The sequence below is a fragment of the Pedobacter sp. UYP24 genome, from assembly GCF_054057295.1.
In genome coordinates, this window is the sequence record NZ_JBSRZD010000004.1 from 1 (window position 1) to 57671 (window position 57671).

The 57671-nt window shown below is 37.0% G+C and carries 53 protein-coding genes (1 of these 53 running past the window's edge); 14 read left to right on the forward strand and 39 right to left on the reverse strand.

Going from position 1 to position 57671, the window contains the following annotated elements; translation table 11 throughout:
* Positions 1 to 12: 12 nt before the first annotated feature.
* The 12 genes from ACVWYN_RS09620 to argS all read right to left on the reverse strand — a co-directional run bounded on the left by ACVWYN_RS09620 (position 13) and on the right by argS (position 15579).
* Positions 13 to 243: a DUF417 family protein gene (locus ACVWYN_RS09620; protein WP_457288640.1), complete on the reverse strand. Its 231-nt coding sequence runs from the start codon at positions 241 to 243 to the stop codon at positions 13 to 15.
* A gap of 195 nt (positions 244 to 438) precedes the next feature.
* Positions 439 to 1287 (reverse strand): hypothetical protein, encoded by an 849-nt coding sequence (locus ACVWYN_RS09625; RefSeq protein WP_457288641.1) that lies wholly within the window; start codon positions 1285 to 1287, stop codon positions 439 to 441.
* Between the two features lie 18 nt (positions 1288 to 1305).
* Positions 1306 to 2349 carry a virulence RhuM family protein gene (locus ACVWYN_RS09630; RefSeq protein WP_457288642.1) on the reverse strand — a complete coding sequence of 348 codons (1044 nt, stop codon included), beginning with the start codon at positions 2347 to 2349 and terminating at the stop codon, positions 1306 to 1308.
* The gene (locus tag ACVWYN_RS09635) at positions 2346 to 3251 is read right to left on the reverse strand and encodes a DUF5655 domain-containing protein (RefSeq protein WP_457288643.1); all 906 of its coding nucleotides are present in this window, start codon (positions 3249 to 3251) and stop codon (positions 2346 to 2348) included. The genes ACVWYN_RS09630 and ACVWYN_RS09635 overlap by 4 nt, the downstream gene beginning before the upstream one ends.
* A 125-nt stretch (positions 3252 to 3376) precedes the next feature.
* A complete protein-coding gene (locus ACVWYN_RS09640) occupies positions 3377 to 5347 on the reverse strand; it encodes an ATP-binding protein (protein ID WP_457288644.1) in 1971 nt (656 codons plus the stop codon).
* On the reverse strand, positions 5344 to 6687 hold the full coding sequence (locus tag ACVWYN_RS09645) for an SIR2 family protein (protein ID WP_457288645.1): 1344 nt from the start codon (positions 6685 to 6687) through the stop codon (positions 5344 to 5346). The genes ACVWYN_RS09640 and ACVWYN_RS09645 overlap by 4 nt, the downstream gene beginning before the upstream one ends.
* Before the next feature lie 11 nt (positions 6688 to 6698).
* Entirely contained in the window at positions 6699 to 8705 is a 2007-nt protein-coding gene (locus ACVWYN_RS09650) for a site-specific DNA-methyltransferase (protein ID WP_457288646.1), read from the reverse strand.
* A complete protein-coding gene (locus ACVWYN_RS09655) occupies positions 8705 to 11422 on the reverse strand; it encodes a restriction endonuclease (protein ID WP_457288647.1) in 2718 nt (905 codons plus the stop codon). The genes ACVWYN_RS09650 and ACVWYN_RS09655 overlap by 1 nt, the downstream gene beginning before the upstream one ends.
* Positions 11422 to 11739, reverse strand: coding sequence for a helix-turn-helix domain-containing protein (locus tag ACVWYN_RS09660; protein ID WP_457288648.1), 318 nt, complete (start codon positions 11737 to 11739; stop codon positions 11422 to 11424). The genes ACVWYN_RS09655 and ACVWYN_RS09660 overlap by 1 nt, the downstream gene beginning before the upstream one ends.
* A gap of 218 nt (positions 11740 to 11957) precedes the next feature.
* The gene (locus tag ACVWYN_RS09665) at positions 11958 to 12140 is read right to left on the reverse strand and encodes a helix-turn-helix domain-containing protein (RefSeq protein WP_457288912.1); all 183 of its coding nucleotides are present in this window, start codon (positions 12138 to 12140) and stop codon (positions 11958 to 11960) included.
* Between the two features lie 177 nt (positions 12141 to 12317).
* A complete protein-coding gene (gene mnmE, locus ACVWYN_RS09670) occupies positions 12318 to 13688 on the reverse strand; it encodes a tRNA uridine-5-carboxymethylaminomethyl(34) synthesis GTPase MnmE (protein ID WP_457288649.1) in 1371 nt (456 codons plus the stop codon).
* A 121-nt stretch (positions 13689 to 13809) separates the two neighbouring features.
* Positions 13810 to 15579, reverse strand: coding sequence for an arginine--tRNA ligase (gene argS / locus ACVWYN_RS09675; RefSeq protein ID WP_457288650.1), 1770 nt, complete (start codon positions 15577 to 15579; stop codon positions 13810 to 13812).
* Between the two features lie 81 nt (positions 15580 to 15660).
* Here argS and ACVWYN_RS09680 point away from each other — a divergent pair, with 81 nt between their 5' ends.
* From ACVWYN_RS09680 to ACVWYN_RS09690, 3 genes are all read left to right on the forward strand, one after another.
* Positions 15661 to 17106, forward strand: a complete 1446-nt coding sequence (locus tag ACVWYN_RS09680) for an arginine deiminase family protein (RefSeq protein WP_457288651.1) — start codon at positions 15661 to 15663, stop codon at positions 17104 to 17106.
* A gap of 1 nt (position 17107) precedes the next feature.
* Entirely contained in the window at positions 17108 to 18019 is a 912-nt protein-coding gene (gene ctlX / locus ACVWYN_RS09685; protein ID WP_457288652.1) for a citrulline utilization hydrolase CtlX, read from the forward strand.
* A 90-nt stretch (positions 18020 to 18109) separates the two neighbouring features.
* Entirely contained in the window at positions 18110 to 19501 is a 1392-nt protein-coding gene (locus ACVWYN_RS09690) for an arginine decarboxylase (RefSeq protein ID WP_457288653.1), read from the forward strand.
* Between the two features lie 24 nt (positions 19502 to 19525).
* On the opposite strand, the gene ACVWYN_RS09695 is transcribed toward ACVWYN_RS09690, so the two are convergent.
* The 3 genes from ACVWYN_RS09695 to ACVWYN_RS09705 form a co-directional block, all read right to left on the reverse strand.
* Positions 19526 to 19939: a DoxX family protein gene (locus tag ACVWYN_RS09695; protein WP_457288654.1), complete on the reverse strand. Its 414-nt coding sequence runs from the start codon at positions 19937 to 19939 to the stop codon at positions 19526 to 19528.
* A 67-nt stretch (positions 19940 to 20006) separates the two neighbouring features.
* The gene (locus ACVWYN_RS09700; RefSeq protein ID WP_457288655.1) at positions 20007 to 21152 is read right to left on the reverse strand and encodes a hypothetical protein; all 1146 of its coding nucleotides are present in this window, start codon (positions 21150 to 21152) and stop codon (positions 20007 to 20009) included.
* Positions 21153 to 21249: 97 nt separating this feature from the next.
* A complete protein-coding gene (locus ACVWYN_RS09705) occupies positions 21250 to 21681 on the reverse strand; it encodes an Hsp20/alpha crystallin family protein (protein WP_457288656.1) in 432 nt (143 codons plus the stop codon).
* A gap of 74 nt (positions 21682 to 21755) precedes the next feature.
* Here ACVWYN_RS09705 and ACVWYN_RS09710 point away from each other — a divergent pair, with 74 nt between their 5' ends.
* The gene (locus tag ACVWYN_RS09710; RefSeq protein ID WP_457288657.1) at positions 21756 to 22247 is read left to right on the forward strand and encodes an acyl-CoA thioesterase; all 492 of its coding nucleotides are present in this window, start codon (positions 21756 to 21758) and stop codon (positions 22245 to 22247) included.
* Here ACVWYN_RS09710 and ACVWYN_RS09715 read toward each other — a convergent pair.
* Together ACVWYN_RS09715 and ACVWYN_RS09720 are read right to left on the reverse strand one after the other, a co-directional pair.
* Entirely contained in the window at positions 22244 to 23641 is a 1398-nt protein-coding gene (locus ACVWYN_RS09715; protein ID WP_457288658.1) for an FAD-binding oxidoreductase, read from the reverse strand. The two genes, ACVWYN_RS09710 and ACVWYN_RS09715, sit on opposite strands and share 4 nt — an antisense overlap.
* A 25-nt stretch (positions 23642 to 23666) precedes the next feature.
* Positions 23667 to 24038: a dihydroneopterin aldolase gene (locus tag ACVWYN_RS09720; RefSeq protein ID WP_457288659.1), complete on the reverse strand. Its 372-nt coding sequence runs from the start codon at positions 24036 to 24038 to the stop codon at positions 23667 to 23669.
* A 65-nt stretch (positions 24039 to 24103) separates the two neighbouring features.
* Here ACVWYN_RS09720 and ACVWYN_RS09725 point away from each other — a divergent pair, with 65 nt between their 5' ends.
* Positions 24104 to 25294: an acyl-CoA dehydrogenase family protein gene (locus ACVWYN_RS09725; RefSeq protein WP_457288660.1), complete on the forward strand. Its 1191-nt coding sequence runs from the start codon at positions 24104 to 24106 to the stop codon at positions 25292 to 25294.
* 5 nt (positions 25295 to 25299) lie between these two features.
* Positions 25300 to 25680 carry an SRPBCC domain-containing protein gene (locus ACVWYN_RS09730; protein ID WP_457288661.1) on the forward strand — a complete coding sequence of 127 codons (381 nt, stop codon included), beginning with the start codon at positions 25300 to 25302 and terminating at the stop codon, positions 25678 to 25680.
* A 5-nt stretch (positions 25681 to 25685) separates the two neighbouring features.
* Here ACVWYN_RS09730 and lysA read toward each other — a convergent pair whose 3' ends face one another.
* On the reverse strand, positions 25686 to 26837 hold the full coding sequence (gene lysA, locus ACVWYN_RS09735; RefSeq protein ID WP_457288913.1) for a diaminopimelate decarboxylase: 1152 nt from the start codon (positions 26835 to 26837) through the stop codon (positions 25686 to 25688).
* A gap of 179 nt (positions 26838 to 27016) precedes the next feature.
* Complete coding sequence (locus ACVWYN_RS09740; RefSeq protein WP_457288662.1) at positions 27017 to 28330, reverse strand: aspartate kinase; 1314 nt, start codon at positions 28328 to 28330, stop codon at positions 27017 to 27019.
* Positions 28331 to 28448: 118 nt separating this feature from the next.
* Between ACVWYN_RS09740 and ACVWYN_RS09745 the strand changes: the two genes are divergently transcribed.
* Positions 28449 to 30182, forward strand: a complete 1734-nt coding sequence (locus tag ACVWYN_RS09745; RefSeq protein ID WP_457288663.1) for a phospho-sugar mutase — start codon at positions 28449 to 28451, stop codon at positions 30180 to 30182.
* 8 nt (positions 30183 to 30190) lie between these two features.
* Here the strand turns inward: ACVWYN_RS09745 and ACVWYN_RS09750 are convergent, their stop codons facing one another.
* The 5 genes from ACVWYN_RS09750 to ACVWYN_RS09770 all read right to left on the reverse strand — a co-directional run bounded on the left by ACVWYN_RS09750 (position 30191) and on the right by ACVWYN_RS09770 (position 37599).
* Positions 30191 to 31207 (reverse strand): LacI family DNA-binding transcriptional regulator, encoded by a 1017-nt coding sequence (locus tag ACVWYN_RS09750; RefSeq protein ID WP_457288664.1) that lies wholly within the window; start codon positions 31205 to 31207, stop codon positions 30191 to 30193.
* Positions 31204 to 32451 (reverse strand): glutamate-5-semialdehyde dehydrogenase, encoded by a 1248-nt coding sequence (locus ACVWYN_RS09755; protein ID WP_457288665.1) that lies wholly within the window; start codon positions 32449 to 32451, stop codon positions 31204 to 31206. The genes ACVWYN_RS09750 and ACVWYN_RS09755 overlap by 4 nt, the downstream gene beginning before the upstream one ends.
* A gap of 5 nt (positions 32452 to 32456) precedes the next feature.
* Positions 32457 to 33488 carry a glutamate 5-kinase gene (gene proB, locus ACVWYN_RS09760; protein ID WP_457288666.1) on the reverse strand — a complete coding sequence of 344 codons (1032 nt, stop codon included), beginning with the start codon at positions 33486 to 33488 and terminating at the stop codon, positions 32457 to 32459.
* 56 nt (positions 33489 to 33544) lie between these two features.
* Positions 33545 to 35977 carry an AsmA family protein gene (locus ACVWYN_RS09765; RefSeq protein WP_457288667.1) on the reverse strand — a complete coding sequence of 811 codons (2433 nt, stop codon included), beginning with the start codon at positions 35975 to 35977 and terminating at the stop codon, positions 33545 to 33547.
* A gap of 101 nt (positions 35978 to 36078) precedes the next feature.
* A complete protein-coding gene (locus ACVWYN_RS09770) occupies positions 36079 to 37599 on the reverse strand; it encodes a malate:quinone oxidoreductase (protein WP_457288668.1) in 1521 nt (506 codons plus the stop codon).
* Positions 37600 to 37706: 107 nt separating this feature from the next.
* On the opposite strand from ACVWYN_RS09770, the gene ACVWYN_RS09775 reads away from it, so the two are divergent.
* Entirely contained in the window at positions 37707 to 38174 is a 468-nt protein-coding gene (locus ACVWYN_RS09775) for a DinB family protein (RefSeq protein WP_457288669.1), read from the forward strand.
* Between the two features lie 12 nt (positions 38175 to 38186).
* Here ACVWYN_RS09775 and ACVWYN_RS09780 read toward each other — a convergent pair whose 3' ends face one another.
* On the reverse strand, positions 38187 to 39782 hold the full coding sequence (locus ACVWYN_RS09780) for a M1 family metallopeptidase (protein ID WP_457288670.1): 1596 nt from the start codon (positions 39780 to 39782) through the stop codon (positions 38187 to 38189).
* Between the two features lie 190 nt (positions 39783 to 39972).
* On the opposite strand from ACVWYN_RS09780, the gene ACVWYN_RS09785 reads away from it, so the two are divergent.
* Positions 39973 to 40431, forward strand: coding sequence for a ferritin-like domain-containing protein (locus tag ACVWYN_RS09785; RefSeq protein ID WP_457288671.1), 459 nt, complete (start codon positions 39973 to 39975; stop codon positions 40429 to 40431).
* 89 nt (positions 40432 to 40520) lie between these two features.
* The gene (locus tag ACVWYN_RS09790; protein WP_457288672.1) at positions 40521 to 41147 is read left to right on the forward strand and encodes a hypothetical protein; all 627 of its coding nucleotides are present in this window, start codon (positions 40521 to 40523) and stop codon (positions 41145 to 41147) included.
* Here ACVWYN_RS09790 and ACVWYN_RS09795 read toward each other — a convergent pair.
* The 4 genes from ACVWYN_RS09795 to ACVWYN_RS09810 are packed head-to-tail and all read right to left on the reverse strand — an operon-like array spanning position 41144 to position 44750.
* Positions 41144 to 42169, reverse strand: coding sequence for a carbohydrate kinase family protein (locus ACVWYN_RS09795; RefSeq protein ID WP_457288673.1), 1026 nt, complete (start codon positions 42167 to 42169; stop codon positions 41144 to 41146). The two genes, ACVWYN_RS09790 and ACVWYN_RS09795, sit on opposite strands and share 4 nt — an antisense overlap.
* Positions 42170 to 42172: 3 nt before the next feature.
* Positions 42173 to 42745 carry a D-lyxose/D-mannose family sugar isomerase gene (locus ACVWYN_RS09800; protein WP_457288674.1) on the reverse strand — a complete coding sequence of 191 codons (573 nt, stop codon included), beginning with the start codon at positions 42743 to 42745 and terminating at the stop codon, positions 42173 to 42175.
* Positions 42742 to 43893, reverse strand: a complete 1152-nt coding sequence (locus ACVWYN_RS09805; RefSeq protein WP_457288675.1) for a Gfo/Idh/MocA family protein — start codon at positions 43891 to 43893, stop codon at positions 42742 to 42744. Before ACVWYN_RS09805 ends, ACVWYN_RS09800 begins: the two co-directional genes overlap by 4 nt.
* A gap of 29 nt (positions 43894 to 43922) precedes the next feature.
* Positions 43923 to 44750 carry a class I fructose-bisphosphate aldolase gene (locus ACVWYN_RS09810; protein WP_457288676.1) on the reverse strand — a complete coding sequence of 276 codons (828 nt, stop codon included), beginning with the start codon at positions 44748 to 44750 and terminating at the stop codon, positions 43923 to 43925.
* 86 nt (positions 44751 to 44836) lie between these two features.
* On the opposite strand from ACVWYN_RS09810, the gene ACVWYN_RS09815 reads away from it, so the two are divergent.
* Together ACVWYN_RS09815 and ACVWYN_RS09820 are read left to right on the forward strand one after the other, a co-directional pair.
* Positions 44837 to 45553, forward strand: coding sequence for a GntR family transcriptional regulator (locus tag ACVWYN_RS09815; protein WP_457288677.1), 717 nt, complete (start codon positions 44837 to 44839; stop codon positions 45551 to 45553).
* A 22-nt stretch (positions 45554 to 45575) separates the two neighbouring features.
* A complete protein-coding gene (locus tag ACVWYN_RS09820; RefSeq protein WP_457288678.1) occupies positions 45576 to 46928 on the forward strand; it encodes a murein hydrolase activator EnvC family protein in 1353 nt (450 codons plus the stop codon).
* A 12-nt stretch (positions 46929 to 46940) separates the two neighbouring features.
* Here the strand turns inward: ACVWYN_RS09820 and ACVWYN_RS09825 are convergent, their stop codons facing one another.
* Both ACVWYN_RS09825 and ACVWYN_RS09830 read right to left on the reverse strand, forming a co-directional pair.
* Positions 46941 to 47318 carry a VOC family protein gene (locus ACVWYN_RS09825; protein WP_457288679.1) on the reverse strand — a complete coding sequence of 126 codons (378 nt, stop codon included), beginning with the start codon at positions 47316 to 47318 and terminating at the stop codon, positions 46941 to 46943.
* A 2-nt stretch (positions 47319 to 47320) separates the two neighbouring features.
* Complete coding sequence (locus ACVWYN_RS09830; protein WP_457288914.1) at positions 47321 to 50413, reverse strand: type ISP restriction/modification enzyme; 3093 nt, start codon at positions 50411 to 50413, stop codon at positions 47321 to 47323.
* A gap of 1029 nt (positions 50414 to 51442) precedes the next feature.
* Between ACVWYN_RS09830 and ACVWYN_RS09835 the strand changes: the two genes are divergently transcribed.
* Positions 51443 to 52594, forward strand: coding sequence for a peroxiredoxin family protein (locus tag ACVWYN_RS09835; protein WP_457288680.1), 1152 nt, complete (start codon positions 51443 to 51445; stop codon positions 52592 to 52594).
* A gap of 49 nt (positions 52595 to 52643) precedes the next feature.
* On the opposite strand, the gene ACVWYN_RS09840 is transcribed toward ACVWYN_RS09835, so the two are convergent.
* The 4 genes from ACVWYN_RS09840 to ACVWYN_RS09855 form a co-directional block, all read right to left on the reverse strand.
* Entirely contained in the window at positions 52644 to 52868 is a 225-nt protein-coding gene (locus tag ACVWYN_RS09840) for a helix-turn-helix transcriptional regulator (RefSeq protein WP_457288681.1), read from the reverse strand.
* 169 nt (positions 52869 to 53037) lie between these two features.
* Positions 53038 to 53394, reverse strand: a complete 357-nt coding sequence (locus tag ACVWYN_RS09845; RefSeq protein ID WP_457288682.1) for a bleomycin resistance protein — start codon at positions 53392 to 53394, stop codon at positions 53038 to 53040.
* A 294-nt stretch (positions 53395 to 53688) separates the two neighbouring features.
* Complete coding sequence (locus tag ACVWYN_RS09850; protein ID WP_457288683.1) at positions 53689 to 53991, reverse strand: helix-turn-helix domain-containing protein; 303 nt, start codon at positions 53989 to 53991, stop codon at positions 53689 to 53691.
* Positions 53975 to 54124, reverse strand: a complete 150-nt coding sequence (locus ACVWYN_RS09855) for a type II toxin-antitoxin system RelE/ParE family toxin (protein WP_457288684.1) — start codon at positions 54122 to 54124, stop codon at positions 53975 to 53977. The genes ACVWYN_RS09850 and ACVWYN_RS09855 overlap by 17 nt, the downstream gene beginning before the upstream one ends.
* Before the next feature lie 128 nt (positions 54125 to 54252).
* On the opposite strand from ACVWYN_RS09855, the gene ACVWYN_RS09860 reads away from it, so the two are divergent.
* On the forward strand, positions 54253 to 54732 hold the full coding sequence (locus tag ACVWYN_RS09860; protein ID WP_457288685.1) for a DUF3060 domain-containing protein: 480 nt from the start codon (positions 54253 to 54255) through the stop codon (positions 54730 to 54732).
* A 163-nt stretch (positions 54733 to 54895) separates the two neighbouring features.
* Here the strand turns inward: ACVWYN_RS09860 and ACVWYN_RS09865 are convergent, their stop codons facing one another.
* From ACVWYN_RS09865 to ACVWYN_RS09880, 4 genes are all read right to left on the reverse strand, one after another.
* A complete protein-coding gene (locus tag ACVWYN_RS09865) occupies positions 54896 to 55477 on the reverse strand; it encodes a YdeI/OmpD-associated family protein (protein WP_457288686.1) in 582 nt (193 codons plus the stop codon).
* Positions 55470 to 56432, reverse strand: a complete 963-nt coding sequence (locus ACVWYN_RS09870; protein WP_457288687.1) for an alpha/beta fold hydrolase — start codon at positions 56430 to 56432, stop codon at positions 55470 to 55472. The genes ACVWYN_RS09865 and ACVWYN_RS09870 overlap by 8 nt, the downstream gene beginning before the upstream one ends.
* A gap of 80 nt (positions 56433 to 56512) precedes the next feature.
* Complete coding sequence (locus ACVWYN_RS09875; RefSeq protein ID WP_457288688.1) at positions 56513 to 57202, reverse strand: helix-turn-helix transcriptional regulator; 690 nt, start codon at positions 57200 to 57202, stop codon at positions 56513 to 56515.
* Between the two features lie 420 nt (positions 57203 to 57622).
* On the reverse strand, positions 57623 to 57671 hold the 3' end of the coding sequence (locus ACVWYN_RS09880) for a hypothetical protein (RefSeq protein WP_457288689.1). Its footprint extends 128 nt past the window's final position; 49 of the gene's 177 nt are visible here — the last part of the coding sequence; its start codon lies beyond the right edge, outside the window; it ends in the stop codon at positions 57623 to 57625.

The following is a 57671-nucleotide window of genomic DNA, read 5'->3' on the forward strand; positions in this document are numbered from 1 at the left end:
CCGTATTATCGGCTAATCTTCTTGGCCCAGTGATTCCCGTTTTAGTTGGCCCGGTATCGCCGTAATGACTGGCCCAATGACTACCGTATTAGACAGCTTAATACCCTCTGCTTCATAAGTAGTGAATTTTAAAATACCGATCCAGATCAATACAATGGCTAGACCATACCTGATCATTCCTGCACCAAAATTTTCTAAGCGGCTGCCGGCGACAGTTTGTTCATTTAAAGTTGTTGACTTCATAAGTAAATTTTTATTAAGATTTACTCATTGGTCTTATAAAGATTAGATTCCTTACAATATTTATTCAATTACCATTCGGATAACATGATATATATCATGTTTATCAATAGTTACTTTCCAATACAACAAGTAATAATATGCTGTATACAAGGTAATTACATGACTAAAGGTACAGATGATATGTTAATACCATCTCTAATCAAATGAGGTCTCAGAAAAGCCTTGAAATTTTATTAAAGGATTACTAGCGTATTCCAAAATTAGAGGCTTAATTAGGTTCCACTTTCCAAGGCGGCTTAAATTCCAGATGGCAAAGGGCTTATATTTTTCTGGCACGTTTTCATAACATTCCATAAGCACTTGATCATCAACAGTATTATGAGTAAATTTCAAAAGAGATAAAAAATTACCAGGATCGATTCTTTTAAGAAATAGTATGTTCTTTAGTTCCGCTCCATCCCTCAACTTACCTACAAATATGGCTTTTAAAAAGTTGGGAGTGTCTATCGCCCAAGCATTCTTAATTAAGTTATATATTTCCCTATTATTACTCATATCAATCAATGTAATCAAGACATCGATGTTCTTTGTTTTTGCATAATTATCTAATAGCATCGTTTCGAGGTCGATACTCCAAACCAACCTTGCGATTTTTAAGGCTCCTTTGATTTCATAAACGTATTTGGATCTAAAGAAATAGCTGAAAAATTCAAGCTTATAAGTTTCATCTAAATCAACTAAGATATATTCCATGATTTTGCGGTACCGTAACCTATTTGTATACCCCGCTAATTTTAAAGTCTCAAAAACATAATCATAGATGAGCACACTTTGATTACTTCCAGAGATTCTTTTCAGAATATTTGAAACAATCAAATGATTATAAGGCTCTCTGTGTAAATAAATTTTGGTTAGTTCGAAGAGATCCACAGTATTTAATACAGAATGTTCAAGTAGAATAGTTGGCATACCAATCATCTCCATAGAATCAATTTCGTAAAGCTGAGCCATTAACTCGAACTTTTCATTTAATGTGTTGCTCATTCCTAATGGTGTAAAAAGTTATTTATTATTCCCAAGTTTGTGTCCACCTGCTTTATTGGATAATATTTTTACCTCATTCTCAAAATCACTAATGAAATTTTTATCCTGGACTACTCGGAACTTTTCATACTCTTTTTCAGCAAGCTTCATTGCAACATCATGTCTTATCTTTCCAGCATCTTTTAAAACTTGGTATTCATTGAACTGTAGAAATGCATCTAACTTTGTAATCCAGTCGGTCATTTTCATGGGAATTTGTCTTGCAGCCTGATTTTCCGCATAATCCAAGTACATACTTACAATTCTTTCCAGATCTCTGATTTCCTTTTCGATGAGATAATTCTTGGCAATACTTATATCTCCTTTCAGGACTTTTCCAGCAGGAGCGTTTTTAAACGTTTGTAAACCCATATTGGGCTTTCCAGCATCTGCTCTTTCTGCAATTAGTTGTGCCGCAGTTTTTCCTGAAATAGCATAATGCAACTTGTTTTGTACCGTTTTGAAGAATGTCTGAGTTATTTCTGCATCTTTATTATAATCAATGCTGCACTGTTCGTAAATATCAGTTATTTTCAGGTAAAACCTACGTTCACTCGCTCGTATTTCTCTTATACGTTGTAGAAGTTCCTCGAAATAATCTTTTCCAAACTTTTCACCTTGCTTTAACCGTTCATCATCCAACACAAATCCCTTAATGATGAACTCTCGTAATAATTTTGTGGCCCAAATCCTGAACTGGGTTGCTTGGAAGCTGTTCACACGATATCCTACAGCTATTACAGCATCTAAATTATAAAAGTCTAATTCTCGGGATACATCCCTGTTACCTTCTTTTTGAACTACTCGAATTTTTCGAGTAGTTGAATCTTCTTCTAATTCGCCGGTTCTGTAAATTTCCTTTAAATGATAGGTAATTGTATGGCTTTCAACGCCAAATAGTTCAGCCATACGTTTTTGGCTTAACCAAAAGGTTTCGCTATTAAAAACAACCTCAATCTTTATATTTCCATTTGGACTGCTATAAAATATGATGTCAGAAATATTTCGCTGCTCTTCGCTCATATAATTGTCTGTTTGATTAAACTCATGATGTATTCAATATCCTTGGTATCCTTAACGGACAGTTCATAATCTCCATTACCCCAATGACCAATAGAAGAAACATCACGAACGATATTTTTAGGATCATCCAGTTGTCCCTTTCTAAGGTTAATAAAAATCTTGAGACCTGTATTTTCTGTAACTATGTCTACAAGATTCTTTTTTAACTTGAAAGCTATGTAGAGCTTCTTGGGAACAATTGTGATATCTGTATGTAAATTACAAATTGCCGTTTTGAACTGCTCGTACAATTCTATTACTTGGTCAGAATACCTTTCTAAATGAAATTCCTCGGTGTAGACTTTTATTTCATCATTAACTTTCTTCAATTCTTGCTTGTTTTGAGTTATCGGTTTAATACTCTCTGCCGATTGGGATTTTTTAATTGGATTTATAGTAACCGTCCCATTCTCAAACTGTTTAATTTCCCATAACTCGATTGCTATGTCTTTAAAATTAGTAGCCTGAATTTGATTTTCAGTGAACCCCGTGGATACAAACACTACTCTTGTCTGACTCCAATCAATTTCACCTCTTCTTAAATTTTGTTTGAGGCTCTCATTGTATTCCACAATAAAGTCTGCTTTATTTTCAAGCATGAGGCTTAAATATGTGAATCCTTGATCAACGACGCTGAAATTTTTATCTCTTTTATACTCAATTATTATAAATGCGTTGCTTTGCTTATCAAATGCAAGCGTGTCAATTCTTTTGTTCTTGATCGTAAATTCGGATTTTACAAACGATAATTCCATTATAGTTTGAAGGTTCCTTTCAAATATTGTTTGAATATCACGTTCCAACTTAAATGGTTTCTCCTTTATTTCATTCAGTATGCCTAATTGGTTGTTATATAGTATCATTTAATAAGGCTTAAAATTATAATTTAAAATTCTGAGACGTTGCATGGTATGTTGTAATGAAAGTGGAAATAAAGAACTATGGAATAAATGAGAAACATATCAACCTAACACCTTAATTATTGCCGCTAAATATCAACTCTAAAGTCTTTCTCTCTAAACCAATTTTTACTTATTTCATTATTATCGCTTTTAGGTTTTGGATTTGCATCATTGACTTTAAATGTAGTGGGCAGGTTTACTGCATGCCCAAATATCAATGCATGTTGTGTCGGTATTGAAGGCATTCGTCTTAAAATTGTCTCTGATATATGCGGTGTAATTTGCCTGATATGGGATAAGTCTTCTGGATTTTGAATTCTATGCACGATGAAATTGCTACATTGTGATAAAACGGTCTTTGAAAGTTCGCTGGGTCTTTGAGAAGAAACCATTAAAAACATACCATATTTTCTACCCTCCTTTGCTATGCGATCAAATATCTTATTAGCATCTCCAAACACTTTTCCAGACTCAAATGAAATATACCTGTGTGCTTCTTCTAGGATAAGATTTATTGGATATTGATTTCGATTCTTTGCTGTCCGTAAAGTTTCAAATATTAATCTTGATAAGACACATGATATAACTTCCACTGTTTCATCATTTGCAGAATTTAAATCTATAATGATTACTTGTGACTTCTTAACGCTATCGTCGATACCAAGAAAATTACTTAAATATTTCGCTTTCTCTATTTCAACTGTATTTTTCGTTAAAAAACTAAAATCGCCTCGCTCATTAATACTTTTAAACCGAGTAATCATTGACGAGCAATAATCTCGGATTTGCTTATTTCCGTGGTACTCTTCGAAAAGGATTGCATTTTCAATCGCTTGCCCTAAATCATGGAAATCGAATCTATCAGAGTTGTATTTCGGCTCAATCACAATATCTTCTTTGATATGTTTACGAACAGATGATTTAAAATTCTCCTCTTTCTGAGCTGCCAAAGCGTCTCCAGGTCTGTCGCCAAAATTGCCGTATTGAGCGTTAAAAGTTGAAAAATCAACTTTGGCGTCTTCCGGGAATTTTGCTCTTTGAATTAATGAAACAATTCTCTGTCTTTTGGCAACAGGACTTTCCCAGTGTTCGAATACATACATAATACTGCATGCATAAATATGATGCAATACTACTGGCGTCAACTTTTGTGTAAAGCCTAATGCATTTCTTAAAAGGGGCAACTGTGACTTTTCACTTGCCTTCAACAGTAATGCCCATTCGTCAATATTTAGGAACCAATGAGGAAGAATAAAGTGATTAATCGATGTATCGTTCTCATCAACCTGATCAATTGTAAAGTTCCTAACGTCAATATCGTTGTTTTGGGCATTTAGCTGTTTAAAAGCTTGACGATATTCGCCATTGACATCAAAAATAATAAAAGTACTTCCCGTTGCACTATATTGATCCAGTTTGTATAATGTTTGAATCATTGAGGCAATTGTACAAGATTTTCCGCTACCTGTATTTCCGAGAATTGCAGAATGGCTACCAAAAAACTTGTCAATATCTATCTTAACATCGTAGTCAGGAAAAATAGTTGATTTTCCGATAGGAAGAAATAAATGCCTTTCCTTACATTGACAATCATCAACTAAACATTCAATATTTTCCTGACAGCTTTTCTTACTTGCAATATCAGTCTTGAAAATGGCATTTAACTCTTGTTCCTTAACGTAAAGGACATCGGAATATAAGGTCGGGTAGACACTTACGCCAAAATCAAAATCTAATACAATGTCTTTGTTTTTTTTGATTGTCCCAATTGGTAAGACCTCCAAAAATTTACCTGCCTGGATTTTACTTAAGATTTGATCTGTAGGATTAGAAAATGGGACGTTCAGGTCCTTTTCACGAACTCCCGAGACTTCCGCTACTATATAGTAGTTTTGATAGGGAACTATTACGTAACTATTTAATTGAGCAAAATAATGAATATCATCGTAGCCACTAACATTAAAATTATCCAAACCACTTAATAATTCGACAGAAAAGCGGTCAGAGTTTATAGCTACGATTTTTCCAATAACCCTTTGTTTATCTTCTTTCGTCATTTCAACAAATTTTTAAGGTTGTTAATTGTAGTTTCCATTTTCCGATCTAAATCTTCAGCAGTTAAATCTGGTAAGACCTCTTCTACAAATCTTTTAAAATGATGTAATGGTACATCAAGTGTCCCTTCAGCACTTCCTCCAATTATCCAAATTCTCGAATCACTTAACTTTTGTAGTTTTCCGATAGCATTTTCTTCCGATGGTTGACCAATTACAATTAATCTAAAAGAGGGAATTGTAAAGGCTTGAAAAATCAAATTGTTTATATGCTCATCATTAAAACTGTATCCGATAGTCACGAGTATATTGTTATTCTGCATCAATTTCTTTTGAAATTCACGGAATAAATCGGAATATGGGCTGCCAAGACTAGCATTATATTTCAGTGGAGTAGGATGTATCATTATTGTATCCTCCCTCTTTAATTGCTCTAATGTAGGGTCTTGTATTTCCTTTACTTTGAATAGCTTGCTTTCTCCTTCTGCTTGTATCCAGTTGACAGACCCGTGAATCTTATATAGATAAAACAAATTATCAATTACATTCCATTTCGATTGGGACAAATCCATTTTTTCTGCCAGGGCATAGTTAAAAATAGCAGGGTTAAAAAATTTGCTTATTCCGCCCGTGAAGCCATTTACATAATGCACACCTAGCAAGTCCATCGCCCTCTCTGAATATAAGTCATAATTTGTAGTAAATATGCTCAATCTTGGAAGGGTTGGATTTCGTGTTAAAAGCTTTCTATAAAACTGCTTGTATAATGCTACTAGAGGCGAATCATTACTAGTTCCATTCTCAACTATAGAATTATGCTCATTAAGGCACTTGCTTAGAAAAAAATTTCTTGCTTTTAATATAATGGATTCAATTCTTTCAAAAGTTGTTAGCTGCGAAAAACTCTTATCCCGTATATTCTCTGACACCAACTTCTTAACATCATCCTTTTCAATAGTTGAATGGTAAAATGACAAGCTATGAAGTGTAGACAAAAATGCCTCTAAGTTCGTCCGAAACTTATCACTTTCTACGTCAAAGTTTAATTTTGTTTTTAGCCATTCTTTTTCCTCCTTAAAGACTTCGGAACCGTAAAACTCCTTAGCCATTGGTGCCATAACAGGTATACCGATTTGAATTTTATCATTTGGCGATGGTTTACCTGTCTCAATTTCGTAAGATGAACAACCGCTTCCTAAGAGAAAGGAAAGGTTTTTATTGTCAAGCACCTTCATAAATGAGTCCTGAATTTTCTTCAAATTGACTTGTTCAGGTTCACTGGTGTCTTGTTCCTTCTTCGCTTCTAGAATATTTTCCTTGCCTTTGTAAAAGAATGTTGCCATTTTCTAAATTTTTAAAACGCCTTAAATTTATCTCCCATACTATGCTTTAAATTCCACTTCTTGGTTGTATCTAATGCACGTTCAAGTACAATAAGTTTTTGACCAATATTTGCTTTGAAATACTCTACGGTTTCGTCAGCCAAAATTCCATCTAGGCAAATCAATGTCTCCTTATCTCCGTCTGTTACTAGAAAGATTTCATTCTTTTTAAAATGTTCTTGTTTATCGATCGTATAGTTTAATTTGAAACCATTTTTAATTAATATCTCCGTTATCAGTTCATCTCGGTTAAAGGCTGTAAGTAATTGACCTTCTTTATCCCTAATATATTTTTTAAGAGCCTCTAAATTTTCTTCGTCTGATTTTTCTGGATCAGGTGCATACTCTACTCTTGGAAAATTGGATTTTTTTAGCTTGAATACTTTAAAACCTAAATTAGTTAATGGATCTTCTCCTTCGCTATCATCAAACAACCCATGTTGTTGATTTTTCTTGTCTTCGGTGATTACTTCAATTACCCTTTTATTTCGTTGTATTGTAATATCACTTATTTTTTTGAAGCCAGCTTGATATGCGTCACTCTTTTCATCGGTAATTTCAGGAAGTTGTACCAAAATATATTTTCTTTCCCCATTATCGCCTCTATTTAGTTGTTGTATCGCCTCTCCTGTTGAGCCCGAACCAGCGAAAAAGTCTAATACAGTATCTTTTCCACTTACACCAACGGCTTTAAATATTTGTGATAATAAATATGAATCTTTCGGGTTAGTAAAATAATTCCCTTCCATTAAAGTAGCTAACTTTTTCGAAGCTATTCTACCATCCCGATATTTTACACTCGTCAAACTTTGATTTTCAGTATTCTTTAAATATGTCTTATTATTCGGAACAGTAGTTTCGTCCTTTCCAAAATGGACTAAGTTTTCCTCTATTCTCTCTCTCATCTTTTCTTTAGGAAAACGCCATCCACTGGCTGGCTCTTTACAGACTTTTTTTGTAATTGGATGGATTACATCATACCGATATTGTCCAAAATTAGGCCCCGAAATGTTATCAGGAAAATATACACCGCGCTCATACATCCAAGAATAATGTTTACTAGAATATATAGGGTTCGATTCTGCAAACTGTTTATACCACTCTAATCCTTCTCGGTGAATCGCTTCCCAGTTGGCACCATGTTTCTGCTTGAAATTCTCGAACGCTTTGTAAATTTCATCTAAACCCTCTTTTTTTTCTATCCATTCGCCTTTGTTTATTTCTCTATTTTTGACAAAGAATAGGATATATTCGTGTTGTATCGAAATATACGCTTGGTCGTTCTTGCTACTGTTTTTCCAAACTATCTCGCCAACATAATTTTCTGCTCCAAATACTTCTTCGCCGATTTTCCGCAGATGATGAACTTCATCTTCATCGATAGATATTAAAATCACACCATCTTCCTTTAGTAATTGTCTAGCTATCAACAGGCGACTAAACATCATATTCAGCCAATTACTATGATATCTTCCAGATGCATCGTTATTTGTATCAATCTTCAATCCGTTTTCGACAACCTCAACGTCCTCCCAGTACTCAAGTTTGTCTTGTTTCCAGGTATCTCTATATATATAATCTTTATTTTTATTATAGGGGGGATCAATGTATATACATTTAATTTGGTCGCGATAACTCTGGCTCAATAACTTCAATACGGCTAAGTTTTCCCCCTCAATAATTAAGTTATCACTTTCTGCAGGATTTACACTTCGATTTTCGTCAAAAACCAATGTAGCGTCAGTTGGAGTAAAAGCCTCTCGCTTAGCATTGCTTTTACCAAACCAACGAAATTCATAACGTTCGGTTTCGTTTACACTTTCGCTATCAACTATCTTTTTCAATTCGTTTATGTTTAACTGGCCTTCATTTGTAAACAAATCGGGCATCAACATTTTTAGCTGCTCCAATCGCACTTTGTTCCAATCTTCCGATTGTACATTCTCCAATGGATTATTACTATATTCTTGAGTACTCATTATTTTTCAATTGGGGTGTTAATGTCATTTATAGCGTTTTCTTTAAAGTATTGGTAATCTTTTACTGGGGCTTTGTACTTCACCTCTACGCCAAGCGTCCGGAAGTGTTTGATGGCACACTGTATTTTGTAGACCTCACTTTCTTTTAAAGCTTTTTTATCAGCAATATCGTTTGTTCCTTTGGTTTCAACTACAAAGTAAAATTCACTTTCCTTGCCATCTCTCAATTGTTTTCTTTTCATTACAATCCCAAAATCTGGTTCATAATCGCCAATTGGAGTAGCTATTTTATAATAACTTGGCAATTTCAGAAAGCATATGAGTTCATCATCCAGATCCGCACCTATGGCAAATTTTCGTTCTACATCACTATCTACCAATTGCTTGTCGAAAACACCCCTATTTGGTGTATTCACATAACCATTTTCATCAATATTCTTCACGAAATCCTCAAAATCAAAGGGAAAAGTTTCGCTTGTTACCTTGTAATCTAGTCCCCTAAGCATTTCTTCCAGTTCTATATTTTTAATCAATGCAGAAGCTTGATGAATATATTGAGGTGGATTTTTTGCAAAAGATTTCATACTGTCAATATTTTCGATGATTTTAAAAGCAGTTATATACGATAATCCAGTGTTTTCACTTATCTCTTCCAATAAATCTAGTGCAGAATAATTTGCTTTTAATTTATATGATTCAGTTCCTCCAAATTCATCGGCGATGCCACTTTCGCTTATAGCCCCAATGGAACGGCTTGTTACTTCAGCCTGATAATCAGCTATATTTATATTATTTAAAGCTTCTTTACTTCTTTTTATTAAAGTTTCTTCATCGAAAGCGACCGAGAACTTAGTTTTTTTTGACAATGCTTTCCAAAACCGTTTAAAGGCTTGATTAATAGTTTCGTTTTGATTTCGTTTGAAATATACTTGGTTTTGAGCTTTTCCCTTATGCGTATGCGCCATTCCAGCACCTGCCGAGATTGTACCATACGTTTCTTTAATTTCTTCCTGATATTGCGTTACAAATGTTTCGTAAGTTTCATTTGGAATAACCGTAAGTTGATTGACACGTTCTTCATCTGCAGCTTCCAAACTATCATAGACACGTTCTCCATCTTGATTAACGCAAATACGTAAACCACGGCCAATCTCCTGACGTTTCTTAATCTCTGAATATGAATTATTTAATGTGGCGATATTGAAAATATTTGGATTATCCCAGCCCACCCCTAAAGCAGAGTGTGAAAATATAAATTCAATTTTATTAGCTACGGAATCACCGTAGGTTAATAACTCCTCCTTATCCTTCAAAATGGCATCAAAAACATCTGAGTTTTTACGCATAGAAGTCTCGTTATCCGTAAATTCCCCTTTACCAGTTTTAGCAAAATAGAATCCCTGTGTAGCTTCGATATCGCTTGCTGAAGGAATTTGCCCATCATTAAACTCAGCATAAATGCTTTTGTATTTTTCGATGAAAAGATTTTTAATAATCGGATTATCACTCACATAATTGGCAACCTTATCAATAAAAATAAGGGATAGACATTTGATACCTTTTTCTTGCAATTTTTGCCTTTTGGTGAAATGACGAATCATCAACCATTCTAATTGCAATGCCCAAATACTTTCAATATTTCCCGATGCTTGTTTTTCAAATATCTGTACTCCATTAGTAAACGAAATTGACCATTTTCCCGTTCTTAAACTTTTATTAATGCGTTCTATCTGATATTTTAAATAACTCGGATTATTTGTAATTAAACCAAGGTTATCCCCATCTTTTAACCAGTTCGTCGTTTTAAACTCTATTTTACCTGATGTAGATTGATGCCACGCTTTGATTTTTGCACGAATTGGATTTTTACCATTCTGTATTTCACTTAACTCTAGTTTTAAAGTAGCCTCATCATTTTTTTCGGTAACGGTTAATACTTCAATTTTTTTAACCAAACCTTGCTTATAACTATCATAAGGTGTTAAACGATAAATTAAATTTTTAACCACTTTATGAGTAGCCGAATATCTTAATTTGAAAAGCGGATTGAGTTTTGCTATTTGCTTTACAGAATTTACTGTATCCATTCCCTCTTGCGGTTCGTCCATCAAAACAATAGGATTTGTTCTGCCAATGGCATCTATAAAAGGTATATTTGCAAATAAGTCTTCCCTTTTAGCCTGATTAAGGATTTTATCTTCCGAATTAAATGAAGCTAAAGTCATCACCATGATTTGTGGGTATTGCTCCTCAATAAAATTGGTTACTTTGTTTAGCTTTTTACTATTGTATTCAAAAGATTTTGGCACGAAGCCATAGATACTTTCCAATTGACGTTCAAATGTATTTAGCGTTTTTAAGACACCTTGGCGGATAGCAACGGATGGCACTAAAATTATAAATTTTGTAAAGCCATAATGTTTGTATAATTCGCAAATTGTTTTAATGTAAACAAGGGTTTTACCAGTACCTGTTTCCATCTCGATGGTAAGCTCATTTTCACTATTGATTTTTGCAGTTTGATAATCAATGGCATTTTCTATTGAAACAGCCAAAATGTTTTCCGTAATTTGCTCATTTGATAGCGTACAATTATTTGAACGTATCCCCTCAAAACAGGCATTATCAAAAGTATTTTTAATATTTCCATCAAACACATCGACAACCGATTGAATAGCAGTCTGCTGATATTGTAGTTCTTCTAATTTAATCTCCATTACTTATTATCGACCGCTTTCGTTAAGTACTTAATTTCTTGTTCAACCGCCAATAATATATCTTTAATGTATGGTTCATCTGCTAATTGATATGCCACTAGCTTACTCAAAAATTTCACCACGAGCTCTTTTTCATCTACGTTAAAAGTTTTTGCTATCGTTGGCAACATTTGTCGAGTTATCGGCCTTTCACCACGCTCCAACTTACTTAAGGTGCTCTGATCAATATCAAGTATGGCAGACAATTTTCTCAAGGGCATACCTGCTTCTTCCCTCAATTGTCTTATATATACACCTATATTTTCTTCTTTAATCATGACTATATTTTCTTGACAACTATGTCAAATATAAATATTATGCGTTTGTAAAGAGCTTTATTAAAAGAAAAATTACTAACATTAGCAGGAACAAACTTAACACTTGGCCTACCGAAAAATACATGCATATGACCAACCGCCCTTCCAACGTCATATATGTTAGAGCATATGTGTATACCTAGCTATAAACTATTGTAAAATAGAGGACAGAACGGTTTTTAAATTGCTTTCTTAGGAAAGAAATCCTTAAACTCGACGTCAAGTTCTTTTGAAATTCGATTAAGATGGTTTAAATTGTACTTAGCAATGTGTTTTGGATTTTCTACATTACCAATAAAACCTACAGATAACTCAATGAGGTGAGCAAGTTTAGCTTGAGAAATACCTTTTGAAGTACGGATTTACTATATAAAATTGTACCTTTTTGTATCTCGCTAAAAGGTACCATTGAAGGTACAAATATTTGCTAGAAATACAAAAAAATCAAAAACCAACGAAAAGAAAAAACCCTGATATATCTTCTTTATCAGGGTTTTAATAGGTTTTGTTACTAGATGCTTATCGTTATTTATGGTTAGTTACTTTCCAATACAGAACTTACTAAAGATATTATCCAGGAGATCATCATTTGTAACAGCCCCTGTGATTTCACCTAGGTAATAGAGCGCCTGCTTAATGTCCATCGCCAGAAAATCAGATGTAATTGGGTTATTAAGACCATTAACAACACTATCTAACGCTACTCGTGTTTTCTGCAATGCTTCTACGTGTCTAACATTTGTAATCATGGTATGATTATCAGAAAGCTGATCGCCAACTGCAGTTTCATAAAGGAGTTGTTTCAATTCTTCAATTTGCTGTTCTCCTTTGGCAGATATGGCCATAAACTTAATTTCTTCTGGTAAATGAAGTTCCTTAAGTCTATCGTTGTACGACAAATCTATTTTATTCGCAATAGCTAAAAATGCCATTCCAGGACGGTAAAGCTTAGCAATATCTTCTTTAATCTCAGATACAGACAGATTTACTACATCGAAAAGATAGAGCAATATTGCAGACTGACTAATTTTCTGCATTGTTTTCTCCACTCCTATGGCTTCAATAGCATCTGTTGCCTCGCGGATCCCGGCTGTATCTATTAGGCGGAAATTGATTCCATTTATATTTAATATCTCTTCAATAGTATCCCTGGTAGTACCTGCTATTTCACTCACTATAGCGCGATCATCGTTTAGCAAGGCATTTAAAAGCGTAGATTTTCCTGCATTCGGTCTTCCAGCAATTACCGTATTGATACCCATTTTAATAACATTACCCAACTCAAATGATTGGATCAGTTTGTTGATTACAATATTTATCTTAGCTATTAGGGCCTGTAACTGATCCCTGTTGGCAAACTCCACGTCCTCCTCTGCAAAATCAAGCTCCAGTTCTATCATGGATGCAAAATGGATAAGCTGTTCGCGCAGTAAATTTAATTCAGTACTAAAGCCTCCCCTTAATTGATTCATAGCAACCTGGTGGGCAGCAGCAGAGTCTGAAGAAATAAGATCCGCAACTGCTTCGGCCTGAGATAAATCTAAAGAGCCATTCAAAAATGCCCTTAAAGTAAATTCACCCGGTTTAGCCGCAGTGGCACCCTTTCTAATCAATAGGGAAATGATTTTTTGTATGATATAGTTTGATCCATGACAAGAGATTTCAACTACATTTTCTTTAGTGTATGAACTAGGGGCTACAAACAAGCTAACCAAGACCTCATCTATAACCACGCCATCATCCTTTATCAAACCAAAATGGATAGTATGTGATTTCTGCTTTAATAAATCTTTCCCTGAAAAAACTGAATTTGTTATACTGATGGCATCCTTACCCGAAAGGCGTATTACACCAATTGCTCCAACCCCGGTCGGTGTGGACAATGCAACGATTGTTTCAGAAGAAATCATAAATGTAGCTTTTTAATTAAACGCAAAACTAGACAAACATTTAATACCTTATGCTGTTTAAAATTTAGCAGCAAACAATTTACGAATGAAAGACATCCAGGAAAAAAAGTAAAAGACTAACCTACATCCGTTCTGGAACAGTAATACCCAATATATTCATACCTGATTTTAAAACATGTGCTGTTACTGAACTGAGATTTAGCCGGAATTGCTTTAACTGCGTTTCTTCTTCTTTAACTATCGGTGGCACTTCATGATAAAATTTATTGAAAAGCTTAGCCACCTCGTATATATAATTGGAAAGCATAGCAGGACTATAGGCCTTGGCCGCAGTCTCAATTTCTGTAGGATATTTGGATAAGAGAATGATCAAATCTGACTCTGTGGCTGATAATTCTATCGTGTTTTCAGTAGTATGTTGAGTATAGCTAGCTTTGCTAAGCAAAGATTTGATACGTGCATGAGTATATTGAATAAACGGGCCTGTATTCCCTTGAAAATCTATAGACTCTGCTGGATCAAAAAGCAACCTCTTTTTAGGCTCTACCTTGAGCAAGAAGTATTTTAAGGCGCCTAGCCCAATTTGGTAATACAAATTTTCTTTCTCTGCTTCTGGGAAATTGTTCACTTTACCTAGTGCTTCTGTTTTTTGTTTGGCTGTGGCAACCATCTCAGAAATAAGATCGTCTGCATCTACAACCGTACCTTCCCTTGATTTCATTTTACCGCTTGGAAGATCAACCATACCGTAAGACAAATGGTGTAAGCCCTTAGCCCAGGTTTTACCAAGTTTAGATAAAATCAAGAAAAGCACCTTAAAGTGATAATCCTGTTCGTTACCCACAACATAAAGCGATTGATCCATATTGAAATCATCATACTTCATCTGTGCAGTTCCCAAATCCTGAGTAATGTATACTGAAGTACCATCGGCACGTAATACCAATTTCTGATCGAGACCATCGGTGGTAAGGTCTATCCACACAGATCCATCTTCTTTTTTAAAGAATACACCTTTTTCCAGCCCCTCTTCTACAGTTCCCTTTCCAAGTAGGTAGGTATTGCTTTCATAATAATATTTATCGAAATCGACACCAAGATTTTTATAGGTTACATCAAAGCCTGCATAAACCCAGCTATTCATTTTTTCCCATAATGAGATTACTTCCTTATTGCCAGACTCCCAGTTGACCAACATTTTCTGAGCCTCTTTTATCAGCGGCGCATTCTTTTTAGCCTCTTCTTCAGTTTGGCCTTCTTGCTTCAAGGATTCAATTTCTTTCTTATATTCTTTGTCAAAAATCACATAATATTTCCCGACAAGGTGGTCGCCTTTTAAACAAGCACTTTCTGGGGTTTCGTTATTTCCCCATTTTTGCCAGGCGAGCATCGATTTGCAAATATGTATACCTCTATCATTTACCAGATTAACTTTGTAAACTTCATAACCGTTGGCCTTTAATAGTTCTGCGACTGCATATCCCAATAAATTATTTCTAACATGCCCAAGATGTAATGGTTTATTGGTGTTGGGTGATGAATATTCTACCATTACCCGTTTGCCATTTGGCTTAAATGTACCAAATGTAGGATCTAGTAATTCGTTGTTAAATAGATCAGACCAATAGTGGTTAGCAATGCTTAGGTTTAAAAATCCTTTTACCACATTAAAAGCCACAACCTCCTCAACATGCTCAACAAGGTATTCCCCCAGATCTGAAGCGGTTGCTTCGGGCGACTTCTTGGAATATTTAATTATTGGAAATACGACTATGGTTAACTGACCCTCAAACTCCTTGCGAGTATCCTGTATGTTGATCACACTTTCGGTAACATCTTCATTGTAAAGCTGTTTAATACCTTTTAGTGCTGCATTAATAAGAAAATTCATGTTCAAAAATAACCAAATTAGCCGTAAGAGCGAACATTATGTTCTAAAAAATGGATAGATTTGCTGTAGGACAACCCAAATATGACCGAACAAAACCAAAACTTCAAAGTGAGTGTCAGTACAGAAATTGGCAGATTAAGGAAACTCCTGATACACAGTCCGGATAGCGGTTTAGGCAAAGTTGTGCCATCAAAGGCTCAGGACTGGCTTTTTGAGGACATTGTTCATCTTGATACCATACGCAAGGATGAGTATGATTATTACGTGAAACTTCTCATGTATTTTCTTGATCCAGATAAAATCAAGGGAAAGCTGGCCCATATTGATGCAGAAAGTTCTGATCGTGCTTTCTTCAAACCTAATAACGCTGAATTCCATAATTCATTGGCTGTAATAGAAATACAAAACCTACTCTCAGACGTTCTGGCTGATCCTTCTGTACGAAAGAAACTTGTAGCCGCAGTTTGTGCCATTGAGGGCTGTACTTATAAGCTACAAATGGAATTGCTAGAAACTGATCCTATAGTTCTGGCAAGAATTTTTATTTCTGGCAGTCTGGAAAATGATGTGATGATCTTTGCCCCCATCCCTAACCTGATCTTTACACGGGATGTGGGTATTACTATAAATAACTATATTTTACTTAATAAGCCGGCAAAAAAAGCAAGAAGTAGGGAAACATTGTTAATGCGCTATATATTTTTTAACCACACAATATTTTCGGTTTACAGGGAAAACATACTAGAGATACCAGATCCGGTACAGCATTTCTTGCGTCCTGGCGAGGAGGATGATCACCGCACTACACTGGAGGGCGGAGATGTGATGATGGTAAGCGAAAATCATGTAATCATTGGCTGTAGTGAAAGGACATCGGCCTATGGTGCAAATGAAGCCATTAAACTTTTGTTTGAAAACAATGTTGTTGAGAAGGTAACTGTGGTTAAAGTGCCAAACAAAAGAGATTTTATGCATATCGACACGGTTTTTACACAGGTAAAAAGGAATGTGTGGACGTTGCTAAGTTCTATTTCAAAATATCAGCCTCCAAATCTCTTAGAGCCAATAAACTTCCTGGTTGAACCTGATAAAAAAGAAATTACCGAGATTATACAATTCGATAAGAAATTCCCTCAAAAACCAAAAAGCTTTGAAAGCATTGAAGCCTTATTAGATGATGTTAGTCAGACCGATTTAAACAGCACAGAACCTACCAAATTCATTTACAGCGGAAATGGTGTTTTTCCTTACGATTCACGTGAGCAGTGGACAGATTCCTGCAATTTGCTGGCATTAAAGGAGGGCGTAGTTTTGGGCTATGACAGGAACGACAAAACTATTGAGGCCTTCAAAAGCAATGGTTTCCAGATTATTAAAGTTGCCGAACTGATTGCTGATCTGGAGAGCGGTGAGATTAGCGCAGATACCATTACCGATACCCTTATTCTAATGCCTTCTGCAGAACTTTCCAGAGCCCGTGGTGGATTCCACTGCATGAGTCTTCCAATATTAAGAGACCCTATCTAATATGCAGACAACAAATCAATTGCTGATGATAAGGCCTGTTAACTTCAAATTTAACGAGCAAACTGCAGTAAATAACAAATTTCAGCAAGCTTCTGCACAAGACCATGTTCAAATTGAAGCGCTAAATGAATTCAATAACTTTTTAAATCTGCTTAAGGGGAATGAAATTTCAGTTACTGTTTTGGATGACACACTTAATCCCGAAACACCTGACTCGATCTTTCCAAACAATTGGGTATCATTTCATCAATCTGGCAAAGTAATTTTATATCCCATGTTTTCTCCAAATAGAAGGCAGGAAAGACGACAGGATATTTTAAAAGCAATTGAAAAAAAGTTCGTTGTAAAAGAAATTGTCGACCTGACTGGTTTTGAAAACAGTAATGTATTTCTGGAAGGAACAGGTAGTCTTGTGTTAGATAGGGGGCATAAAATTGCTTATGCATGCCTATCTGTTCGTACAAATGAACTGGTTATCAGAGAATTTTGCGACAACACAGGTTATCAAATAGTTTCTTTTAATGGTTTAGATAGTTTAGGATTTCCCATCTATCATACCAATGTAATGATGTGTATAGCAGATCGCTTTGCAGTAATCTGTCTAGCTGCTATACCCGATGAGACAGAAAAGGAGAAAGTGGTAAACTCACTAATCACAAACGGGAAAAAGATTATAGAAATTACGATGGAGCAAATGAACCATTTTGCTGGCAACATGTTACAGGTAGAAAACAAAAGCGGCTATCCCTTGTTAATTCTCTCTGAACAGGCTTATCTGTCGCTCAGACCGCAGCAGATTAACGAATTAGAAAAATACAACCGGTTGTTATATGCGCCGCTTTATACGATTGAGAAAAACGGTGGAGGGAGCGCCAGATGTATGCTTGCCGAAATACACTTACCATTACGCTAAACTTGAACAATTCTTTAACATTTAATTTATTCATTAAAGATTTATTCTCAATTTAAAATTACATTTTTGCAAAAAATATTTTTACTGTAAATGCAAAGCTACTCCGAATTTCTTGATCTAAGTGTTGGTTTTCCTCAGGAAGGTTACAGCGTTATAGACGACGAATTATACTTTCAGGACCTGAATTTGATGGAAATGATAGAAACGTATGGAACTCCACTACGTTTTACGTACCTCCCGATGATCAGTAAAAAAATACAACAGGCTAAACTGTTGTTTCAAACTGCCATCATCAAAAACAACTATCGCGGAGACTATAAGTATTGCTACTGTACAAAAAGCTCACACTTTCGTCATATTGTGGAAGAAGCGCTAAAGAACGGGATTCACCTGGAGACTTCATCAGCATTTGATATGCCTATGATTGAGGCGCTGGAAAAGAAAGGCTCCTTAACTAAGGATATAACAGTAATCTGCAACGGTTTTAAAACATACCAATACAAACAGTATATTATAGATATGCTGCATGATGGCTACAAGAATATCATACCTGTTCTTGATAACAAAGAGGAATTTAATCTTTTTGACGATGAGGTAGAAATGGATACTCCTTGTAACCTTGGTATACGCATAGCTGCAGAAGAGCAACCAGATTCTCAATTCTATACTTCCAGACTAGGGGTTAGAATGGAGGATGTAATTGACTTCTATAACAACAAGATCTCAGCAAACCCTAACTTTAGAGTTAAGCTCTTGCACTTCTTTATAAATTCAGGTATTACTGACTCCCCGTACTACTGGAATGAGCTTGAAAAATACGTTACATTATATTGTAAGTTTAAAAAGATCAATCCTGAGCTGGATACACTTGATATTGGTGGTGGTATGCCATTTAAAGATTCGCTTGTTTTTGATTTTGACTATGAGTACATGGTTAACGAAATCGTTAAGCGTATTAAAGAAATATGTGCAGAACATGATGTAGTTGAACCTGATATCATCACAGAATTTGGTAAGTATACTGTTGCCGAGGCATCTGGTATACTTTATAAAGTACTTGGCCGTAAACAGCAAAACGACCGTGAGAAATGGTTGATGCTGGATGGTTCTTTTATTACTAATCTGCCTGATGTTTGGGCTTTAAACCAAAAATATATTTTGTTACCTATAAATAATTGGGATGCAGAGTATGAGCGAGTTAACCTCGGTGGTATTACTTGCGACGGACAGGACTACTACAATCAGGAAGCGCACATGAACAGTGTGTTTATGCCTAAAACCAGAAAAGTACAATACCTGGGCTTTTTCAACACAGGCGCCTATCAGGAAGTATTAAGCGGTTACGGAGGCATACATCATTGCCTTTTGCCTAGCCCAAAACACGTGATCATTAGACGCAACCGCGATGAAACTTTCAACTTTGAAGTTTTTGGAGAGGAGCAAAATAGTAAACAGGTATTGAAAATACTCGGATATACCTAGTTTTTAAGCTTTTAGCTTCTTTATCTATTGTTTCCTTAAATAGTCGATTGCTCCAGTAGACCACAAGGCACAGAAAATAAGTATAGGCTGAAAAAGCAACCTAACGAGTCTTGCTTTTTCGGTATTAAGGCCAAATGCATCTGTATCATTCAAATACTGAGAAATATTACCTGGAAAAATGAGCAAATAAAATATAGCTAAGGAGAGGCCAACGCCTATCCGTTGTTTCTTAAAGAACAGCATAGCGATGCCCAATATAATCTCAATTATTCCTGATGAGACCACAACAAAATCTTTACTAAGCGGAATCCAGTTGGGTACTTGTGCTTGAAACTCTGTTCTATTAAGCGTAAGATGGCCTAATCCTGCAAAAATCATGAACAGCCCCAGCACTATTCTAATTGTCTTTTGAAATGCGTTTGTTGTTATAGCTTCCATATAAATTATCAAGCTACAAAATGCAGACCGCTTTTAAAGCATCTACATCGCATTTTCAACTTTAAAACTACTCCTGAGTAACTTTACCATTTTTTATCGCCAACCGTGCTGAAAAAATCAGCAATGGATCTAGTCGTTCAGCTGTTTGCGTGATAATCGATACCTTTCTAGATACCTTGCCATTAAAGATTACTTTTCCGTCAATCACAACTTTCAGTTTATGATCCAGATTTACAAGCTTATCATTTAAATAGATATAAAACTTAGCATTATCATTTTTTTCAATGGTAATTGTATTTTTAGATATTGCTACGATTGCCTCCGCTCCTGTTTCGGCCTGGTTTATGGGTACGCCTAACCAATAAAAGGTCTCATGGTGCCGATCATCCTGATGCCAGGCTACTTTTTTTGGAAGCGAATTTCTTCTATAAGATGCAAGCCAAGGTATTGCAATGGTATCTTTCCTACTCATCCAGTGCAGCATTCCGGGATAGATGTGCACATCGTGTATATAGCTGCCTGGGTTTTCCTTTTCCAGGGTATCAAGTCTTAACTTCCAAACTTGCGCAAGCTCATTCCGCTTGTAAGCTGCATCTGCCCCACCCATATAAATAGCAAAAGGAAGATTTCTTAAGCTTAAGGCAGAAGCATCACCGGGATGTCCAGCCATCATGGAAGCAGCTGCCCAAGAGTCGGCCATTCTGGGCGCCAATTGAAATAACCCATCACCACCGGCCGAGTATCCTAACAAATAGACCTTATCAGGATTTACTTCTGCGTTGATAATCGCATCCTTTATCAGCTCACCCAACATATCATCGATATGGTCTTCATGCCAAAGGTTCCACGTATTTGTTGGGGCGCGGGGAGCTAGATACACCCCTTCTTTAGGATTATACAGACCAATCTGGTTTTTCCACTGCTGGTCGTTTTCCACTGGAGAAGTATTCCCACCTCCATGCAATGAGATATATAGACTCCTGCCATCGACAGGTTTATTTCCAATAATCCTGTATTCAAACTTCATCTTATATTCGCCTAGAATAATCTGCTTTTGCAGCCAGTTAGATGTAGCCTGAGCTTTTTGTAATTCAATTTGTTTGGCTAACTCTATTATCGCCCGTTTTTCAGCGTCATTTTTAGACAGATTTTGAGCAAAACAATTAGAAGCAAAAAACGAAATAGAAAGGAGAAGGAATAAGTGGATTTTCATTGACAGAAAAAATTTATACCGCCAATGTAAGAATTTGAGAATAAAAAAGGGCACACCATATGATGTACCCTCAACCTTAAAACCAAACTCTAACTTACTATGAAACTTTAATTTCTTTTTCCTGTGCTTTAGCGACATCCTTACCTATGATGATATTTAAAATACCATTCACATATTCCGCACTGATTTTTTCTGCGTCAACAGTCTCTGGTAAAACGAATGATCTTGCAAATGAGAAATAATCAAATTCCTTTCTGGTGTAGTCTTTTTTCTCTTCATTTTCTGCAGTTTTCTTTTCCGCCCAAACTGATAACGTATCCTTCTTTAAATTAATCTGAAAATCTTCTTTTGTTAATCCCGGCGCTGCCAATTCAATTTTGTACTCTCTTTCAGTTTCCAAAATGTTTACACCAGGAACTTTATTAATGGTTAAGTTCTTATTTAACGCCTCACTAAACAAAGAGTCAAATACGTTGTTAAAGTAAGGTGCGGTGTTCCTTGTTCTGTTGTTAAAATTTACTAATGTCATCGTTATAATCTCCTATTTTTATTTTAAGTTTTATACTAACCACCTATTCAACTCCTGTACCAACGTATATTTATATGATATTAACGACATTTTGGCGCAAAAAAACCAAATCAACAGACAAAAAGACAGACATCATTAACCCATTCGACAGCTTTCAGTTTAAAACTACTATCGAAACGCGTTTCGCTGATTTTGATATGATGGGCCATGTGAATAATGCCGTATACTTAACTTACATGGAAATTGCCAGAACAAAATACTGGACTTCGGCAATTAAATGGGATTGGAAACGCACGGGCGTAATTATAGCTAAGGCCTCATTGGACTATATTGTACCGGTGTTGCAAGGCGATAATATCCACATGTATGTAAGGACTTCTAGAATAGGCACAAGTAGCTTTGACTTAGAATATTTATTGGTAAAAATAAAGGATGGACAGGAAATTATTTGCAGTAAGGGCAAAACCATTTGCGTAGCATTTGATTACCAAACGAAAAGTTCAACTCCAATACCGGAAAGCGAAAAGAACAAAATGTTGGTGTTTGAACAGCTCACTAATAATTAAAAAATCTTTCCTGGATTTAAAATACCATTGGGATCAAAAACATCTTTTATCCCACGCATCAGGTTCAAGCTGATCTCGCTGTATTTAATAGGCATAAATTCCTTTTGAACCAAACCAATGCCATGTTCGCCTGATATGGTACCTCCCAATGCTGTAGTGAGCTCAAATATCTCCACAATACCATCTTTTAATTTGTTTTTCCAATCCTCATCGCTCATACCTGCTTTTATAATATTAATGTGCAGGTTACCATCGCCGGCATGTCCATAGCAAACGCTTTCAAAACCATACCTGAAACCAATCTCTTTAATTCCATTAATTAATTTAGGTAAAGCTGCTCTTGGCACTACAGTATCTTCTTCTTTATAAACTGAGTTAGATTTTACAGATTCTGCCATCGTTCTCCGCATCCGCCATAAGTCTTCCTTCTGTTGAGCTGTATCGGCAAATAATACATCCGTACAGCCAAATTCCTCCAGCACTGCGTTCACTTTTTCACAATCAGCAATTATAGTATTCATGTCATCCCCGTCAAACTCAATCATCAGGAACGCATTTGCATTTTCTTTTAGGTCGAATTTAATATCATCAAATTTTATCACCCACTCTACCCCTTTTCGCTCCATAAATTCTAAAGCCGATGGTATTACCCCCGTTCTAAAAATAGCGGAAACAGCAGTACAAGCATGTTCATTTTCTAAAAAAGAACCCAACAATAATACGCTGTGCTGAGGTTTCGGAACCAACTTGGTTACGATTTTAGTAACCACACCCAGAGTACCTTCTGATCCGATCATCAACTGCGTTAAATTATAACCAGAAGCATATTTTAAGGTATTGGCTCCGGTCCAGATAACATCTCCATTGGGAAGAACAACTTCGAGATTTAAAATGTATTCTCTGATTGTACCATATTTTACTACCCTTGGTCCGCCAGATCCATGAGCCACATTACCACCAATAAAGCAAGAACCCTTACTTGATGGATCCACGGGGTACAGTAGACCATGTACTCCCACCGCATTGATAAAAACTTCCGTAATTACGCCCGGCTCAACTGTTGCCTGTAGGTTATCAGTATCAATTTCTATAACAGATTTAAATTTCTCCATGGAAAGCAGCACACCACCGTAAATGGGTAATGCGGCTCCGCTTAACCCGGTTCCCCCACCTCTGGGTGTTAAAGGAACACGATGTGCATTGCAAATTTTCAGCAGGGCAGCTACTTCCCCAGTATTAGTTGGCTTTACCACCACCTCAGGAGGGAATTGCAAATCTTCTGTTTCATCATGACCATAACTGATCAATGATTCTTCATCAGTAAAGACACTGCCTTCTCCTACTGCAGCTTTTATTTCATTTAATATATCGGTAGTGATCCTGGTAAACTCCATTAGGTAAAGTAAAATTCTTATAAATCTATTTCGTATAACTTAATTGAACAAATGAATGCCCTACTTCTCCTGGCATGGGTGGGTTCAGCTTTTTAATGCTCACTTCTGCAATGGTAATAAAGTTATAATTGGATACAACCCTATTTAGAATACGACTAACTACTGTCTCCAGCATTTTTCTGGTAATAGCCATTTCTTCCATAATTACCTGATTAATAAATTCATAGTTCACTGTTGAATCGATATTCTCCGTATCAGCATTAGAAGGAAATGATACTTTAACATCAACCAAAAAGTAAATACCAGTTAGATGCTCTTCCGGATAATACCCATGAAAAGCATAACATTTAACATCTCTCAATGCAACCGTTTGTAAGTACTGTTGAGTATTGCTCATTTAAATCTCCTAAATTATTACCTTTATAACCTGCAGGTATTTCAAGATCAAATATAGCATAAGCCATGAATAAATCTATCAGGAAAGACGGCTATGAGTCGCCAGATTATTATCAGATCGACGAACTGCTTACTGATGAGCATAAGTTAATTAGAAGTACGACAAGAGATTGGGTAAAGAAAGAGGTTAGTCCGATTATAGAAGATTTTGCGCAGCGGGCGGAATTCCCAAAACAACTTATTAAAGGTTTGGGTGAAATAGGTGCGTTTGGCCCCACTATTCCTGTTGAATATGGCGGTGCGGGTTTAGATTATACTGCTTATGGAATCATCATGCAGGAAATTGAGCGGGGCGACTCAGGTATTCGTTCTACCGCATCCGTTCAGGGTTCTTTAGTGATGTATCCCATTTATACTTATGGAACAGAGGAACAAAAACGGAAATACCTGCCTAAACTTGCGACAGGCGAATTAATGGGATGCTTCGGGTTAACAGAACCAGATTACGGATCAGATCCTGGAAGTATGGTTACGAACATAAAAGATGCAGGAAGTCACTATATATTAAATGGTGCTAAAATGTGGATTTCCAATGCGCCATTTGCAGATATTGCAGTGGTTTGGGCAAAGGATGAAAGTGGAAGAATACGCGGATTAATTGTAGAGCGCGGAATGAAAGGATTTACTACACCAGAAACACATGGTAAGTGGAGTCTTAGAGCTTCAGCAACAGGAGAATTAGTGTTTGATAATGTAGAAGTCCCAAAAGAAAATTTGTTTCCTGATATCAGCGGACTTAAAGGTCCGCTGGGTTGCTTAAACCAAGCTCGCTATGGTATTGCATGGGGAGCCTTAGGTGCTGCAATGGATTGTTACGATACTGCTTTGAGGTATTCAAAACAACGGATACAATTTGGGAAGCCGATAGCAGCCTTTCAGCTGCAACAAAAGAAACTAGCCGAAATGGTGACTGAAATTACAAAGGCGCAATTGCTGGTGTGGCGGTTAGGTGTTTTAAAATCAGCAAATAGAGCCAATGCCGAACAAATCTCTATGGCTAAGAGAAATAGCGTAGAAATAGCACTGGAGATTGCCAGAAATGCACGTCAAATGTTGGGTGGCATGGGTATCACTGGAGAATATTCTATCATGCGACACATGATGAACTTGGAATCTGTAGTAACTTATGAAGGAACACATGACATTCATTTACTAATCACTGGAATGGACATTACTGGACTAAATGCATTTAAATAGATATTATGAAAACGTTTAAAAAATATTATTACTTACCAGCCTCACCTGAAGAGGTTTATCTGGCAATGACTAAAGCACAAAGCATCCAATTGTGGACTGGTGCCGAGGTGGAGTTTGAAGAAAAAGAAGGCGAAGAATTTTCATTCTGGGATGGTGATATCACCGGAAAAAATCTGGAACTGGAATATGGAAAAAAGATTGTGCAACAATGGTATTTTGGCGAAGAAAATGAGCCCTCCATTGTTACCATCAAACTACATCCAGATAAAAAAGGTACATCATTGGAATTTACACAAACAAACATACCTGAGGCCGACTATGAAGACTTTACCTCCGGACTGAATGATTTTTATTTAGGAGGCTTGGCCGACTTCTTTGAGGAATAACAATATTATTCAGAATAAACTGAACGTATTTCATTTCTAAGATTATAATGTGAAGCCATAACTTCGCCATACGCACCTGTACTGCGTATTGCAATAAGGTCTCCGCGTAAAGTTTCTGGCAATTCAACTTCTTTTCCGAAGCAGTCCGTACTTTCGCATATAGGACCAACAACATCATATTTAACCGAAACTGGCGTATCCAGTTTCGATAAGTTTTGAATCTTATGGTATGCTTGGTAAAGGGCTGGCCTCATCAGCTCTGTCATCCCCGCATCAAGGATAATGAAGTTCTTTTTCTTGCCATTTTTAACATAAAGAACTTTACTAATTAATGATGAACATTGGCCAACTAGCGCCCTACCCAACTCAAAATGAACTTCTTGATTAGGTCTCTTCTCCAGAAACTCATCAAATATTTTGAAGTACGATTTAAAGTCAGGGATTTGATGATCTGGATTGTGATAATCTATCCCCAAACCACCGCCAACATTCAACACTTTTATAACAAAACCTTTATCTTCAAACCAGCTAGCAAATTCATTTACCCGCACACATAGATTTTTATAAACATCGAGATTAGTGATCTGAGATCCGATATGAAAATGGATACCTATAAATTCCAGGTTTTCACAACTTTTTAAGGTCTCAGCACAAAGTGGTAAATCCCATGAATTGATACCAAACTTGTTCTCGTCAAGCCCAGTAGTAATGTTATGATGTGTATGCGCATCTACATTGGGATTGATCCGAATAGCCACCTTTGTCCTTTTCCCTTTACCTATTGCCAGTTCATTAATTACCTCTAATTCCTGTATAGACTCAACGTTGAAACAGAAAATATCCAAATCTAATGCTGCGATGATCTCCTTATCGGACTTCCCAACTCCGGCAAATACAATCTTTCCTTTATCAAAACCCAATTCAATAGCCTTGCTAACTTCTCCTCCACTCACACAATCTGCACCAAAGCCTGTTTCCTTTATCTTTTCCAGTACACCAGAATTGAAGTTAGCCTTCATAGCGTAGTGAACATGGAAATTATATACATTTGCAGCTTCAGCACAATTGCTTAGTGTTTCCTGAAGCAATGCCAGGTCATAATAATAAAATGGCGTTTCAGATTGAGCAAGTTGGTCTATATTTTTATTGGAAAACATCATGTTAAAGTATCTTGTAATAATTTGTATTATCGTATTAAGCGCAATTTATTTTGGCAATTTTGTTGATTATAGAAACAACAGGATCAGCAAGAATGAATATGATAAACGGGTAAGACTATTCATCATACTAGTCGTCATTGTGATCTTTATCGTTCTTTGGCTTAGAAAAAAATAGTCTACTCAAACAGTCTGTTGTGTAAGCTTTTAAGCGCTTCAGTTTTATCTCCTGTATTGATCAGCAATGAAATGTTATAGTTGCTACCACCATAAGAGATCATCCTTAAAGGTATATGTTTTACTGCATCAAGAACCCTGGCTGCGTATCCATGTTTCTCCGCACTAAAATCACCCACCACGCAAACGATGGACTGGTTATTATCTACTTCCACACTTCCAAATGCATGCAATTCATCGATGATCTTATCTAGGTTATCTAAATAATCAATGGTTACTGAAACGGCTACTTCAGATGTGGTAATCATATCAATAGGCGTCTTATAGCGCTCAAATATTTCAAATACTTTTCTGAGAAATCCATATGCAAGCAGCATTCTGCTGGATTGGATCTTTATCGCAGTAATTCCATCTTTTGCAGCGATAGACTTTATCTTTCCACGCTCGCTTTCGGCAGAAATCAACGTTCCGGCTGCCTGTGGCTCCATTGTATTCAATAATCGAACAGGAATTCTATATTTCTGTGCCGGAAAAACAGACTGTGGATGCAATATTTTCGCCCCGAAATAAGCAAGTTCAGCAGCTTCGTCAAATGAAAGTTGCGCAATAGGCTTAGTATTTTTAACGATCCTGGGGTCATTATTATGCATTCCATCAATATCAGTCCAGATCTGAACTTCTTCGGCCAATATTGCTGCTCCTAATAACGATGCTGTATAGTCACTTCCCCCACGCCTCAAGTTATCTACCTCACCAAAACTGTTTCTGCAAATGAAACCCTGGGTAATAAAAAGATTGTTTCCTTTATAATGCGCCAAAAGCGGTGTAAGCTTTTCCGTAGTGAAAGGAATATCGGGCTCATTGTCTTCATCTATTTTCATAAAATCCAACGCCGGTAAAAGCACTGATGGCACATCGATGGATTTTAAATAAATGTGGTACAACGTTGTAGAAAGCAGTTCTCCCTGCGCAAGCACTACCTTCTCTTCAATAGGCGTAAAAAGGTCGTTAATCAGCGAAGTAAGAAAATTAAAATGGTAATCAATCACCTCTTTTCCTTGAGATAAATAATCAGCTTCTGGAAGAAGTTCGGCTACAAATTCATTGTATTTGGTGTGTAAAGCGTTAATAAGAGTTAACGCAGACTGTTTATCTTCTTTTAAAAGTTTGGCTGAAATTTCTACTAAACTATTGGTAGTTCCTGATACTGCAGACAATACCACAATCTGCTCTTCTAATGGATCTATAATATCCAGCAATTTTTTCATCCGCTCAGGGCTTCCTACAGAAGTGCCTCCAAACTTTAATATTTTCATCGTTTAATCTTTAGTTTTTAGTGATCTTTTTAGTCTCTAATTGTTAATATACTTATATTAGGCCGTGAAATTAACTAAAATTTGCTTCATAAGTATAAATTAAAATACACAGGATTATATGGAATTAGAACCAGCTACTTTAACCACCATCAACGAATGGCTTAATGGAAATTACGACCAGAAAACCAAATCAGAAATCCAGTCTCTTCTGGACAATGAATCTTTCACTGAACTGACTGATTCATTTTACAGAAGCCTTGAGTTTGGAACAGGCGGCTTGAGGGGTATTATGGGTGCCGGATCTAACCGCATCAACAAATACACAATTGGTACCGCTACACAAGGCCTTGCCAATTACCTCCTTAAAAAATATCCTGATGAAAAGATCAAAGTGGCTATTGCACACGACAGCAGGAACAACTCAGACCTGTTTGCCGGCATTACTGCTGATGTGTTCTCTGCAAACGGCATTTATGTGTATTTTTTTAGCGCTCTAAGGCCTACCCCTGAGTTGTCATTTGCAATACGTGAGCTGGGCTGTAAAAGTGGTGTAATGTTAACTGCTTCACATAATCCTAAAGAGTACAATGGTTATAAAGCCTATGGAGCTGATGGCGGTCAATTTACTTCGCCTGACGATACCATGGTAATGGATGAAGTTGCTAAAATCACTAGTATAGATGAAGTTAAATTCAACCGCATTGAAGAAAATATTGAGCTAATTGCTGATGAAATTGATCAACTATATTTAGATAAAATAACTGCCTTATCTGTTTCACCTGAAGCAATTTCCCGTCAAGCCAACCTTAAAATTGTATACTCTCCAATCCACGGAACTGGAATTACACTGGTTCCTAAAGCATTGGCGCAATTCGGTTTCAGCAACTTAACTCTGGTAGAAGAACAAAGCACACCGGATGGCAATTTCCCAACCGTAATCTATCCCAACCCTGAAGAGAAAGAAGCATTAACCCTTGCCTTAAAAAAAGCAAAGGATATAGATGCTGATCTTGTATTGGCTACAGATCCAGATGCAGACCGTGTAGGGATCGCAGTTAAAAATACCGAAGGTGAGTTTGTATTACTAAACGGTAACCAGACCGGAAGTTTACTGATCAATTACCTGTTAACTGCCTGGGAAGAAAAAGGCAAACTTGATGGCAACCAGTACATTGTTAAAACTATTGTAACTACTAATCTGATAGAAACTATTGCCAAAGCAAAGAATGTAACCTATTATAACACTTTAACCGGCTTTAAATGGATTGGTCAACTTATGACAAGTCTTGAAGGCAAAAAAACATTCATTGGTGGTGGAGAAGAAAGTTATGGCTATCTAATCGGGGAATTGGTTAGAGATAAAGATGCTGTTGTTTCTTGTGCATTTATCGCAGAGATGACGGCGTTTTATAAAGATAAAGGAAGTAGCCTATACGATGCATTGCTAGACATGTATGTAGCATACGGTTTCTATAAAGAAGAGCTGGTTTCCATCACTAAAAAAGGTAAAACAGGAGCAGAAGAAATCAAAGCGATGATGGAGAAGTTTCGCAACAATCCACCTGCGAGTCTAGGTGGCTCTAAAGTTGCAACTCTTAAAGATTACGAATTGGGTTTTGAAACCAACCTTATCTCCGGAGAAAAGAAAAAACTGGAACTCCCAGTATCTGATGTTCTTCAGTTTATTACAGAAGATGGAAGTATTGTTTCTGCAAGACCATCTGGTACTGAACCTAAAATTAAGTTCTATTGCAGTGTCAATACACCATTAGCAAACAGGTTGGCATTTGCTGAAACCAATACCAAACTAACAGAAAAAATTAAAAGCATAATGACTGATCTGGAAGTTTAAACTCCTAATCATCTTTCAATAAAATTAGGCTGTAAAACCACTCGGGATCTTAGGGTCTCGGTGGTTTTCACTTTACTTTTTGCAAGTTCCTGCAACACGATTTCAATGATTTTTTCTGCTATTTGTTCCAAAGGTTGGTCTACTACACTAATTGGAGGCGTATGGAATTTAAAAACATCGTGGTCATCATAAGAAATAAGTGTGAAATTCTCATCCAGGGGTTTACCAATCTCTTTTAACGCTGTAAGCCCATTAATCGCTAAGTAATTAGTCGAAAAAATGACAGCATCAATTACAGGATAGTTAACAAAAAGGTTTTTAATCTTGATCACGGTTTCTTCTGCAGTGTTGCTGTAATTGATTTCTTCAAATATGTCTTTATTAAAAGCAATATCATGATCGCTTAAAGCTTTTTCATAGCCTAGAAACCTATTGTCCATTTCATCAACATGCAACCCAACAGTTACAAATGCAATATTCCTTTTGCCAATGTCTATTAAATGCTTTGTAGCCTGGTATGTCCCATTAAAACTATCTACCACCACATAATTAACATCTTTTAACCTCAAATTTCTGTCAAATAGCACTACCGGAATTCCATCAGCCTGCAACCGTCTAATGTCGTCTTCTATTCCAGGTACAGGTGCTATAATATAGGCATCAACTTGCCTTGATCTGAACATTTCAATGAGTTCCTTCGTTTTAAGAAGATCATTTTCAGTACTCGAATAACTAATCTTATAACCTTTTTTGTAAGCCTTATCTTCAATTTTGCGAGCAATACTGGCGAAGAAAGGATTGGAAATATCTTCTACAATCAGTCCAATCGTCTTCGTATTGCCAGTTCTTAAGCTCCTTGCAATCTGGTTGGGTTTATAGTCCAGTTCTTTAATAATAGCTTCTACCCTTTCAATAACAGCCGCACTAATTCGCATTTGCGATGCTTTTCCGTTTAAAATGAAAGAAACAGTGGTGATAGAAACCTTAGCTTTACTGGCGATGTCCTTTATAGATGCTGGCTTCATCTAACCTGCCCCTCACCTTTCACGATCCATTTTTCAGTCACTAACTTTTCCAGTGCAAAAGGACCCCTTGCATGTAACTTCTGCGTAGAAATACCGATCTCCGCGCCAAGTCCAAATACTTCCCCATCGGTAAAACGAGTAGAAGCGTTCAGGTAAACTACCGCTGCATCTACTTGTTTTAAAAACAAATCTGATTTCTCCATATCCGTTGTTAAAATAGCTTCAGAGTGTTTCGATGAAAACTGAGAGATATGGTCCAGTGCTTCTTCAATGCCTGCAACAACTTTTATGGAACACTTATAATCCAAAAACTCCCTCCCATAATCTTCAGGCATAGCTTTGTTTAACAAGGTGTAATTATCTGCCATCAGCAACTGATACGCTACATCATCTGCAAAAACCTCTATTTCATGGATCTGGAGTAAAGGAGATAAGATGTGCAAAAACGCAGATGCAACTTCTTCATCTACCAAAATGGTATCCAATGCATTACAAACCGATGGCCGGGATACTTTGGCATTTACCACAATTTTAGCTGCAGCTTCCAAATTGCTACTTGACTCAACATAAGTGTGGCAAACTCCTGCTCCCGTTTCAATTACGGGGACAGTAGCATTTTTACGTACATATTCTATTAACTGACTCGAACCCCTCGGAATGATGACATCTATATATTTTTCAGCAGTGAGGATGTCTATGATAAACTCTCTTTCAGGAGGCAGTTGCTGAACAATATTCCGGTCCAACCCATTCTTTTCCAGCACATCCTGTATTATAGCAACAAGAATTATATTTGTATTTAAAGCGTCTTGCCCCCCTCTAAGTAAAGCAACGTTACCAGATCTCAAACACAATGCACTCACATCAAGCGTCACATTTGGTCTGGACTCATAAATCACTGCAACTACACCAAGAGGAACAGTGATTTTCTTGATATGCAACCCGTTTGGGATCGTAGTTTCCGACAATAATATATTAGTCGGATCTGCCAGTTCAGCAACCGCCGTAAGGCTTTTACACAAACCGTTAATGCGATCTTTATTCAACAGCAGCCGATCGCGTTTAGGATCAGCAGGATCCATTTTTATTAAATCCTTAAGGTTTTCTTCGATAACCTTTTCCATATTGTCCTCAATGGCAGAGGCCAATTCGTTGATCAGGTTCTTTTTATCTAAGTCACTTAAACTCGAAATCGACTGTTGTGCCTTTTTCGCATTTATAAGTTGTTGCGTAATTCTATTCATTTGTCTTATAATACAACAATATCACTGGCATTGGCAATTTCTAAATTGTGTTGTTTGGCATCCTTGTTAATCTCTGAAGATGGTATTTTAGATTTTGCTACTGCAACAATGTTTCCCTCTTTATCAATTAATTCAAATATTTCCGAAGCGTTAAATGGTTCTTCAACTGATTTTACACCTACTGCAAGTAAACTCTTTCTTTTTCGTACAGCCTCACAAGCACCTTCATCAATCATGAGTCTACCAGTAACCAAACTTCCGCTTCCCAGCCATTTATTTCGGGCAGAAATAGAACAAGCCTTAGGCATACAAACCGTACCTGCCTGTCCCGCTACAGCACTTAATATTCCATTCACACTTCGTGCGCCAAATATCACTACTTTAATACCCATAGTTGCCGCTAAATTTGCAAAAGTAAGTTTGGAGGTCATGCCGCCCAAACCAACGTCAGAAGTATTTCTGGTAGCCAGCGAAAAAACCTCATTATTGATCAAATCAATTCGCTTAATTACTTCTCCATTTTTATCAAGCACTCCAGGAACAGATGTACCAAGGAGAATTAATGAAGCACCAAAACCAACACCTAATAAAGTAGCTAGCTCATCATTATCAGAAAACTTAAGTTCTACATCACTTACTACATCATTTTCATTGGCAATGGGGATAATTCCATTTTTCCAAAGCTCTTCATAAGTCTCTTTTAGTTGCAGAAACTGTTTCCGATTTGAAAAATGCTGGCGCTCACATAAACTCTGGGCAATAGCAATTTTATATGGTAAAAAATGTCTGGAATAGGTTCCCAGGAGCAAAGGATTACCAATAGAGGCAGCAGCCTTGCGCTCACTAATTTTACCTTTGTAATTTTTGATGTATTTCTTACCTGCAGCTACTGCACCTGAAGAAACAAGTATAATATGATAGTCTGATGCAAGTTGAGAAACCTGTTTAGTAATATCTGCGATGATTACTTCATCAATTTCGCTGTTTGTCGTTATAGAGGCAGACCCTAATTTTAGGACTAATATTGGTTTGGTCATTAACTGTGGTATTCACTTATGATGCCACTAAATTACATAAAAATAAATCCTACAACCTATTTTGTTTTGTCTCTGTTTCTATTCAGCTTAATCTTAATCTTACCATCCTCCCCGTCTGTTGCCAATAAATGTAAAACTATACCCTTCATCCTACGTTCCTTAATTTGCTCTTTATCGGTAAGATCTTCATCCTTTTTTGGATTTCTAAGCGGCACATCTACAGCTATATTTGTACCTGAGGTCATAGAATATATTCCGGCAACGTCCATATTAAGCACGCTTGTATTAATCTCCATAGGATTAATAGTAATCTTTTGTCCCCGAATATCAAACTTCCCATTCAAATTATTAAAAGTAATGTTGTCAAGATCACGAAATGGAAAAGCAAATTTTCCAACACTCTTAATCGGTTCAAAGTTTAGCAATGCGCCCTTCTTAAGTTCAAACACAAGATCGCCAAACAGCGAGTTGGAAACTAGTTTCCCCTTATCGTTAATATTACCACTAATGTTTGCTTTGGCGAACAGATACCCTTTCAAATTTTTAGACGTCAAAGAGGTAAGGCCAAAATTATCAAAGGCGTAAAAAAAGTGTTGTATATCTACATTCTCTATTATACTATTAAGGGCAAACCTGTTTACACTTCCATGTTGAGTAACTGTGCCACTCAACTTTAGTGACCCACCAGCATGCTTAACACTTACGTTCCTAACCGAAATACCCTTTTCAGTAAGCAGTAAATCTGCCTGCGCATCGGTTGCCAGAAATTTATTGTAGTAAACTTTATCTACAGCCAGGTGCATATCAACCTGGCTTTTTTCAAATACCCTATTCAGGTCGTCAGAAAAGTTAACATTTTTAGTCTTTGCTATTCTGGTAGACTGCCTTGAACCTAAAAACCCAATAAACTCGCCCAAATGCAACTGCGGACTTTTAATTGTCCAGGTCAACAAAATCTGCTCTGGTGCTGTGTAGTAAAGATTTAAAAAATTAAGCACCACCCCATCCATAAAAACAATGCTCTTACCGCTCTGTAAACGAATGTTCTTTATAAAAAGATCGTTGTCTGTAAAATTTAAAGAAATATTGGTCTTGGTAAACTTGAGATTTCTTGGAACGTAATCTACGTCAGCATCTTTAATATCTATCACACCTGTCATAAATGGTCTGGCCAACTTAAAATCTACAATATTGGCTCGATACCTCAAATTTACTTTGGCTTTCCCTCTCGTAAATCTAAGCAAATCCTCACCAAGCAAATTATTGAGGTTCTTAATATCAAATTCAGATTTAAAAACACCCGTTGCTATTGGCTTATCAAGGTTATTTATGGCTGCAGTATCTATAGAAAAAGGTATCTTTTCATAGGAACCTTTAAATCCAAACAGCTTTACTGCAGAGTTCTGATCGGTGTGTCCTTTTCCTTTTTCATAGTTATTGGTAAAAACACCCTTAAAGTTACATTCCTTTACAATCCCGCCTGGTGTGCTAAGTACGTTGTCTTTTATCAATGCCCCCACATTAATCTCAGGATCTCCACCCGGACCCATATTGCCAGCAATGGTACAAGTTGCGTCAATAGGCTTATCCAAATTAAACATGTTTAACTTGGAACTGATATTAGGTGCCAGCAATGCCGAAGCACTACGCCACATAATTTGATCTGCCCTAATCTGTATAGAAAAATCAGTATTTTCTTTAGAGAGGTCAAACTTTGCTCCAATTATAAAAGGGTCGCTACCAATATTCAATTGATTAGGTGACACCTCTATTATCCCCTTATCATCATTATAACTTATTTTAAATGGGCCTTCAAGTATTTTATTTTTTACAAAACTTCCTCTCTTTGAATTAAAAGCCAAGCTTTTTACTAGTGTCTTTAACCTTAAATTTGCTTTCCAGTCCGACCCTGAATAGTCAATATTTCCCTTAAGATCCTCAATTACAAACTCAAAAAGCTTATGTCCTTTCCTGTTATCTAAAACAAATGCCACATTATCAAAGGAAAATTTTCTAATCTCTGCAGGTGATTGTGCATCTTTACTTTCTGCTTTAGTCTTCTTTTTTTTACTCTTAAAGATACTTGTGTTGCTATAACCGTTACTATCTGTATATAAATAGATCACCGCATTGTTAATCCCTACTTCCTGAATTTCTATTGTCCCAGTAAGCAAAGCAAGTGTATTTACCGAAACCTCCAAATCTTTTGCATCCAGCAAAGAATGATGATGGGTACTCCATAGGCTATCCCTCAAAATAACATCATTAAGTCTTAAGGAAACGCCAGGGAAGCCCTTCAAAAAGGTGGGATCCATGCTGCCTATAGTTAGCTTACCGTTAATGTTTTTATTTAGTTCTGCTGTTACCGATAAAAGGAGTTTTTCTTTATTGTAGTTCACATAAGCTGCAGTAGCAATAAAGATGAGCATGATTAATCCTACCAGGACACCAAAAATCTTGAGCGTTATTTTAGACCAGCGTGGTATCATTATAGTTTAGGTTAAAGACTTATCTTCTACGCAGTTCAATACGTATGCCAATAAATCAGCTCAAGTGAACTGATATACGAAACAAGATAACGATTTATTATTTAGGAAGTCTTAAGCTTCAAAGTAGCGCTGGTCGCTGTCCTAATTTGTTGTGTTAGATTTTCGTCCTTGCTTAAAGATTTCCCATAAGATGGAATCATTTTCTTAAGCTTATCCTGCCATTCTGAAGTATTTATTTTATCTGAAAAACAACGCTCTAGAAGCGTAATCATAATAGAAACTGCTGTTGAAGCACCCGGTGATGCACCTAGCAATGCAGCTATACTCCCATCGGCAGCAGTAACTACTTCGGTACCAAACTCCAAAATACCACCATGCTTTTCGTCCTTCTTAATCACTTGAACCCTTTGCCCAGCAGTTTCCAACTCCCAATCTTCCATTTTTGCAGTTGGAAGGTACTCACGTAAAGCTTCCATTCTATCTTCTGGCGATTGGCGCACCTGGTCTATTAAATACTTAGTCAACTGTAAGTTGTCTAGTCCAGCTGCAATCATAGGTCTAATATTGTTCACCTTTATGGACAGCGGTAAGTCCATTAAAGAACCATGTTTTAAGAACCTGGTAGAAAAACCAGCGTATGGACCAAACAACAATGCTCTTTTTCCGTCTATCATCCTGGTATCAAGATGGGGTACCGACATCGGGGGTGCTCCTACCGATGCCTTTCCATATACTTTGGCATGATGTTGCCCAATAACTTCAGGGTTAACACATTTAAGCCATTGCCCACTTACAGGGAAACCACCAAAACCCTTTCCTTCCGGAATATTGGATTTCTCCAGCAAAGGCAGTGATCCGCCTCCTGCACCAATAAATACAAACTTAGCTTTAACAACATGTTTATCACCCGTTGCCTCGTTCTTTACTTTAACTTCCCAAACACCATCTTTTTGCTTCAGCTTCCTCACCTCATGATCAAAGTGAAGATTTACCGTAGGTGATTTCTTAAGCTGATTAAACATCATCCTGGTCAAAGTGCCAAAGTTCACGTCAGTTCCCAATGCCATTCTGGTAGCGGCTACCTTCTCCTCAGGATCACGATCTTGCATCACCAATGGCATCCATTCCGCAAGTTGTTTTGGATCTTCAGAATAAGCCATTTCCTTAAACAAAATGCATTTAGTAAGACTTTCGAACCGAGTATTTAGAAACTTTACGTTGTCTTTACCCCAAACAAAACTCATGTGGGGAATGCTTTTTATAAAGTTTTCAGGTTGTTCAATTAGACCGCTATTAACCAAATATGACCAAAATTGCTTAGATACCTCAAAGGATTCCGCTATGAATATGGCTTTCGTTACATCAACAGAACCATCTGCACTTTCTGGTGTATAATTCAGCTCACAAAATGCAGAGTGCCCGGTGCCGGCATTATTCCATGCATCAGAACTTTCCGCTGCGGCAACATCCAGTCGCTCAAAAATTTCAATACTAAGATCCGGTTGCAGTTCCTTTAGCATTACACCCAAGGTGGCGCTCATGATACCTGCTCCTATTAAAACTACATCAACATTTTTATCTGAGTTATTGCCTTTATCGGTCATTTCTGAAATTTTGTGCAAAAGTACAAAAACAGTCCAATTTTTTCATCCATCCATCAACTATTATTTCTTTATTTCCCGATTTTTTAACACATTTATTGAAATTTTAATGCTAAACCTAAAATTCAATGAGCATCTCCAAATTTCCACAAATAGATTCTTTAAAAAAGATCAGAACTTTTACATTAAATACTATTGAAGGACTCAGCACTGAGCAATTCAATAAAATTCCAGAGGGATACAACAACAACATCATTTGGAATGTAGCACATATGATAGCTGCCGAACAAGGGATTTGCTACTTAAGGGCACAATTAGAAACAGTTATACCAGAACATTTTTACGCAGCTTATAAACCGGGCAGTAAACCGGCAGGCGATTTATCTGAATCACAAATTACTGAGATCAAAGCATTATTACTTAGTTCCCTTACGGTATTGGAAAAAGATTTAACGGATAATAAGTTTGAAGGCTACCTGCCATGGGCTACCCGTTATGGTGTTGAAATGAACAACATCATTGAAGCGCTGGATTTTTTACCCTTTCATGAGGGTATGCACCTGGGCTATATCATGGCATTAAAGCGGCTCTTATAAAAAGCATAAGCGTTATTTAAACTTTCCTTTTACATTAAGCAGATTAAAATATTTTGTTAAATCTAATCCTAGTGATTTTTCAAAACAAGCTTTGAGATCTGCAGGCTGAGGGTGCTTATTTTTCCAGGTATCAAAATATAATTTAAAAGCTTTATCCATTTTCTCTGTCCCTACCTGGCTTTCCAGCATATAAAGCCATACCGCTGTTTTTATATAAGATACCATTGCGTATTCCTCAGATGTCGTAAACTTATCAGACGGAGTTTCTATGGCTGATTCCATTGGTACCTCCATCATAGCGCTATAAATGCGACTTAGAAATTCATTGGCTGGCAATGCCTGCACTTCTACTGGTATATGATCTCCAAATGCAGAGTTGTAACGATATTTCTCTGCCATATAACGGTATTCGAAAAAGGTATTCAGACCCTCATCCTGCCAGGTATGTGCACGTTCATTGCTACCCAACATGCTCATAAACCAATTGTGACCAACTTCATGGGTGATCACATCATCAAGGGTTTGTATCTTTGCATCCGGACTAGTAATCAGGGTAATAGTTGGATATTCCATACCTCCGCTGGCATTGTTCTTTGGTCCTTCCACAACTTGTACTACCGGATATTCATATTCGCCAATCCAGCCACTGTACTTTCGCACCGCATCCTTTGTATAATCTATGCTGTTGTTCCACAACGTTCCTTGCTTATTGTGGTAATAATTAAAAGCGTCAATAATTTTTCCAGAAGCCAGCTTCAGCGTATCATATTGTATAACAAAACCTTTATCAGCAAACCAAGCAAAATCGGGCACATTATCTATCTTATAAGTAAGCGTCTTCATGGCATTTTTATCTTTAGGGAAGTACAAGGTGGGCGCTGCATCTCTATTTGCCACATTTTTTGCCCCTATTGCTTTGTACTGCTCCAACTCTGAGGCAGTCTGCAATACTCCAGTCGCACCAACAACATAGGTACTGGGTACCGTAATGTCAACTTTATATGATGCATACTCACTATAAAACTCACCCATATCCAGATAAGGAAATTCATGCCAGCCTGTTTTGTCAAATACCGCAGGCTTTGGATACCATTGGCATGCCATGAATTCGCCGTCAGAGAAACCAGAGCGCGAAAAATAGGAAGGCAATTTAACTTTAAAATCAGTGCTAATGGTTACAGAATCACCAGGCTTAAGTGGCTCCGGTAAGTTTACCTTAATAATATCAATGTATTGTGGATTGGGGTGCGCTTCTGTAACTGCCAGTTTCCCTCCTACTTTAAAATTCAGTCCGCTAATACTACCATACTCCACCTTTCCTAACTTTTCTTTTCTGGAAGTATCACTTAATATCTGTTGAAATAAGGCGGTAGACTTCTGCTTGTAAGCATTCGGCCAAATGTGAAACCAAATAAAATTCAGTGTTGAAGGAGAGTTATTTCTATACACAATGCGCTCGCTTCCATCCAGGGTTTTATTTTTATCATCCAGTTTTACAGCAATATCATAACTCAATCTCTGTTGCCAGTAAGCCTCCTGCGCATAGGCAGAAACACAGGTTATAGCTAATAAAAAGCATGTTAATTTAGCACGAAGTCCCATTCTCATATTCTCTTAAATTGATCCATTATAATTTAATGGATGTGGTTTTATTTACAAACATAATCACTAATAACAGAAAATAACATGAAAAAGTATTTGGTTTATCATATGCAAGGACATTATTTGTTAAATAAATAATTTGCCAAAACATTTCTAAAATGCGCTTGTTGTGAACATACATCAAAACCTAATAACAATGGAAAATACAAGCGTAAATCAAGAAATCCTTAATGACCTAATTCAAATCAACAATGATAGAGTTGTTGGTTATCAAAAAGCAATTGATGAATTAAAGGTAGAAGATAACGATCTGAAATCAATATTCGTAGAGATGATTGGCCAAAGCCATACACATAAAGCTGCATTGGCTCAGGAAGTTCAAGTATTGGGTGCAGATGCCGATTCCAGCACTACAACATCTGGAAAAATTTACAGAGCATGGATGGATCTTAAAGCAGTATTTACAGGTCACGACAGAGAAACTGTTTTGAACAACTGTGAGTTCGGCGAAGATGCCGCACAAAAAGCCTATAAGATGGCCTTGGAAACTGAAGGATTATCTGCCGATTTACGGTCGCTAATTACAGAGCAAAAAGCTGATCTTAGAACATCACATGATCAAATCAAAGCATTAAGAGATGAGGTTGCCAATTAAAAAGTAATTGATTTTAACAGAAAAGCCTGGCCATAAGCCGGGCTTTCCGTTTTTATTCCGTAAATTGTATCAACATAAATGAACTCACCATGAAAGCAAATCTTCTAAAACTACTATTCCTGTTTTTGATTTTCACAGCCCCCTCTTGCAGTAATACCAAATTGGTGAGTTCCTTTGTTGCTCCTCAAGCTACCATCAAAAAAAACAATAAGCTATTGGTAATTGCCATGATGGGCGATAAGGATAAGAAGCTAAGAGAAAACATGGAAAAAATCATGGTACAAACACTTCGTGCACAAGGAATAGATGCGGGATCTTCTATTGCACAGTTCGGAGTTGATGCCTTTGCCAATATGGACGAAAAGACCTTATTGCAAAAACTAAAAGACCATAATTTCGATGGCACATTTACTATCGCTTTGCTAGATAAAACAAAAGAAACAAACTACAGACCAGGGTATATCGGACTTGCGCCAAACCCCTATCGCTTTTGGGGATACTACCACAATATGTATGCAAGGGTATACAGACCTGGATATTACACCGATAAAAACCAATTCATTTTAGAAGGAAGTGTATTTAATTTAAACTCAGATCAGCTACTATATTCTGCTCAAACTAAAACAGTAGATCCAGATAGTCCGCAGCAATTGGCAAGTATATTTACGAAGACAGTATTGGCTGACATGGCCCGCAAGGGAATATTCAGCAATTAACTTATCCACGAAACATCTGCTCTATAGCCATATTTTTTAGAGAGAAAAAGGCACTCAGTAGACGAAAGCAGGCTATCTGATGAGGTAGAGGCAAACAAACTTGCCGCAGCAGCACAAACCCCTAAAACGAGACACTTCTCAATCGGTTGGTCGTCATGTACGCCCATTAACACTCCTGCAGCAAAAGCATCACCAGCACCAACAGCGCCAACTATCAGTTCTTCCGGCACTTTAACACTTGGTTGAAAGACAGTCTTCCCCCGTTTGCTTACTGCAATTGCACCAGCTGGAAAATGGACAATTACCCATTCATTCACACCCATTTCTAAAATACGTTCTGCTGCCCTACGGCAACTGTCTACCAACAGATCTCCAGATACGCTAGTATCCATACCCGTAATCATGGCCGCCTCAAACTCATTCACAAAAAGGTAATCAATATACTTCAATGCAGGTGGTATCAGCTTGCTAAACCTATCAGAGTTTTCACTAACTACATCCACAGAGGTGATAAATTCTGCTTCTTTTGCCCGTTTAAGCACTCTTGCTGCCCTTGTTAGCCCACTAGATTCCAGTACATCCAGCTTATCCAATAACAGCAGATAACCAAGATGAAAAACTTTAGCATTGGATATAGAAAAATCGAAATGATCAATATCAAGCAATGCGTTTGCACCTCGCTGATAGAAAAAGGTTCTTTTACCGGTCGCTTTAACAGTCATCACATCCGTGTAAGAGGTATAGGCCGACAAAATTTTTCTAATCTGTGTAGTGTCTATTCCAAGTTCTGCACACTCATTAATAATGTAATCTCCGCGCTCATCATCTCCTACCAATCCCAAGCCACTCAGTGGGAAATCTGCTTTAAGTTTTACCAGTCCTTTTAAAATATTATAGGCTGAGCCGCCATTACTGATGCATTCAGAATAAATGCTGACCAACGTTTCTTCTTCCGGAAAAGCATCTATAATTTTTACCTGGTCTATAATCCAGTTTCCACCCACCAATATGCCGTTTCTCATTCTTTAATCTTCGCTTAGCAGCTTTACAATCCGTAATTCATCTTCAATAATATCGGTATACCGTCCAATTTGTTTATTGGAGAAAAAGTTATCGTTAACATCATCATTAGCGGTCGATACCTCTCCTATAATACACTCGGCAGACTGGGCATAGAATTCATGCCAAATACCCGGCTCTATGGTCACCCTATTGCCAGATTGTAAAGTAATCTTTTCACCAGAGGTGATCAGGCAATTCTGTCCATTAATTTTTACGTTAAATCTTCCAAAAGTCTTTTTAACTTCAGGGTCAAAAGCCCAAAGCTGCACAATCATTGTTCCCGCGCGGCAAATAATATCTTCCTTTTTCTTCTCATGCGTATGTATTGGTGTAACCTGGTTTTTTATGGCGTACATTACTTTTTCACAATATTCCTCCTCTTCAGCCAAATTAACCAACACCAATCCGCAACTATTAAACCTTCCCAACCCAAAGTCAGTTACGTCCCATCTGGGGTTAGGTGGCAATGCCCAACTGTTCTTTTTAAAAAAGCTGCTGGCATCACCTATCACTTTATTAATTTCAGACCTTTTCATACGCTTTCAATTTGGTTATAAGGTATTCGTTCAACGCTATTATTTTTATGAGAGGTAAGGGCTGCATGGAATAATGCGTGACTATCAACTGCTTCCTGCGGCGTTACGCATCCAAATTTATTACCCAAAGCACCCTCCCGCTCTGCAAAATAAGCAGCAAGCATCTGCATAAAACAGTCCGCAAAGCCCGGCTCAAAAATCCCCCCAGTTATAGTGGGGAAAACCACCCCTTTAAAACCAAGATCAGTTCGCTGCCACAATTGCGATCCATTATTAATATGAAAAGTCCAAAGCGCCTTCGTATCCTTTGTACTGTATTTAACACCACCTTCAGTCCCCATCACTTCAATAAACCAGGTATTGGTCTCTCCTGGCGCAATCCGTTTCATCTCCAACGTCATAGGCACCTGCTTTCCCTCAATGATTGTTTGGGTACTTAAAGTTGCATTGTTCCAAGTATCGCAAACAGCAACACCGCCTTTCCCATCAGGTCTTTCCGTTATAATCTTTTGTAACTGCGCATAAACCTGATAGGGTTTCCAACCCAACCTCAATGGAATATGCAAAACATGCATACCCAAATCTCCCATAACCCCTATCTCACCACAAAACTTATTCTGCCGCTTCCAGTTAATAGGCTTAGACTTATCCAGGTCGCTGGAGTGTAAAAAGCCTGCCTTTATCTCTATAATTTCTCCCAGTCTTCCAGATAAAACTTCAGAAATAACATGTTGCGGACCAGGCAAAAAAGGCATTTCAGAACTACACCTCACAAACCTACCAAGCCTTATTGCAGCTTTTCGAATTTCTTCTGCAGCATCAAAATCTATCCCGAATGGCTTTTCTGCCAATAAATCCTTACCAGCTTCCAATACCTCAATATAATAATCTTTATGCAAATTATGCGGTAATGCCACATATACCACTTCCACATCAGCACTAGCTAAAAGCTCCTTATAATCAGCAGTTAACAACTTAACAGTCGGCACATTACGGTACCAATCCAGCACCTGTACATTTAAGTCGCAAACCGCCTTTAGTTCCACAGCAACAGGAAAATCATTCAGCGCAAACCAACGCCCAAAAGCACTTGCTGCCTCCTTGCCCATTAGTCCGCCACCTATAATGCCTACTTTTATTATTTTCATTATTTATATCTGGTATCTTTCTTTAATCATTAAATGTACTTAAGCGCGGCTTCGGCAGTTGCACCATCATGTACAATGGCCATCAAAGCCTTAGTCATCCCTGCCGGATTATGGTGCTGTATTACATTTCTGCCATACACTATGCCTTTTACCCCCTGCTGCATTAATCCGTACGTTCTTTCCAATATCTCCTTATCCCCTGCCTTTCCACCGCCTCTTACCAACACCGGGATATTACCCGCTATTTCTACCACACGATGGTAATCGTTCACATCATTGGTCGGATCAGCCTTTATAATATCAGCTCCAAGCTCCACCCCCTGTCTTACCAGGGGGATAATCTTATTGGGATCACCATCTACCATATAACCACCTGCTGTACTATTGGCCTGAAAAACCAATGGCTCAATCATTAGCGGCATGCAATACTGATCACACAAGGGCTTTATTTTAAGAATATTCTGAATACACTGGTCCATTACCTCAGGCTCATCAGGTATGCTAAACAAGTTGACCACAACACAAGTTGCATCTAGTCTAAGCGCCTGCTCAACCGGATTTTCAATCATCCTGCTAAACAACTTTGATGGCAAATCTTTACCATAAACATTGGCAACATCTGTACGCAGCACCAATGATGGTTTCTCCCTACCCGGTATGGATTGCAGGTATTGAGCCTGGCCCACTGTAAGCTGTATCGCATCAGGAGCAGCAGCTACCAAAGTTTGCACGGCGTGTTGTATGTTCTCAATTCCACTAAGAAAAGCATATTCATTAAAAAAACCATGATCAATAGCAACATCAAAACAATTACCAGAGCGACTATTGAAAAGTCTGTTTAATTTATAAGATTTCATAACCAAATATAGAGGTTGCACTTGTATACACAAGCAGAAACCTGCCGAAATATTTTATATTTGTTAACCGATATAAATAAACCCTCATGCTCAGAAAAGAAACTATCCCCCTATATAAGAAAGTAATAGACGACCTAAAGACTGCAATTGACAAAGGATTTTACAAAAAGGGGACGCTTCTCCCATCAGAAAACGAACTGTGTAAAACCTACTCTACAACCCGCGTAACCATCAGGCAAGCCTTATCCGGACTCATCAATATGGGGTATATTACCACAAGGCATGGAAAAGGAAGTATTGTTACCGAGCCTAAAAAAGGACTTGGAATCCTTTCCTTTGCTGGCGTAACAGCAGGAGTTGGAGATCATAATCTTCACACACAAATCCTACAGCCACAGACTAAAAAACAATGGCCATTGGATTTCTTTTATGAACTGAATAAAGTTGAATTGACAAAAGGCTGCATCTACTTTACCAGGCTCCGTCAAATAGATGGCATACCTGTGCTGTACGAAGAAACCTACATCACTAACATTAATTTACCAAGGTTTACTTCAAGGAAATTAGAAAATGTGTCCCTATTTAAAACCATAAAAGACCACTACAATATTGACATTGTAACAGGAGAGCAAAAAATATGGGCCGTTAACGGCGATAAGACCATTAGCAAGCACCTCAATATTAAAGCTACACAACCTATGATTCACATGAAAAGAAGGTTGCAGACCAATACAAAGGACCTCAATATCTATTCTTCCCTTTATTGTAATACGCAAGAGTACTTCTTACAAGATTTTTTCTGATATTTTTGATACTTTTGCGGCAATGAAGTTAAAAAAACTGCTATTCTCCCTGCTGCTTACCTTGTTGTTTGCAACCGTTTCCTTTGCACAAACAAGTAGCGTTGAGTTAAAAAAGAAAAAGCAACAACTACAGCGTGAAATAGATCAGCTGCAAATGAACGCCAATAAGGCGGCTAACAATAAGAAACTTACCCAAAAGCAAATTAACGACCTCAATGCCAAAATAGGCCTGATGCAGGAGAAGATTGAAGTGATCAATGCAGAAGTGAGGACGCTGGATAGCCAGATCCATCAAAATAAAAATACCGTTAATAACCTACAGGGGCAACTGGGCCAGCTTAAAAAGGAATACGCAAGTATGATCCGTTTTGCGCAAAAAAACCAGAACTCCTATACCAAGATGATGTTCGTATTTGCAGCAAGGGATTTCCATCAGGCTTATATGCGAATGAAATACCTGCAGCAGTTTGGTGCATACCGTAAAAAACAGGCCGGCTTTATTGAAGGAAAAGAAAAAGACCTGAAGTATAAGATTGTGGTTTTGGATAAAAACCTGAAGGAAAAAAGCAGCCTGATGCAAGAACAGCAATCAGAAAAAAGCAAACTCGGCCAAAACAAGGAAGAGCAGGCAAAAGCACTTAATAAATTCAGCTCCCAAGAAAAACAATACCAAGCCGGAATTGCAGAACGCAGAAAGAAGCAAACTGCTCTTGATCGTGAAATCAGGGCTGCAATTTTACGTGATATTGCCATTGCCAGAAAGAAAGCAGAAGCAGCAGCACGTGCAGAGCTGGCCCGTAAAAAGGCCGCAGAAGAAAAAGCGCGACTGGCAAGAGCTAAAATAAGGGCCGAAGAGATTGCAAAAGCGAAAGCAGCCAACAAACCTGTTCCGCCACCACCGCCAGCACCAGAAAAAGCTGCTGAACCGGAAAAAACCACATCAAGCGCGACCTACCTCAACTCCAACCCGGTACTTACCAAGCTCTCCTCAGATTTTGAGCGCAACAAGGGATCGTTACCCAGACCAGTTAGCGGGAGGACTACTGAAGGTTTTGGAAAGCACAATGAAGGTCAGGCTATTTACTACAACGATGGTATTAATATAGAGCCAGAAGAAAATGCCTCAGTACATGCTGTATTTGAAGGCGTGGTTAGATCAGTAAAAAACCCCTATGGCAAGTATTACATTCTGATAAACCATGGTGCCTACTATACCGTTTACCATAATCTTAAATCTGTAAACGTGTCTGTTGGAGACAAAGTAAGTACCAACCAGGTAATCGGTGTGGTGGCAAATTCAGAAGGAAAACCGCATTTGCAGTTCCAGATCTGGAAGGGAGAAAAGGCCCAGAATCCAGAAGGCTGGATTAGGTAAGGATATATTAGGTTAATCTTTGGGTTCCCAAAGCTCAATAATGTTTCCTTCTGGATCAAGGATATGGATAAATTTACCATAGTCATATTCAGAAATCTCATCAATAATGGTTACTGCTTCCTTTTTCAATTCGGCTATTAGTTCTACAAGATTTTCCACCCGATAGTTAATCATGAAGGGCTTAGTTGATGGGTTAAAATGTTTTGTATCCTGAGGAAACGTACACCATGAAGTAGATCCTGTTTTAGTGGGGTCATCAGCTTGTCGCCACTCAAACGTTGCACCGTACTCACTAGTGGGTATACCAAGATTTTTGGCGTACCATTCGTTCATGTCTTTCGGATTATCACATTTAAAAAATACGCCACCAATGCCAGTTACTTTTTTCATAGTTAAACCTCCAATACTTTATCAATTTCAATCATAATTTCACTCGTGCGTTTTAAAGCCACAATTATTTTCTGGTAGTGCAAAATATCATCAAACTCTAAAACTCTTCCTTTTCGGTCTTTTAACCATTTTTGAGCGGGTTGATAACCGCCTATATAAAAACTCCAGGCAACTTGTGGCACATTATCAAAATATTGAGTTTCATTAATGTAAACCTTGCCGTCATTGTAAAGAGGCTTAATTACTTCGTTAGTTCCATCTATCGGATATTGAGTAATATACTTTTCAGTTTCTTCACTTTCCAGTAAATGAAGTTTACGTAATTGACTACCCAAATCAACCAAATCATAAAAATATTTTGGATTTGTTGGATATGGCACCCTAGGGAAATCTATTTTTAAAAACTCTTTGTATTTCTCCCTGTAAGATGGACTGTGCAAAACTGCATAAATATAATCCAATAGATCTATCGGATGGAATTGATTCGTTTCTACAGTCGCTCCTTCTGGGTTTTCTTCTGCTGAAAAATGTAACCATGCACTTTCTGCAATTTTATTGACGATTTCCATATTTAGATTTGGAATTCGTTCGGGTTGGTTATCTATTGCGGTTTGGTTGTTGGTTTCATTATAGAGATAAAGAGGGAAAATTGACGTTAAAAATCTATCACTCAATCTTGCATCTGCTAAGTTATTGGTAATAAAAATTCCACTAAAATCCCTTTCTTTATTGATTCTTATTGAAGTTAACGCAATATTTCTTCCATTGATTAAATGCTTCATTAAACTATTTCGACTTCTTTCTATGAGTTTCGTATCGTAATAAATATAGTGGTCATCAAAAGGTCTGTATGATATTTTTTTCAGAAGAGAACTATTTAATTCAATACTATAATGATTAGCTATTTTTTTTAATAATTTTTCACAATCATCATCTATTAATACCTTATCATTTGCAGTCACAATTCCGGCATTATTTAATATAAAAAGTTTATTGATGCTAAAACCAACATTATACGATTCCTGTTGGGAAAAATTTTTATGTACAAAATAAAAATTAGGAGCGATATTAGGCAATTCTTTAAATAATATTGTTTTGATTGAATTATTCATTAAATAATTATATTTAATCTCCCTTTTACCGAATAAATCAAAATGAAACACCTTACCTAATTCTTCTAATTTCTTGCTTCCTGTCTTTATACAAATATTAATCGATACACCTTGTTCAATATCAAATACGTTAACATCAGGTGTTCCGTCGGGTGACACTTCTTTCTTTTTGCTGTTTCCATGCAAATCAATAGTATAAATCTTGTCGTATGTTTTTAATAAGTTCCAGCGCATACCTCGAAATGTAGGATTATCCAAAAAGCCATGAGGGTTAATAAAAGCTAGAACCCCACTTCCATTTTTTTCGATAAAGTGCTGCCCAAAACGCATAAATTTTACATAATCATCATTTATCCATTTTGGATTACGTTCTTTTAATTTCTCTTTACCGCCTGGTTCTTTCTTATAATCTTCCATCAACTGCATAATCCAGTCACTTTTATTGGAGCTCTCACCACTATAAGGTGGATTTCCCATAATTACCATTACAGGGGTTTCACGTTTAATGGCGTTTGCTTGGTCTGCTTCATCACTTAGCCATGAACTAAAAAGCGTTCCGGTATCCGGGTGTGCTTCTTCTAAACTATTAGTTAGGAATATTCTAAAGCGTTGATCGCTTGTGGCTTTATATCCCGTTTCTGTTAATAGCATATCCATTTTTAGATGCGCCATTGCATAACTCGCCATTAATAATTCAAAACCATTCAAACGTGGTATTAAATGTTGGTTTACATAATTGCTCCAAATACCCTGTTGCCCTTCAAATTTTTTATAGATATGCTTTACTACTTCGGCCAAAAATGTCCCTGTACCTGTTGCGGGGTCTAAAATTTGTACTTTATGCACTTCATGTTCAACTTCGACTTCTTTTAGTTTAGAACGTTTGTCAGTTGTAGCTTTGGTAACGGTTTTAGTTTTAACTTTTATTTTGCTGGTATCTGCTAAACCCGCTGGAAGATTAAATTCTGTTTTAAGAATGTCATCAACCGCACGAACAATAAAATTTACTACTGGTTGCGGTGTGTACCATACCCCTCTGGCTTTACGTAAAGCGGGATTATAACTTGCTAAAAAAGTTTCGTAAAAATGTACTACAGGATCTTCCTGTTTTGTGCCTTTCCCAAAATTTTTCATAATTACAGCTACATCGGTAGCTAAAAAAATATTTACCAATTCATCTACCATCCAAACCAAACGATCATCTAAATCTGGACCAGCAACTTCATGAAATAATTTTCTTAAAAATGGATTACTTTTTGGGATAAGCTCTGCCGCCTCTTGGCGACTAAAATTTTCTAAGGATGGATCATGATAGCGGGCAGCGAACATGCCATAAGCAATGGTTTGAGAATAGATATCTGCAAAAGCAGAGTTGGTAATATCATGAATTAACATTTGCTTAAAAGAGAGCATCTGCTTTTTTAAGCTTGTTTGGGTATCGGTCTCATCATCATGATTTAGAGATCTTTCAATCACATCGGCCATCAGCTTTGCTTTTCCTGCCATCATTTCTGCCAATTTAGTCGGACTTTTAATTGACTGTGAAATGGTAAGCGCAAAGTTTTTGATCAGGTTTTCAAAAGATTCGTAATTTTCAGGTATGCCAACGATGTTACCATTTTCAATTTTAGCGATTGCTACTGTTGTGCTCAGAACTCCATCCCTATAAAAATGGAAATCCATGTAATCTGTAAAAATAAGATTGCTTAAACCAGCCCTGTACCTGTCGAATTGTTCCTTTAAGGTCTTACTTTTTAAGTCAACACCAATATCTTTTGCTTCGATGTAGCCAACTGGTATATCCTTTTTGGTCAGTACATAGTCTGGTGCTCCACATTTAACCCTTGCAGGTTCATTTATAATTAATATATCTGGTAGAATTGCAGATAACATAGATCTTAAATCACCCCTATAAGCGTGTTCCCTACTTATTCCTGTTAGATGTAGTTGATTGAGATTATTAATATAGGATGGAATGGTCATTTCCAATATTAACAATTTAAATTGATGTTTAAAAACCGGAAAACGGAACTTAAGACTAACCTGTTATCCTGGAAAAAGAAAGACAAAAAATGAATAAAAAAATTGCACGTACTTTCTTTAGCATTCTGAACTAAGGTAATGCATTGATAACATTTAAATTTTTAATACGCGGGATTCAAATCACAAATCAGTCGTCGCAGGTGTGTTTTACCATCGTTTTATATGGCTGGCACACGGATTGGGGTTCTAAAGGAAGCACATAAGGGTTGAATAGGACTTTACCTCCTTCTCAAGTCCTATCTAAGTCCTATGTAACTCCTATCAAAGTCCTATTCCTATGCCATCCATATAAGAGCCTTGTAAGAAAAGTGTAAGAGCCATTATTTTCCTAAAATAGCTATTCGAGCTAAAAATTCAATTTGATATTGACTGTACCTGCAAATTCTATAATCCTATTCAAAATATACAACAGCTGAATAGGTAGTCTCTAAGCTCTTATAAAGATTGAATTGTTCCTAAACGAAAATAACCTGTTTTTCTTCGGATCTGTAGCGCATCAGGTTATGGCTTTGTTCCAGACTCAGTAACACTTTGCTTAGGTCTTGGTTGGGGCTCGCTTGGGAAAAGGTACCTTTTAACAACGAATTCCCAACCAAGACCTAACTGAAACCTTATCTAGCCCAAAGCGAAACCACTTCCTGCCCATAATTAGTTAAAACGAAAGACAGGAGAGTATTTGTTTTTGTTAACCGGAACACAATTCCAATCTGCTACATTGGAAGCATGGTTGGGTTTGTATTACTCGACAAAAGACTGGAGAGCTTAATCAATGAATACGTGCTATAATTATCTTCTTAATTATTTCTAAAATTTATATATTGTTCTTTGTAGACATATATTTTACTTATATTGATGCATATTAAGTAGCAAATTGTTTTTGTCAAGCATCAGTTACATGTTCATTATCGTGTAATTAGAAAAACGGCCGGGGAGATTAGTTTCCCCGGTTCTTAAAAAATTAGAATGAAAATGAAATATTTATACATTATTTTCCTTGCAACTATATCAGTTGCCTCTTTTGGACAGCAGGTGCCTGTAAGCCTTCCAATTCTTAAGTTCATTGTCAAAAATCAAAAGGGTAGTAAGGTCCGACTCAGTGCAGGTAATTTTTACGGGCCCGGGAGGTTTAAGACTGATTCAGCTGTAATAAAATCAGATAATGATACGCTCTTTCTTAAAGGGTTGCTTTCAAATGACGAGGGTTGGTATAATCTATTAGTCGATAGCACACATATTTTCAATCCCATTCTTATCAAGAATCAGGTAGCGGAACTACATTTTGATAGACGAAATATGCCAAATCCTTATAACGAGGCCCTCCTTTATAAAAATTCACCAGCAAGTGTAGATTTCAATTCAGTTTTACCTGGCAGTAAAAAATGGCTACGCAGAAGGTACATATTAAAACATTTGCCAAGTGATAGTTTATCGTTACGAAGTACCCAAAAAGAGATAGATTCTTTATCGAACTTAATTGCGACCTATTACATTGATGTAATTACAAAGACATCAAGTACTGCTACAGTTTGGAGTACCTTACAGTTTTTGCAAATGGAAGAAACAATGAAACCTTATGATGAGCTACTCGATTTTCTTAGAAAGAAATTTCCGACATCAGAATTAGTTAGCGCCAAAATCAAGTGGTTTAACGAATTTAAATTCACTAGTAATGAAATAAAAATCAGCATTTTGCAAAATGGCTTAATCGCTCCTGATCTTTCTTTGACAACGACTACAGGGGAAAGTATCAAATTAAGTTCGTTCAAAGGCACCTATGTTTTACTTGATTTTTGGGCATCCTGGTGTAAGCCATGCAGACAAGAATCTCCTTTCCTAAGGGAAGCCTATAAGAAATTTAAAGACAAAAAATTTAAGGTAGTTCAAGTGTCAATCGACAAGCCTGAGGATCTAGAGAAATGGAGGGCTGCTATAAAAGACGATAATGTTGGAGAATTGGTTCAAACTCATGTTGACCGAAATCAGCAGGTATATAAACAATATAAAATTGAAAGTATACCGACAAACTATCTTTTGTCTCCAAATGGAAAAATAATAGCATCCAATTTGAGGGGAGAACAACTAAACCTAAAGTTGACAGAGGTATTTTTTAAGTCCAAATGAAAGTTTAACTCAGCACTTATTAAAGCATCGGCTTCGCTTTCGGTAAACATTACTGGTGGTTTCTGTAACCTTCCATTAAATAATAGCCTTTTCCGTCTTCTGTCAGAATAGGAACATCTGCTTGTTCTAATGCTTTTATATCTCTGTAAATTGTCCTGTTACTTACTGAAAATTTATTCGCTAATTCCGAAGCCGTCAAAAGTCGTTTCGTTTGCAAAATTGTCAAAATTGCAATTAGTCGCGAAAGTCGTTTAGTATCGTTATTGTCGTCCATTTTTTTCTAACTATTCAGGTTTGTACGGTCGCTGGTAGCATTACGCCTAACAGTAAGGGATTGGTGAAGGTGGTGATTTACACCACAAATGTGCCCTCGAAGCACTGAACTGCCACTTTTTCCAAATCGGTGTTGTTGCTGCCGTTTCTAGGTAATCAGTAAATAGTGATTATATATTCTGTCCGAAAGTCAGCAGATTATTATCTGGGTCAAGCAAGGCAAATTCCCTTTGTCCCCAAGGCTTTGTCTCTAATGCTCCATTCGGGTGTATGTTTATTTTGTTGTCCAACAATGATTGATACAAATTGTCAATGTCGTTGGTTCGGATATAGACCCCTGAATAGTTTTCTTTAGAGTCAATTTCTTTAAATATAAAAAAGTGGATTTCTATGCTGTCTTTTTCAACCATCAAATAGTCGTCATAGTTCGAACTTCCAACATTTTCAAATCCTAACTTGTTTACATAAAAATCTTTTGTTACGGTCTTGTTCCGCATTGGCAATTTTGGGTTTACGTTTGTCAGCATATCGTTCTTTGTCTTAAAAAGATAAAATCTTTGAGATTAATTAAATTCAGTTGTTTTCTATTCTTGTCGTCGGTTATACTATCGCTTTACACGGTTGCAGCCAACGGTTGTTTATACGAAACCAATATATGGGAAATTTCGCAAAGACATCTCTAGCAAAGCGTAGCCAGCAGCCAATATCTAAAAATAAAACACTACTAATCTGCACGGCAATTTGCTGACTGTATTAAACTTAATATCTTACACTTGAGCCTCGCTAACTGGTACCCTGTTCAACCGGAATCCTGGTGCGAGTTATAGTTTTATTGAAAGCTCTAAATGACCACCTAAGCCAAGTTCAACAATTTTCTGTAATGTCGAAATACGAATCTCTTTGAGGTCATTTTCAACTTTTGAAATATAACCTTTATTAGTTCCGCATTTCTCGGCCAATTGTTCTTGAGTAAGTCCTTTCTCAAGTCGAGCTTGCTGGATTAAAAAACCAAGTTTAAATGCTTCATAACCTTTTTCAAACTTATCTCGTTTGTTTGTTCCTTTTTTTCCATGCTGTTCGTCAACGAACTGGTCAAGTGTTTTTAAATTACCTTTGTGTTCCATATTGATTTTTTATTTTTAAAGCTTTTTCAATTTCAGCCTTCGGTGTCTTTCGAGTCTTTTTCTGAAACCCGTTTGCTAAAACAATAAGTTTACCATCATCAAAGAAACAAAAGATGCGGAAGACAGCCCTCAATTTCAGAAATGAAATTATCAGCTGTGTCCTTAAGAAATATATTTTTTATCCAGTCAAACATATAGTAATTTTTTGAATAATTGAACAAACAATAACGCTACATATTTGTTACATGTAAAACTATAACTATGAAAAATATACAGAAAATAAAAACAGCGATGGTACTAGTAGCACTCATCACTTTGCCTTTTTTAATTCAGGCTCAAGAAATTAGGATCGAAGGTGGCAATGTAAAAGTTAAAACTGCAGGCACCGTTATCGAAGCAAAAAATGGTAATGTTGGTGTAAGCACAGGATCTTCTTCCAAAGCAACTAAAAATCAAGTTAAAGTTGGAGTAAAAAACATTGTGGGTAATGACATAAAACAACAAATGGTGTGTAATGGTGGTGATGTTGTAATTACAGGTAATGATAATGCTATTGTAATTATTGGCTATTTAAATAGCTTAAAAATTACTGGCAGTGACAACAATGTTAGGGTAGAAAAAGTTACTTCGATAAAAACATTTGGAAATGATAATCAAATAACATACAAAACTAGTCCTAACAAAAATGGACTTGCTGTAGTGAGTACTACAGGATCTGATAACGAAATATCCAAGCAATAATTAGTTATTAAACTATTACTTAGGGTCTGCTGAAAAACTCAACTTCCTGAAGTTTTAAACATGTTGCAGGGCAGAGTAAACTGAACTGTTTAAATATCACTCCTTCCTGGCTGGAGGCTGAAGGAGTCTCCAGCCAGGAAGGTATAAAAATCTAGACCCTTTCCTATCGCAAGTGTTTCGGTTTAAGATTCTGCTTCGCACTTTCTACAATTTCGTTAATTCGTTTTTGTCGAGTTTCTGGTCGTTTGGCAAGGACAATCCAGCCCAGCATCATTTTTCTTGCTGATTTACTCAAACTTAGAAAATAGTCTTTGGAGCCACTGTGTTCGTTGAAAGATTTTTCTAAGTCGTTCGGGATTACCAGTTCTTCAACTTCGTCCAAAATTGTCCACGATTTGTTTTCTTTTGCGGTTTCAACACTTTCGTAACCTGCTTTTGTCATTCTTTCGCTGTCAATAAGTTGTTGAATTTTTTCTTTATTGATTTTTGACCAGTTGCTTTTAGGTTTACGTTTGCTAAAAAACTGCATAAACGAAGCATCGTCAATTGTTTTTTTCGTGCTGTCAATCCAACCGAAGCAAAGTGCTTCATCAACCGCTTCACTCCATCTTATCGAAGGGATATTAGACTTTTTTGTGTTATAAACAAGCCAAACAGATTGTTTGGACTGATGGTTTTTTTCCAACCATTGTCTCCAATCTGTTCGGCTTTGAGGGCAATATGTTTCTACGTCCTTATTAGGCATTTTGGAGTTCTAACCATTTTAAAATTGATTGTGTAGTTTCCTCTGGCTTTTCTTGTTGAATCCAATGACCACAATCCAGATTAACAATATCCAAATTAGGAACACTATTTTTTAGGTTTTCAGACTTTGGAATCGTGTCCTGTTCACCATATATCATAAGAGTCGGCTGATGAATGATGGGGGTTACCTGCGCCATTAAGTGCCAGTTTCTATCTAGGTTTCTGTACCAATTTATACTTCCCGTAAAGCCTGATGATTCGAAGGCAGAAACAAACACAGACAGTTCGTTGTCTTCCATTAAGGGTTCCCCAAGTGGTTTTTCTGCTCTTGCAAGATTTATCATTAGCATTCCTGGCTCTGGTGGTGTGGGAGGTAAGTTTTTGCGGAATATGTTACGGAGGAACTGGGATGCGTTTTTATTCATTATAGCATCTGCTACTCCTGCTTGTCGATTGAAGTGAACAAAATAGAAGTCTCCTCCAAATATTGCTTCCATAAACTCAATCCATGGCTTTTCTCCACGCTCTTGATAAGGCAAAGCCAAGTTTATTATTTTATTTACCCGTTTAGGATGCAATAGTGCCAAACTCCAAACGACATTTGCACCCCAATCGTGACCAACAAAAGTGGCATTTTCATATCCAAAGTAATCGAGTAGTGCGACTAGGTCACCTGTTAAGTGCTCAATGTCGTATTCAGTTACTTCGGTCGGACTGGACGAGTTACCATAACCTCTCTGGTTTGGAAGGATGACATGATAGCCAGCTGCAACAAGCGCTGGTACCTGATGACGCCAAGAAAAAGCATGTTCTGGAAAGCCGTGACAGAGTACAATAGGTTTTCCTGCATTTTGTTTACCTGCTTCAAAGACTTCCAGTTCCACACCGTTGACTGAAATAAGAGTGGGTTTAGGGAAATTGACTGAGTTAACCATTGAATTAATTTCGTTTGTCATTTTTATTCTTTTAAAGATTAATTAATGATGCAAACTTATACCTGCCAAGTGACAGCTCTATGTCAGGGGTTAAAAATAAATTAGTGATATTTCTCAAAATACTCTTGCAAGGTCATTTTGTGAGGTTCAAATTTGTCGGTAAGTATTTCTAATTTATTAATTCTGTCCAAACGAAAAAAACGAAATTCTCTTCTTAATCGACAATAGGCAACCAACAACCAATTTTCAGTGCTTAATAACGCAAATGGTTCAATGTGTCGGGTTGTGGTTTTTATTTGTTCGCTGGTGTATTCAATTTTTGCTATACGAAAATTTGTCAGCGCAAATTGTAAGTCAGATAAATTACTACTATTTCTTTCCAGATGGTTATTTTGGTCAAATCGTGTTCTTTCTGAAAGTAAGTTAGCTTTCTCTTGTATGTTGTATTTCAAAACCGATTTTATTTTTTCAACGGCTTCGGTATAATCTTTAATGAATGAAGTGTCTTTATTTTTGAGAACTAATTGTTCTGCTGTAATTAATGCATTTGCTTGTGCTTCTGTAAACATTACAGGCGGAATTCTGTAACCTTCCATTAATGAATATCCTTTTCCTTCTTCCGTAAGGATTGGAACACCTGCTTGTTCCAAAGTTCTTATGTCTCGATAAATTGTTCTGACACTCACATTGAATTTTTCAGCAAGTGTTGTTGCTGTCAAAAGACGTTTTGTTTGTAACTGTGTTAATATTGCAGTCAGTCGTGAAAGTCGTTTAATGTCATTCTCGTTCATGTTTATTTGGCTGTTAGTGTTTGAAGGGTACTTGTGGCATTATGGCTAACAATTGCTTTTACCAAAAAGATTCGCAAAGACATTTCCATAGGCGTATTTCGTTTTTTCTATCTCAACCATTGACAATTTGAGTTTTACTATTTTAAACATCGATGTATAGCGAAAAATAAATGATCTCCTGTTTGCTCCGAAAGCGTACTACATGGCGCGGTTTGATTTGTGGCTGCTTCATAGTAATTTTTTATGAAGCAAATTTATAAAACCCAGGAAGTTCATGTCAATATGTGCCGTATTGTTAGCTTACCCTTTACCAAACCAGTGTTGTCTGTATAAAACGATTGTTACAGCAATTAGACAAATCAAATTGTTGATTAGTCCGCTTAGAAGTTTTATGATAAATGGTCTGTTCACTGTCGTCTTTTAAAATGGCTTATAACGTTTTGCAGCTACCCGAAGGGCGGGATTTTTA

Bases quoted from the DNA above. Each gene is read 5' to 3' on its own strand.
- ACVWYN_RS09780 (WP_457288670.1), bottom strand. From the start codon at position 39,782: ATGAGAATGGGACTTCGTGCTAAATTAACATGCTTTTTATTAGCTATA.
- ACVWYN_RS09840 (WP_457288681.1), bottom strand. From the start codon at position 52,868: ATGGACGACAATAACGATACTAAACGACTTTCGCGACTAATTGCAATT.
- ACVWYN_RS09740 (WP_457288662.1), bottom strand. From the start codon at position 28,330: ATGAAAATATTAAAGTTTGGAGGCACTTCTGTAGGAAGCCCTGAGCGG.
- ACVWYN_RS09625 (WP_457288641.1), bottom strand. From the start codon at position 1,287: ATGAGCAACACATTAAATGAAAAGTTCGAGTTAATGGCTCAGCTTTAC.
- ACVWYN_RS09790 (WP_457288672.1), top strand. From the start codon at position 40,521: ATGAAAGCAAATCTTCTAAAACTACTATTCCTGTTTTTGATTTTCACA.
- ACVWYN_RS09620 (WP_457288640.1), bottom strand. From the start codon at position 243: ATGAAGTCAACAACTTTAAATGAACAAACTGTCGCCGGCAGCCGCTTA.
- ACVWYN_RS09750 (WP_457288664.1), bottom strand. From the start codon at position 31,207: ATGAAGCCAGCATCTATAAAGGACATCGCCAGTAAAGCTAAGGTTTCT.
- ACVWYN_RS09820 (WP_457288678.1), top strand. From the start codon at position 45,576: ATGAAGTTAAAAAAACTGCTATTCTCCCTGCTGCTTACCTTGTTGTTT.
- ACVWYN_RS09870 (WP_457288687.1), bottom strand. From the start codon at position 56,432: ATGACAAACGAAATTAATTCAATGGTTAACTCAGTCAATTTCCCTAAA.
- ACVWYN_RS09805 (WP_457288675.1), bottom strand. From the start codon at position 43,893: ATGAAAATAATAAAAGTAGGCATTATAGGTGGCGGACTAATGGGCAAG.
- ACVWYN_RS09645 (WP_457288645.1), bottom strand. From the start codon at position 6,687: ATGGCAACATTCTTTTACAAAGGCAAGGAAAATATTCTAGAAGCGAAG.
- ACVWYN_RS09635 (WP_457288643.1), bottom strand. From the start codon at position 3,251: ATGATACTATATAACAACCAATTAGGCATACTGAATGAAATAAAGGAG.
- ctlX (WP_457288652.1), top strand. From the start codon at position 17,108: ATGCAGACAACAAATCAATTGCTGATGATAAGGCCTGTTAACTTCAAA.
- ACVWYN_RS09655 (WP_457288647.1), bottom strand. From the start codon at position 11,422: ATGGAGATTAAATTAGAAGAACTACAATATCAGCAGACTGCTATTCAA.
- ACVWYN_RS09680 (WP_457288651.1), top strand. From the start codon at position 15,661: ATGACCGAACAAAACCAAAACTTCAAAGTGAGTGTCAGTACAGAAATT.
- ACVWYN_RS09690 (WP_457288653.1), top strand. From the start codon at position 18,110: ATGCAAAGCTACTCCGAATTTCTTGATCTAAGTGTTGGTTTTCCTCAG.
- ACVWYN_RS09650 (WP_457288646.1), bottom strand. From the start codon at position 8,705: ATGAGTACTCAAGAATATAGTAATAATCCATTGGAGAATGTACAATCG.
- ACVWYN_RS09660 (WP_457288648.1), bottom strand. From the start codon at position 11,739: ATGATTAAAGAAGAAAATATAGGTGTATATATAAGACAATTGAGGGAA.
- ACVWYN_RS09845 (WP_457288682.1), bottom strand. From the start codon at position 53,394: ATGCTGACAAACGTAAACCCAAAATTGCCAATGCGGAACAAGACCGTA.
- mnmE (WP_457288649.1), bottom strand. From the start codon at position 13,688: ATGATTTCTTCTGAAACAATCGTTGCATTGTCCACACCGACCGGGGTT.
- ACVWYN_RS09875 (WP_457288688.1), bottom strand. From the start codon at position 57,202: ATGAACGAGAATGACATTAAACGACTTTCACGACTGACTGCAATATTA.
- ACVWYN_RS09815 (WP_457288677.1), top strand. From the start codon at position 44,837: ATGCTCAGAAAAGAAACTATCCCCCTATATAAGAAAGTAATAGACGAC.
- ACVWYN_RS09800 (WP_457288674.1), bottom strand. From the start codon at position 42,745: ATGAAAAGGTCTGAAATTAATAAAGTGATAGGTGATGCCAGCAGCTTT.
- argS (WP_457288650.1), bottom strand. From the start codon at position 15,579: ATGAATTTTCTTATTAATGCAGCACTAAAAGGTATTAAACAGCTTTAC.
- ACVWYN_RS09850 (WP_457288683.1), bottom strand. From the start codon at position 53,991: ATGGAACACAAAGGTAATTTAAAAACACTTGACCAGTTCGTTGACGAA.
- lysA (WP_457288913.1), bottom strand. From the start codon at position 26,837: ATGTTTTCCAATAAAAATATAGACCAACTTGCTCAATCTGAAACGCCA.
- ACVWYN_RS09745 (WP_457288663.1), top strand. From the start codon at position 28,449: ATGGAATTAGAACCAGCTACTTTAACCACCATCAACGAATGGCTTAAT.
- ACVWYN_RS09785 (WP_457288671.1), top strand. From the start codon at position 39,973: ATGGAAAATACAAGCGTAAATCAAGAAATCCTTAATGACCTAATTCAA.
- ACVWYN_RS09700 (WP_457288655.1), bottom strand. From the start codon at position 21,152: ATGAAAATCCACTTATTCCTTCTCCTTTCTATTTCGTTTTTTGCTTCT.
- ACVWYN_RS09775 (WP_457288669.1), top strand. From the start codon at position 37,707: ATGAGCATCTCCAAATTTCCACAAATAGATTCTTTAAAAAAGATCAGA.
- ACVWYN_RS09865 (WP_457288686.1), bottom strand. From the start codon at position 55,477: ATGCCTAATAAGGACGTAGAAACATATTGCCCTCAAAGCCGAACAGAT.
- ACVWYN_RS09710 (WP_457288657.1), top strand. From the start codon at position 21,756: ATGATATTAACGACATTTTGGCGCAAAAAAACCAAATCAACAGACAAA.
- ACVWYN_RS09860 (WP_457288685.1), top strand. From the start codon at position 54,253: ATGAAAAATATACAGAAAATAAAAACAGCGATGGTACTAGTAGCACTC.
- ACVWYN_RS09630 (WP_457288642.1), bottom strand. From the start codon at position 2,349: ATGAGCGAAGAGCAGCGAAATATTTCTGACATCATATTTTATAGCAGT.
- ACVWYN_RS09755 (WP_457288665.1), bottom strand. From the start codon at position 32,451: ATGAATAGAATTACGCAACAACTTATAAATGCGAAAAAGGCACAACAG.
- ACVWYN_RS09765 (WP_457288667.1), bottom strand. From the start codon at position 35,977: ATGATACCACGCTGGTCTAAAATAACGCTCAAGATTTTTGGTGTCCTG.
- ACVWYN_RS09720 (WP_457288659.1), bottom strand. From the start codon at position 24,038: ATGAGCAATACTCAACAGTACTTACAAACGGTTGCATTGAGAGATGTT.
- ACVWYN_RS09705 (WP_457288656.1), bottom strand. From the start codon at position 21,681: ATGACATTAGTAAATTTTAACAACAGAACAAGGAACACCGCACCTTAC.
- ACVWYN_RS09795 (WP_457288673.1), bottom strand. From the start codon at position 42,169: ATGAGAAACGGCATATTGGTGGGTGGAAACTGGATTATAGACCAGGTA.
- ACVWYN_RS09810 (WP_457288676.1), bottom strand. From the start codon at position 44,750: ATGAAATCTTATAAATTAAACAGACTTTTCAATAGTCGCTCTGGTAAT.
- ACVWYN_RS09825 (WP_457288679.1), bottom strand. From the start codon at position 47,318: ATGAAAAAAGTAACTGGCATTGGTGGCGTATTTTTTAAATGTGATAAT.
- ACVWYN_RS09695 (WP_457288654.1), bottom strand. From the start codon at position 19,939: ATGGAAGCTATAACAACAAACGCATTTCAAAAGACAATTAGAATAGTG.
- ACVWYN_RS09640 (WP_457288644.1), bottom strand. From the start codon at position 5,347: ATGACGAAAGAAGATAAACAAAGGGTTATTGGAAAAATCGTAGCTATA.
- ACVWYN_RS09835 (WP_457288680.1), top strand. From the start codon at position 51,443: ATGAAATATTTATACATTATTTTCCTTGCAACTATATCAGTTGCCTCT.
- proB (WP_457288666.1), bottom strand. From the start codon at position 33,488: ATGACCAAACCAATATTAGTCCTAAAATTAGGGTCTGCCTCTATAACG.
- ACVWYN_RS09725 (WP_457288660.1), top strand. From the start codon at position 24,104: ATGAATAAATCTATCAGGAAAGACGGCTATGAGTCGCCAGATTATTAT.
- ACVWYN_RS09730 (WP_457288661.1), top strand. From the start codon at position 25,300: ATGAAAACGTTTAAAAAATATTATTACTTACCAGCCTCACCTGAAGAG.
- ACVWYN_RS09715 (WP_457288658.1), bottom strand. From the start codon at position 23,641: ATGGAGTTTACCAGGATCACTACCGATATATTAAATGAAATAAAAGCT.
- ACVWYN_RS09830 (WP_457288914.1), bottom strand. From the start codon at position 50,413: ATGACCATTCCATCCTATATTAATAATCTCAATCAACTACATCTAACA.